The sequence below is a fragment of the Dorea acetigenes genome, assembly GCF_025567385.1.
GTDB lineage: Bacteria > Bacillota > Clostridia > Lachnospirales > Lachnospiraceae > Claveliimonas > Claveliimonas acetigenes.
Genome location: NZ_JAOQJU010000021.1, coordinates 1 through 52,877, shown reverse-complemented (window position 1 = coordinate 52,877; position 52,877 = coordinate 1). Strand labels below are relative to the sequence as shown.

The 52,877-nt window shown below is 38.6% G+C and carries 49 protein-coding genes, 2 tRNA genes, 1 rRNA gene and 2 pseudogenes; 40 read left to right on the top strand and 14 right to left on the bottom strand.

The window, feature by feature from the left end; genetic code table 11:
* From OCV99_RS13580 to OCV99_RS13560, 5 genes are all read right to left on the bottom strand, one after another.
* Positions 1-97: ribosomal RNA gene (locus OCV99_RS13580) — 16S ribosomal RNA — on the bottom strand; the annotation flags it as partial.
* Positions 98-582: 485 nt separating this feature from the next.
* Positions 583-670, bottom strand: a tRNA-Ser gene (locus OCV99_RS13575).
* A gap of 162 nt (positions 671-832) precedes the next feature.
* Entirely contained in the window at positions 833-1,555 is a 723-nt protein-coding gene (locus OCV99_RS13570) for a lysophospholipid acyltransferase family protein (RefSeq protein WP_158371283.1), read from the bottom strand.
* Positions 1,552-2,103 (bottom strand): Fe-S-containing hydro-lyase, encoded by a 552-nt coding sequence (locus OCV99_RS13565; protein WP_158371282.1) that lies wholly within the window; start codon positions 2,101-2,103, stop codon positions 1,552-1,554. Before OCV99_RS13565 ends, OCV99_RS13570 begins: the two co-directional genes overlap by 4 nt.
* 3 nt (positions 2,104-2,106) lie before the next feature.
* The gene (locus tag OCV99_RS13560; RefSeq protein ID WP_158371280.1) at positions 2,107-2,949 is read right to left on the bottom strand and encodes a fumarate hydratase; all 843 of its coding nucleotides are present in this window, start codon (positions 2,947-2,949) and stop codon (positions 2,107-2,109) included.
* Between the two features lie 167 nt (positions 2,950-3,116).
* On the opposite strand from OCV99_RS13560, the gene OCV99_RS13555 reads away from it, so the two are divergent.
* Together OCV99_RS13555 and OCV99_RS13550 are read left to right on the top strand one after the other, a co-directional pair.
* Entirely contained in the window at positions 3,117-3,572 is a 456-nt protein-coding gene (locus OCV99_RS13555; RefSeq protein ID WP_158371278.1) for a C-GCAxxG-C-C family protein, read from the top strand.
* Positions 3,573-3,635: 63 nt separating this feature from the next.
* Entirely contained in the window at positions 3,636-4,088 is a 453-nt protein-coding gene (locus OCV99_RS13550) for a superoxide dismutase family protein (protein WP_158371276.1), read from the top strand.
* A 67-nt stretch (positions 4,089-4,155) separates the two neighbouring features.
* On the opposite strand, the gene gyrA is transcribed toward OCV99_RS13550, so the two are convergent.
* The 6 genes from gyrA to dnaA form a co-directional block, all read right to left on the bottom strand.
* Positions 4,156-6,642 (bottom strand): DNA gyrase subunit A, encoded by a 2,487-nt coding sequence (gyrA, locus tag OCV99_RS13545; protein ID WP_158371275.1) that lies wholly within the window; start codon positions 6,640-6,642, stop codon positions 4,156-4,158.
* Positions 6,643-6,658: 16 nt separating this feature from the next.
* Complete coding sequence (gene gyrB / locus OCV99_RS13540; RefSeq protein ID WP_158371273.1) at positions 6,659-8,593, bottom strand: DNA topoisomerase (ATP-hydrolyzing) subunit B; 1,935 nt, start codon at positions 8,591-8,593, stop codon at positions 6,659-6,661.
* Positions 8,594-8,602: 9 nt separating this feature from the next.
* Complete coding sequence (gene recF / locus OCV99_RS13535; RefSeq protein WP_158371271.1) at positions 8,603-9,688, bottom strand: DNA replication/repair protein RecF; 1,086 nt, start codon at positions 9,686-9,688, stop codon at positions 8,603-8,605.
* Positions 9,678-9,887 (bottom strand): RNA-binding S4 domain-containing protein, encoded by a 210-nt coding sequence (locus OCV99_RS13530; RefSeq protein ID WP_158371269.1) that lies wholly within the window; start codon positions 9,885-9,887, stop codon positions 9,678-9,680. The genes recF and OCV99_RS13530 overlap by 11 nt, the downstream gene beginning before the upstream one ends.
* A gap of 8 nt (positions 9,888-9,895) precedes the next feature.
* Complete coding sequence (gene dnaN / locus OCV99_RS13525) at positions 9,896-11,002, bottom strand: DNA polymerase III subunit beta (RefSeq protein ID WP_158371268.1); 1,107 nt, start codon at positions 11,000-11,002, stop codon at positions 9,896-9,898.
* A gap of 259 nt (positions 11,003-11,261) precedes the next feature.
* The gene (gene dnaA / locus OCV99_RS13520; protein WP_158371256.1) at positions 11,262-12,638 is read right to left on the bottom strand and encodes a chromosomal replication initiator protein DnaA; all 1,377 of its coding nucleotides are present in this window, start codon (positions 12,636-12,638) and stop codon (positions 11,262-11,264) included.
* A gap of 357 nt (positions 12,639-12,995) precedes the next feature.
* Here dnaA and rpmH point away from each other — a divergent pair, with 357 nt between their 5' ends.
* The 24 genes and pseudogenes from rpmH to OCV99_RS13400 all read left to right on the top strand — a co-directional run bounded on the left by rpmH (position 12,996) and on the right by OCV99_RS13400 (position 32,041).
* A complete protein-coding gene (gene rpmH, locus OCV99_RS13515) occupies positions 12,996-13,130 on the top strand; it encodes a 50S ribosomal protein L34 (protein WP_158371255.1) in 135 nt (44 codons plus the stop codon).
* A gap of 48 nt (positions 13,131-13,178) precedes the next feature.
* Positions 13,179-13,517 carry a ribonuclease P protein component gene (gene rnpA / locus OCV99_RS13510; RefSeq protein ID WP_158371253.1) on the top strand — a complete coding sequence of 113 codons (339 nt, stop codon included), beginning with the start codon at positions 13,179-13,181 and terminating at the stop codon, positions 13,515-13,517.
* Positions 13,518-13,533: 16 nt separating this feature from the next.
* On the top strand, positions 13,534-13,746 hold the full coding sequence (yidD, locus tag OCV99_RS13505; protein WP_158371251.1) for a membrane protein insertion efficiency factor YidD: 213 nt from the start codon (positions 13,534-13,536) through the stop codon (positions 13,744-13,746).
* A 42-nt stretch (positions 13,747-13,788) separates the two neighbouring features.
* The gene (locus OCV99_RS13500) at positions 13,789-14,865 is read left to right on the top strand and encodes a YidC/Oxa1 family membrane protein insertase (RefSeq protein ID WP_158371249.1); all 1,077 of its coding nucleotides are present in this window, start codon (positions 13,789-13,791) and stop codon (positions 14,863-14,865) included.
* Positions 14,866-14,886: 21 nt separating this feature from the next.
* Entirely contained in the window at positions 14,887-15,708 is an 822-nt protein-coding gene (jag, locus tag OCV99_RS13495; protein ID WP_158371247.1) for an RNA-binding cell elongation regulator Jag/EloR, read from the top strand.
* 85 nt (positions 15,709-15,793) lie between these two features.
* Positions 15,794-17,191 (top strand): tRNA uridine-5-carboxymethylaminomethyl(34) synthesis GTPase MnmE, encoded by a 1,398-nt coding sequence (mnmE, locus tag OCV99_RS13490; RefSeq protein ID WP_158371245.1) that lies wholly within the window; start codon positions 15,794-15,796, stop codon positions 17,189-17,191.
* Positions 17,157-19,067, top strand: a complete 1,911-nt coding sequence (gene mnmG / locus OCV99_RS13485) for a tRNA uridine-5-carboxymethylaminomethyl(34) synthesis enzyme MnmG (RefSeq protein WP_158371285.1) — start codon at positions 17,157-17,159, stop codon at positions 19,065-19,067. Before mnmE ends, mnmG begins: the two co-directional genes overlap by 35 nt.
* 223 nt (positions 19,068-19,290) lie before the next feature.
* Positions 19,291-20,004 carry a 16S rRNA (guanine(527)-N(7))-methyltransferase RsmG gene (gene rsmG / locus OCV99_RS13480; RefSeq protein ID WP_158371243.1) on the top strand — a complete coding sequence of 238 codons (714 nt, stop codon included), beginning with the start codon at positions 19,291-19,293 and terminating at the stop codon, positions 20,002-20,004.
* A 185-nt stretch (positions 20,005-20,189) separates the two neighbouring features.
* A complete protein-coding gene (locus OCV99_RS13475; protein ID WP_158371242.1) occupies positions 20,190-20,948 on the top strand; it encodes a ParA family protein in 759 nt (252 codons plus the stop codon).
* Positions 20,949-20,967: 19 nt separating this feature from the next.
* Positions 20,968-21,852: a ParB/RepB/Spo0J family partition protein gene (locus tag OCV99_RS13470; RefSeq protein ID WP_158371240.1), complete on the top strand. Its 885-nt coding sequence runs from the start codon at positions 20,968-20,970 to the stop codon at positions 21,850-21,852.
* 5 nt (positions 21,853-21,857) lie between these two features.
* Positions 21,858-22,394, top strand: coding sequence for a DUF4446 family protein (locus OCV99_RS13465; protein WP_158371239.1), 537 nt, complete (start codon positions 21,858-21,860; stop codon positions 22,392-22,394).
* A gap of 25 nt (positions 22,395-22,419) precedes the next feature.
* Positions 22,420-23,709: a serine--tRNA ligase gene (gene serS, locus OCV99_RS13460; RefSeq protein WP_158371237.1), complete on the top strand. Its 1,290-nt coding sequence runs from the start codon at positions 22,420-22,422 to the stop codon at positions 23,707-23,709.
* A gap of 23 nt (positions 23,710-23,732) precedes the next feature.
* The gene (locus OCV99_RS13455) at positions 23,733-24,608 is read left to right on the top strand and encodes a DUF3881 family protein (protein ID WP_158371235.1); all 876 of its coding nucleotides are present in this window, start codon (positions 23,733-23,735) and stop codon (positions 24,606-24,608) included.
* An 825-nt stretch (positions 24,609-25,433) separates the two neighbouring features.
* A tRNA-Arg gene (locus OCV99_RS13450) sits at positions 25,434-25,507 on the top strand.
* A 326-nt stretch (positions 25,508-25,833) separates the two neighbouring features.
* On the top strand, positions 25,834-26,799 hold the full coding sequence (locus tag OCV99_RS13445; RefSeq protein ID WP_055160129.1) for a ParB/RepB/Spo0J family partition protein: 966 nt from the start codon (positions 25,834-25,836) through the stop codon (positions 26,797-26,799).
* Positions 26,800-26,813: 14 nt separating this feature from the next.
* Positions 26,814-27,599, top strand: coding sequence for a ParA family protein (locus OCV99_RS13440; RefSeq protein WP_055160152.1), 786 nt, complete (start codon positions 26,814-26,816; stop codon positions 27,597-27,599).
* A complete protein-coding gene (locus tag OCV99_RS13435) occupies positions 27,589-28,500 on the top strand; it encodes a ParB/RepB/Spo0J family partition protein (RefSeq protein WP_055160131.1) in 912 nt (303 codons plus the stop codon). Before OCV99_RS13440 ends, OCV99_RS13435 begins: the two co-directional genes overlap by 11 nt.
* Before the next feature lie 78 nt (positions 28,501-28,578).
* The gene (locus OCV99_RS13430; protein ID WP_055160133.1) at positions 28,579-29,577 is read left to right on the top strand and encodes a DUF6017 domain-containing protein; all 999 of its coding nucleotides are present in this window, start codon (positions 28,579-28,581) and stop codon (positions 29,575-29,577) included.
* Positions 29,578-29,586: 9 nt separating this feature from the next.
* A complete protein-coding gene (locus OCV99_RS13425) occupies positions 29,587-29,883 on the top strand; it encodes a hypothetical protein (RefSeq protein WP_029471075.1) in 297 nt (98 codons plus the stop codon).
* 13 nt (positions 29,884-29,896) lie between these two features.
* Complete coding sequence (locus tag OCV99_RS13420; protein WP_330376624.1) at positions 29,897-30,295, top strand: hypothetical protein; 399 nt, start codon at positions 29,897-29,899, stop codon at positions 30,293-30,295.
* Positions 30,296-30,357: 62 nt separating this feature from the next.
* A complete protein-coding gene (locus OCV99_RS13415) occupies positions 30,358-30,624 on the top strand; it encodes a DUF3781 domain-containing protein (protein WP_330376625.1) in 267 nt (88 codons plus the stop codon).
* A gap of 45 nt (positions 30,625-30,669) precedes the next feature.
* Positions 30,670-30,801 (top strand): annotated as a pseudogene (locus OCV99_RS18265) (phosphomethylpyrimidine kinase); the annotation flags it as partial.
* A gap of 11 nt (positions 30,802-30,812) precedes the next feature.
* Positions 30,813-31,127: a DUF3784 domain-containing protein gene (locus OCV99_RS13405; protein WP_055160135.1), complete on the top strand. Its 315-nt coding sequence runs from the start codon at positions 30,813-30,815 to the stop codon at positions 31,125-31,127.
* Positions 31,128-31,564: 437 nt separating this feature from the next.
* Positions 31,565-32,041 carry an MGMT family protein gene (locus OCV99_RS13400; protein WP_055160137.1) on the top strand — a complete coding sequence of 159 codons (477 nt, stop codon included), beginning with the start codon at positions 31,565-31,567 and terminating at the stop codon, positions 32,039-32,041.
* A 155-nt stretch (positions 32,042-32,196) separates the two neighbouring features.
* On the opposite strand, the gene OCV99_RS13395 is transcribed toward OCV99_RS13400, so the two are convergent.
* The 3 genes from OCV99_RS13395 to OCV99_RS13385 all read right to left on the bottom strand — a co-directional run bounded on the left by OCV99_RS13395 (position 32,197) and on the right by OCV99_RS13385 (position 33,979).
* Positions 32,197-32,847 (bottom strand): CpXC domain-containing protein, encoded by a 651-nt coding sequence (locus OCV99_RS13395; protein ID WP_055160139.1) that lies wholly within the window; start codon positions 32,845-32,847, stop codon positions 32,197-32,199.
* 65 nt (positions 32,848-32,912) lie between these two features.
* Complete coding sequence (locus OCV99_RS13390) at positions 32,913-33,437, bottom strand: ImmA/IrrE family metallo-endopeptidase (RefSeq protein WP_227234582.1); 525 nt, start codon at positions 33,435-33,437, stop codon at positions 32,913-32,915.
* A gap of 83 nt (positions 33,438-33,520) precedes the next feature.
* Positions 33,521-33,979 carry a helix-turn-helix domain-containing protein gene (locus OCV99_RS13385; RefSeq protein WP_049940522.1) on the bottom strand — a complete coding sequence of 153 codons (459 nt, stop codon included), beginning with the start codon at positions 33,977-33,979 and terminating at the stop codon, positions 33,521-33,523.
* Between the two features lie 263 nt (positions 33,980-34,242).
* On the opposite strand from OCV99_RS13385, the gene OCV99_RS13380 reads away from it, so the two are divergent.
* The 14 genes and pseudogenes from OCV99_RS13380 (at position 34,243) to ltrA (ending at position 52,717) form a co-directional block, all read left to right on the top strand.
* Positions 34,243-35,517 (top strand): Y-family DNA polymerase, encoded by a 1,275-nt coding sequence (locus OCV99_RS13380; protein ID WP_044932403.1) that lies wholly within the window; start codon positions 34,243-34,245, stop codon positions 35,515-35,517.
* Between the two features lie 14 nt (positions 35,518-35,531).
* Positions 35,532-35,948, top strand: a complete 417-nt coding sequence (locus OCV99_RS13375; RefSeq protein WP_227234580.1) for a hypothetical protein — start codon at positions 35,532-35,534, stop codon at positions 35,946-35,948.
* Positions 35,949-36,182: 234 nt separating this feature from the next.
* Complete coding sequence (locus tag OCV99_RS13370; protein WP_005334838.1) at positions 36,183-36,410, top strand: hypothetical protein; 228 nt, start codon at positions 36,183-36,185, stop codon at positions 36,408-36,410.
* A gap of 619 nt (positions 36,411-37,029) precedes the next feature.
* A complete protein-coding gene (locus OCV99_RS13365; RefSeq protein WP_055284536.1) occupies positions 37,030-37,689 on the top strand; it encodes a sigma-70 family RNA polymerase sigma factor in 660 nt (219 codons plus the stop codon).
* 472 nt (positions 37,690-38,161) lie between these two features.
* Entirely contained in the window at positions 38,162-43,423 is a 5,262-nt protein-coding gene (locus OCV99_RS13360) for a SpaA isopeptide-forming pilin-related protein (RefSeq protein WP_158371233.1), read from the top strand.
* Positions 43,424-43,491: 68 nt separating this feature from the next.
* Positions 43,492-43,638, top strand: a complete 147-nt coding sequence (locus tag OCV99_RS13355) for a hypothetical protein (RefSeq protein ID WP_162290843.1) — start codon at positions 43,492-43,494, stop codon at positions 43,636-43,638.
* Positions 43,625-43,903 (top strand): hypothetical protein, encoded by a 279-nt coding sequence (locus tag OCV99_RS13350; protein WP_055297478.1) that lies wholly within the window; start codon positions 43,625-43,627, stop codon positions 43,901-43,903. The genes OCV99_RS13355 and OCV99_RS13350 overlap by 14 nt, the downstream gene beginning before the upstream one ends.
* A complete protein-coding gene (locus OCV99_RS13345; protein WP_055163285.1) occupies positions 43,904-44,467 on the top strand; it encodes a PcfB family protein in 564 nt (187 codons plus the stop codon). It begins immediately after the preceding gene.
* Positions 44,464-46,287, top strand: coding sequence for a VirD4-like conjugal transfer protein, CD1115 family (locus OCV99_RS13340; RefSeq protein WP_158371231.1), 1,824 nt, complete (start codon positions 44,464-44,466; stop codon positions 46,285-46,287). The genes OCV99_RS13345 and OCV99_RS13340 overlap by 4 nt, the downstream gene beginning before the upstream one ends.
* A 127-nt stretch (positions 46,288-46,414) precedes the next feature.
* Positions 46,415-46,630, top strand: coding sequence for a Maff2 family mobile element protein (locus tag OCV99_RS13335; RefSeq protein ID WP_005334815.1), 216 nt, complete (start codon positions 46,415-46,417; stop codon positions 46,628-46,630).
* A gap of 19 nt (positions 46,631-46,649) precedes the next feature.
* Complete coding sequence (locus OCV99_RS13330; protein WP_158371229.1) at positions 46,650-47,522, top strand: VirB6/TrbL-like conjugal transfer protein, CD1112 family; 873 nt, start codon at positions 46,650-46,652, stop codon at positions 47,520-47,522.
* Between the two features lie 22 nt (positions 47,523-47,544).
* Positions 47,545-47,934: a PrgI family protein gene (locus OCV99_RS13325; protein ID WP_005334813.1), complete on the top strand. Its 390-nt coding sequence runs from the start codon at positions 47,545-47,547 to the stop codon at positions 47,932-47,934.
* Positions 47,915-50,086, top strand: a pseudogene (locus OCV99_RS13320) (VirB4-like conjugal transfer ATPase, CD1110 family); the annotation flags it as partial. The gene OCV99_RS13325 and the pseudogene OCV99_RS13320, both read left to right, overlap by 20 nt.
* 753 nt (positions 50,087-50,839) lie before the next feature.
* Positions 50,840-52,717 (top strand): group II intron reverse transcriptase/maturase, encoded by a 1,878-nt coding sequence (gene ltrA / locus OCV99_RS13315; protein WP_416810594.1) that lies wholly within the window; start codon positions 50,840-50,842, stop codon positions 52,715-52,717.
* Positions 52,718-52,877: the final 160 nt, after the last annotated feature.

The window sequence follows — 52,877 nt, the reverse complement described above, 5'->3', positions numbered from 1 at the left end:
CTTTCCGAAGAAATCAATCAAAAGTGCTTCGTTCGACTTGCATGTGTTAAGCACGCCGCCAGCGTTCATCCTGAGCCAGGATCAAACTCTCGCATAAAAAGCTTAGGTCTGGTCTTTCACAGACCTTACCGTTTATGCGCTCCGCAGTTCTTGATTTGGTTTTTTCAAATCTTAGAACTGTCGGAGCAACACCTTTTATCCAAAGCCACACCTTTGCGCGGCTTTTTCTCAAGTTCAATTCCGTTCAGGAAAACTACTAGCTTTCCTATCCCGTTATTACTGTTTCTAGGTCGCATCCTCATGGATGCTTGTTCTCTGAATTTTCTCTTTTTAGAATTTTCAGGGTCGTTGTCTATTGTTCAGTTATCAAGGTTCCGTTTTGCTGTCTCACTGAGTCAGCTCAAACATAATATCATATTTTACATAGGCTTGTCAACAGTTTTTTTAAACTTTTTTAACTTTTTTTCAAACCTCTATATGATGGTGTCTTATTATAGAAGAAACTACTATATCTTCCATAAAGAAGTCACCTTACAAGGCAAATAAAAAACTACTGAAAATTTTCAGCAGTTCTTGCCTTAACGGAGAAAGAGGGATTTGAACCCTCGCGCCGGTCACCCGACCTACACCCTTAGCAGGGGCGCCTCTTCAGCCTCTTGAGTATTTCTCCAGCGAAGGTTATTATACTAAACCCTTCGCCAATTGTCAATGAATTTTTTCAATGTTTTACTGTAACAGTTCAGCCATGCACAAAATCACAAAAATCTAAGCTAAAACTTGTTTGAAAATGAAGATTCTTTGTGCACTTTGTATATAACTAAACTGCTGCGTTTTACTTGTATTGATGACAGTTCTTTTCAATAACCTCTTCAATCCTTCTTTTTACCTCTGCCGCAATCTCCGTTGTTTTCATATCTTTATACTCTTCATATAACATAGGCTTCAAAAAGTGTACCTGTACAGTTACCGGACTTATTGTATTAGTATCAAATGGCTTGAAAGAATCTATCAATGCTACCGGCACAATCGGGCATTTTGCTTTTGTCGCTGCTTTAAAGCTTCCTCCTTTAAAATTTCCAGGATGATTTCCATTTTTAGAACGTGTCCCTTCTGCAAAAATAATATAATTTCTTCCATTTTTCACTTCATTCGTAACATTTACAATAACCTGCATTGCCTGGCGTACGTCTTCTCTATCAATCATATATGCTTTCATACATGAAAATACTTGTTTCAAAAACTGAATATTTTCCACTTCTTTTTTTGCCACAACAGAAAATGGCCTCGGACATGCGTCCATGATTGCCAGTACATCATAAAGTCCCTGATGATTTGGAAAAAATATAAAACCATCTTTTGAGGGGATATTTTCCTGTCCATGTACATCTATTGTAACATTTCCGCCTTTATTTGCCCTACGTGTAATAAAGCGAAGCATTTTATAATGTTCTTCTTCTGTATATTTATCCACATGGTTTGCATGATAACATAATTTTATCCACATAATGGGGACAAGCAGTATATTACGAAAAACCATCATTAGTATTCTTTTCATTGTCTCTGGTACTCCTTAATTGCAGTTTCATAAAGATTATTTCCTTCGCAGTCTATTACTACAATAACCGGAAAATCTTCTACTTTTAACCGCCTGATTGCTTCTGTGCCTAAATCATCATAAGCAATTACTTCTGATTCTTTGATGCATTTAGACAATAATGCTCCTGCCCCTCCTATTGCCGCAAAATATACACTCCCATTTCTGATAATTGCATCCACTACTGCCTGATTTCGCTTTCCTTTCCCAATCATAGCTCCAAGTCCCATATCAAGAAGTTCTGGAGCGTATTTATCCATCCGGCTTGCAGTAGTAGGACCTGCCGATCCGATTGGTCTGCCTTCTCGCGCAGGTGATGGACCCATATAATAAATTACTTCATTTTCAATATTAAGAGGTAACTGTTCTCCTCTATGAATAGTTTCATCCATCCTTTTGTGCGCTGCATCACGAGCGGTATAAATAGTTCCTGTAATATATACATAATCCCCGGACTGCAGCTTCTTTGCCTCTTCTTTAGTAATTGGTGCCTGAATATGTCGTTCCATCTTCTATACCTCCCTGCTGATATGCCTGTTTACATGACAACATATATTCACCCCTACCGGAAGCCCTGCAATATGGGTTGGGTAAGTATTTATATTTACAGCAAGAGCTGTTGTTGTACCTCCTAACCCTCCTGGCCCTATTCCAAGACAATTGATATTTTCCAACATCTCATCTTCAAGATTTTTTACCCATTCAATATCAGAATGGCTTCCTACTTCTCTGGTCAAAGCTTCTTTTGCCATGAGCGCACATTTTTCAAATGTCCCGCCTATTCCTACGCCTATAACCATCGGAGGACATGCATTGGGTCCTGCATCTTTCACTGCCGTAAGAATTGCATTCTTCACACCTTCTATTCCATCTGCAGGCTTCAACATAAATACCCGGCTCATATTCTCACTGCCGAACCCTTTTGGAGCAACTTTAATTTTCACTTTATCTCCCGGAACTATATTGTAATGAATAACTGCAGGTGTATTATCTTTCGTATTTTCACGTAAAATAGGATCCTTTACTACAGATTTTCTCAAGAATCCTTCCACATATCCCTGACGGACTCCCTCATTTACTGCGTCTGTTAAATTTCCTCCTTCAAAGTGAATTTCCTGTCCCACTTCTAGAAAAACAACAGCCATTCCTGTATCCTGGCAAATTGGAATCATATCTTCTGCCGCTATTTTAAGATTATCCTGAAGCTGATTTAAAATCTGTTTTCCAAGGGGAGCTTTTTCATTATTAACAGCATTTTTCATTGCTATATCCATATCTTTTGACAGATAATGATTTACTTCTATACACATTTCTTTAATATTCTTTGTGATTACCTTTACATCTACTGTACGCATCTCTTTCCTCCAAAATTATGAATAGGATATTTCTGCCATATTTCTAAGTATAATAGGTAAATCTATCTATGTCAAAGTTCACTGCAATATTTTTTACTTTTCAATCTTTCTTTATTGATATAAAATGTTGTTATAAATAAAAATCATTTGATAAAGGAGGTCTGTTTATGACTACAGCAATAGACATGGATCAGCTTCGGAAAGACGCCGTAGAAATATTCAACGCCGGCTTTGCCTGTTCCGAATCTGTCATCTATGCCATTAGAAAAAACTTTGAAATTGATTTATCCGACGATGCAATCGCGATGAGTTCCGGATTTCCCTGGGGGCTCGGCGGCGGCGGATGCATCTGTGGAGCATTAGCGGGCGGAACCATGTGCCTTGGGTATTTTTTCGGAAGAAAAACACCCGGCGATCCCAAAATTACAAAATGCTTTCAGCTCACTAATGAATTGCACGATTATTTTAAAGAAACCTGCGGTGCTACATGCTGTCGCGTCCTTACCAGAGGAAAAGAAAAAAATTCACCGGAAAGGAAAGCACAATGTACACAATTTGTTTCTGATACAGTTACAAAAGTAGCTGAAATTATTATTCGTGAATTAAACAACGAAACTGCATAATTTCGTGTCACATTTTATTTCTGCGCATAAATTAATACATAAAATAAATTAGGAGCGCAGTATATGCAAAACAATCTTTCCTTAACATCTGATGCTTATGCATCCATAAAAGGAAGTTCTGCCTATCCCAATATACAAGGAGAGGTACATTTTTATGGTGTACATGGCGGAACTATTGTAACTGTCCATATTACCGGTCTTCCGGAAAATAGTTCCGGCAATTTTTATGGTTTTCATATCCATGAAGGCAGAAGCTGTACCGGTAATACTGCCGATCCTTTTAAAGATGCGGGAGGGCACTACAATCCGGAAAAGAAACCGCATCCTTATCATGTCGGTGATATGCCTGTACTTATGGGAAATAAAGGAATGGTATGGTGCGAATTCTACACAGATAGATTCTTCCCGGAAGACATCATTGGAAGAACAGTTATCATTCATGATATGCCTGATGATTTCAGAAGCCAGCCTTCCGGAGATTCCGGCACAAAAATAGGCTGTGGTGTTATAAAATAAAAAAATGCAGGATATAATTCATAATTATTCTTTTTCTGAATTATATCCTGCATTTTACTTTTTTTATTTATTTTTCTGATTCTTTAGAAACTTCTTCGTTACTTTCATCTTCATCGCCTTTTCTTACCTTTGCAATGCTCGCAACCGTAACTTCATTAGTCAGATTTATAAGCTTCACACCAGAAGTTACACGTCCTAATGTAGAAATATCTGCACATTTCATTCTTATAACGATTCCCTCTGTATTGATAATCATAATCTCATTATCATTATCCACAGCCTTAATACCAACTACGTTGCCTGTTTTTTCTGTAATCTTGTAACATTTTACACCCTTACCGCCTCGGTTCTGTCTGCCAAATTCTCCCATAAGAGTACGTTTTCCCATACCTTTTTCGGATACGATCAGCAAATGACTTCCCTGAGAATCAAGCTGCATGCCAATTACTTCGTCTCTGTCACCCAGATTCATGCCTCGCACTCCCATAGATGTCCTTCCTGTAGAACGAACATCTTTTTCGCTAAATCGGATGCAAAGACCATATTTTGTAACCATAATAATATCTCTGTTATTATCTGTATATTTTACTTCTATCAGTTCGTCCTCTTCTCTGAGAGTAATCGCTGCAAGGCCGGTTTTACGTACATTGGAAAAATCTGTAATAGGAGTCTTTTTCACAAGTCCCCTTCGGGTAGCCATGAAAAGATATTCCCCTTCTCTATATTCATCAATTGGTATTACCGCTGTAATCTTCTCCCCCGGCTGAAGCTGAAGAAGATTTATAATAGCTGTTCCTCTGGACGTTCTGCCTGCCTCCGGTATTTCATACGCCTTCATCCGGTATACCCGTCCTGTATTTGTAAAGAACATAATATAGTGATGAGAATGGGTCATAAATAATTCTTCTACATAATCTTCTTCCAGAGTCTGAATTCCCTTAATACCTTTACCTCCCCGGTGCTGTGCTTTAAAAGTATCATGAGACATCCTTTTTACATATCCCAACTTCGTCATAGTAATAACGACATCCTGTTTTGGAATCAAATCTTCTGTAGAAATATCAAATTCATCAAATCCGATTGATGTTTTCCTTTCATCTCCATACTTATTTTTAATTACAAGAATCTCTTCTTTAATTACGCCCAAAAGCAGCTTTCTATCTGCCAGAATTGCTTTCAATTCACCAATCCTCTTCATTAATTCCGCATATTCTGCTTCCAGCTTCTCTCTTTCCAGACCCGTAAGTGCACGCAGACGCATATCTACAATTGCCTGAGCCTGTACCTCAGATAAATCAAAACGCTCCATCAATTCTGATTTTGCTGTCTGTACATTTGCAGAACCTCTGATAATTTTAATTACTTCATCGATATTATCAAGGGCTATTAATAATCCCTGTAAAATATGGGCACGCTCTTCTGCTTTATTTAATTCATACTTCGTCCTTCTCGTTACTACCTCTTCCTGATGATTCAGGTAGTGATGCAGCATCTCAAGGATATTCATGACTTTCGGCTCATTTCCTACCAGAGCAAGCATAATAACACCAAAAGTATCTTGAAGCTGTGTATGCTTATAAAGCTGATTGAGCAGAACATTTGGATTAACATCCCTTCGGAGTTCAATACAGATTCTCATACCTTCACGGCTTGACTGATCGCTCAATTCCGTAATTCCATCAATCTTCTTATCTCTTACCAGTTCGGCAATCTTTTCAATGAGCCGTGCTTTATTTACCATAAAAGGAAGTTCCGTTACAATAATCCTGCTCTTACCATTTGGCATGGATTCTATATCAGTTACTGCACGTACTCTTATTTTTCCACGTCCTGTACGATAAGCTTCTTCGATACCTTTTTTACCGAGTATCACAGCTCCTGTCGGAAAATCCGGACCTTTGATAATCTCCAGAATATCTTCCATAGTCGTCTCGCCATTTTCATCAATCTGATCGTCTATAATTTTAACCACTGCATCAATAACTTCCTTCAGATTATGCGGCGGAATATTCGTAGCCATACCTACAGCAATACCCGAAGTTCCATTTACCAGAAGATTCGGAAAACGTGCCGGAAGAACAACCGGCTCTTTCTCTGTCTCATCAAAGTTTGGTGCGAAATCCACTGTATCTTTGTTAATGTCCGCCGTAAGCTCCATGGAAATCTTACTCAGCCGTGCCTCTGTATATCGCATAGCAGCCGCACCGTCCCCGTCCACAGAGCCAAAATTTCCATGTCCATCCACTAAAGGATATCTGGTAGACCATTCCTGCGCCATATTTACAAGAGCTCCATAAATAGAACTGTCTCCATGAGGATGATATTTACCCATAGTATCTCCAACAATACGCGCACATTTCCTGTGCGGTTTATCAGGACCATTATTCAGCTCTATCATAGAATATAAAATTCTTCTCTGAACCGGCTTTAAACCATCTCTTACATCCGGCAGTGCACGGGAAGCAATGACACTCATAGCATAGTCGATATAAGAAGTTTCCATTGTTTTCTTCAGATCCACTTCGTGGACTTTATCAAAAATATTATCTTCCATACTTTCTTACTTCCTCCTATACATCCAGATTCTTAACATATTTCGCATTTTCTTCAATAAATTCACGTCTTGGCTCTACCTTATCTCCCATTAAAGTAGTAAATGTAAGATCAAGCTCAGAAGTTGTCTCATCATCCATCGTTACACGCAGAAGAATCCGATGTTCCGGATCCATCGTCGTATCCCAAAGCTGCTCTGCATCCATCTCTCCAAGACCTTTATAGCGCTGAATCTTATTATTACTGTCTCTTCCTACTTCCTGAAGGATACTATCCAATTCGTCATCACTATAGGCGTACCATACTTTCTTATTCTTTTCCAGCTTATAGAGTGGAGGCTGTGCCAGATACACATATCCTTGTTTAATTAATTCCGGCATGAAGCGATATAAAAATGTAAGTAACAATGTACTGATATGTGCTCCGTCAACGTCCGCATCTGTCATAATAATAATTTTATGATACCTTAATTTTGAAATATCAAAATCATCATGAATCCCTGTTCCAAATGCAGTAATCATGGCTTTTATTTCTGCATTTGCGTAAATTTTATCTAATCTTGCTTTTTCTACATTCAAAATCTTTCCACGCAGCGGAAGGATTGCCTGTGTTGCTCTGTCCCTCGCTGTCTTTGCAGACCCACCTGCAGAATCTCCCTCAACAATGTATATCTCACATTTACTTGGATCTTTATCAGAACAGTCTGCAAGTTTTCCGGGAAGTGACATTCCATCCAGTGCTGATTTTCTTCTTGTCAGATCTCTTGCCTTTCTCGCAGCTTCTCTTGCCCGCTGCGCAAGTACTGATTTTTCAACTGTCATCTTAGCAACTGCCGGATTCTGCTCCAGATAAATTTCAAGCTGTCTGCTTACAACACTATCCACAGCTCCTCTTGCTTCACTATTCCCAAGTTTCTGTTTCGTCTGTCCTTCAAACTGAGGCTCTTCTATTTTCACACTGACAATCGCCGTAAGACCTTCCCGGATATCTTCACCGGAAAGATTTGGCTCACTGTCTTTTAGTAATTTATTTTTTCTTGCATAGTCATTAAAAGTCTTGGTCAATGCATTCCGGAAACCTACAATATGAGTTCCTCCTTCCGGAGTTGTAATATTATTTACGAAGCCATAAGTATTATCACTATAAGAATCATTGTGCTGCATCGCTACTTCTACCTGTACGTTATTCACTGTTCCTTCACAGTAAATAACATCTTCATAGAGAGCTGACTTACTCTTATTCAGATAGGTTACAAATTCCTTGATTCCTCCCTCATAATGGAAAGTTTTTTCTTTCACCCCATCTTCTTCTCTTTCATCCCTTAAGATGATTTTCAGTCCTCTGGTAAGAAATGCCATCTCCCGGAAACGCTGTTTCAATACATCATAATCAAAGACCGTTTCTTCAAATATCGTGCCATCCGGCATAAATGTAACCTTTGTCCCGGTCTTTCCCTCTTCACATTGTCCGACAATCTCTAATTTCTGAACGACTTTTCCACGCTCGTATCTCTGTTTATATACCTTTCCCTCATTACATATTTCTACTTCCAGCCAATCAGACAATGCGTTGACGACAGATGCACCTACACCATGAAGCCCGCCGGATACTTTATATCCCCCTCCTCCGAATTTTCCTCCCGCGTGAAGGACGGTAAATACAACTTCGACGGCAGGAAGACCTGATTTATGGTTAATTCCAACGGGAATCCCACGTCCATTATCGACTACAGTTACTGAATTGTCTTTATTTATTGTTATTACAATCGTATCACAGAATCCTGCAAGTGCTTCATCCACTGAATTATCTACAATCTCATAGACCAGATGATGGAGTCCCCGCGATGAAGTACTTCCAATATACATACCCGGCCGCTTTCTTACAGCTTCCAAACCTTCCAGAATCTGAATCTCGTCCGCACCATACTCATGTTGTACCTTCTCTGTACTCATATTCTCCTCCTAATTTTCTTTTACTACCTGTCCTTCCCGGACATGGAATATTTTGTTTATAGAAAATCTGTGATTTACAAACTCATCCACGCCTGTACAGGTAATCAAAGTTTGTATATCATTAATGCTGTCTAATAAATAGTTTTGCCTGTGTTTATCAAGTTCAGACAATACATCATCAAGTAAAAGAATCGGTTTATCCTTCGTTGCTCTTTTTACTAACTCTATCTCTGAAAGCTTTAAAGAAAGTGCTGCCGTCCTCTGCTGTCCCTGAGAACCAAATTTCCGGATATCTATATCCTCATTCAAAAAACAAATATCATCTCTGTGAGGACCGACGGATGTGCTTCTCATTCTAATATCTCTTTCTCTGCTCTTCTTCAACGCCTGCTCCAGCGCATAAATACCGATAGACGGCTCATACAATAGTTTTATCTTTTCTCTGCCTCCGGTAATTTTTTTATGTACTATAGAAATTATTTCATTTACTTGTTCTATAAATTTCTTTCTTCTTTCTATTATTTTAGTACCATATTCAATTAATTGTAAATCCCATATATCTAAAGTACCCAAAAGGTCTTCCTGATTACCAATATCTTTTAATAAATGATTTCTTTGATTTACAATACGATTATAATTAGCAAGATTTTTGAGATATACCTTATCAAGCTGTGATAATTCCAAATCCAGAAATCTTCTTCTTTCAGAAGGACCATTTTTTATAATATTCAGATCCTCCGGAGAAAAAAATACAATATTCACAATTCCGAACAATTCACTTGCTTTTTTGATTGGTATTTTATTAATAGCAATACCTTTCGGACTATTTTTTTTCAGATGCATATCAATCTGATAAGTAGTTCCATTTCTGTCGATGATTGCTTCTATATGTGATTCTTCTTCCCCAAATCGAATCATATCTCTGTCCTTAGTCCCACGATGAGACTTTGTAGTACCACACATATAAACAGATTCCAGGATATTTGTCTTTCCCTGGGCATTATCGCCATAGAAAATATTGGTTGATGGATCAAAATCCAAAGTCAATAAATCATAATTTCTGAAATTCTTCAATTTTAAAGACTTAATCTTCAATTTTTATCTCTTCCCCATCATAAGATACGATATCTCCGCCATATAATTTTTTTCCACGACGAGTTTCCGTAACTCCATTCACCTTTACCATTCCATCCTGAATTACTTCTTTTGCCTCTACTCCTGATTCTACAAGACCACACGCTTTTAAAGCCTGTCCAAGTTTGATAAATTCTTCTCTCAATTTTATAGTTTCCATCTGTTCTCCTATATTGCATTAAAATTAACCGGTAAAATTAAATAAATATAATTTTCATCTTCATCCTTAATAAAGCATGGAGCTTTTGCATTCATCAAATAAAGATCTACTTCTTCGTCATCAATAACACGGAGCGCATCAATCAAAAATTTGGGATTGAATCCTATCATTAAATCTTTTCCCTCTTTATTTATCACAATATCTTCGTTCATGGAGCCAAGCTGTGATTTAATTTTTAACTCCATAATTTCATCGCCTATATTAATGATAATCGGTTTTTTATCTCCTTCTTTTACCAAAAGAGTTGCTCTATCGATACAATTTAACAATTCTTTTTTATTTATCTTAACCTTCGTCTCATAGTCATTGGAAAGCATCTGATCAATTTTAAAATATTCTCCCTCAATTAATCTGGATACGACTACCGTCCTGTCGAATTCAAACACAATATGATTATTTGTAAAGTACATACATACTTCACTTTCTGCTTCTCCTGAAAGAATCTTGCTTACTTCCATAAGCGTTTTACCCGGGACTACAATTTTTTTGTCAGAATATTGCTGTTTTAATTCAATCTTACGAATAGAAAGTCTGTGTCCATCTAAAGAAACAACTCTCAAAATGTTATCATGAATTTCAAACAATTCACCAGTCATTAATTTATTACTTTCATTATCCGCTATGGAAAATATTGTCTGTCTTATTACTTCTTTTAATGTGAATTGTGATACTACTATAGTTTCGTTTTTTTCTATAATAGGCAGATAAGCAAAATCTTCTCCTGATTTACCTGAGATATTAAATTTAGCCTTTTCGCAGGTAATTGTTGTCTGAAGATTTTCATCAGTTTCTATTATAACATCATTATCCGGTAGTTTTCTTACGATTTCTGAAAATATTTTTGCATCTATGGCAATCATACCGTGTTTGATAATTTCTCCTTCTATTTCTGTCTGAATTCCTAATTCCATGTCGTTAGAAGTGAGCTTTATCACATCCATATTCGCGTCAATTAGTATACATTCCAGAATAGGCATAGTTGTTTTAGAAGGAACTGCCTTGGAAACAATATTTACACCTTTTACAAGATTCGATTTACTGCAAACAATTTTCATCTGTGTATAACTCCTTTCACACGCTGTGTTATATATATAAATATAAAAAATTCCGTCTTAGTAGTAGTAGGGGATGTGAATTCGTGGATAACCCCTCTGAACCCGCTAAATAAGGGAGGTTTCGGTTCTGAAAAGTATGTGGAAATGAAGAGAAAATTATGTGAGTGGATTGGGGAAAAAATTTGTCGTTTTTTGAAGAAATGTGTTTTCCACAATTATCCACAATCTAATCACAAGTTGTCCACATAGTTTTGAACATTTAAACAGGATTGATTTTTTTCTTTATTATATCGACGGTATTGTTTAATGTTTCATCTTTTTTTATTTCCGAAGCAATTTTATTAACGCCGTGATTAATAGTAGAGTGATCTTTTCCTCCCAGCATCAGACCAATAGACTTCAAAGGAGTATCGGTCATTGTGCGGCACAAATACATAAAAATTTGTCTTGGAAGAGCAATTTCTGCATTTTTTTTCTTACTCTTCAAGTCAGCAATGGAAACTCCGAAATGTTCAGAAACAATATCCAAGATTAATTCAGGAGTTACCGCTCTGTTATTTTCAGAAGAAATAATATCCTTCAGGGCTTCAGCAGCCAATGATATATTAATTTCTTTCTTATATTGCTCCAGCTTATAAAGAGCAATCAATTTATTAAGGGAGCCTTCCAGCTCACGAATATTTGTCTTAACATTCGAAGCGATGTATTGAAGTACATCATTGGGAATGTTATATTTCTCCAGATGATCTAATTCTATCTTTTTCTGCAGGATTGCCATCCTTGTTTCGTAATCAGGAGAAGAAATATCAGCAATAAGCCCCCATTCAAATCTGGTCCGAAGCCTTGCCTCCAGAGTCTCAATGTCTTTGGGAGGGCGGTCGCTTGAGATGATGATCTGCTTTCCTAAAGTATGCAGATGGTTAAAAGTATGGAAGAATTCTTCTTGCGTACTTTCTTTTCCAATCAGAAATTGGATATCATCAATAAGCAGGACGTCTATATTCCGGTATTTGTCACGGAAATCTGCCATGGATGTCTCTTTGCTGTTTTTCAGTGAAGCAATCAGTTCATTGGTAAAGGATTCGCTGGTTGCATATAAAACCTTTTTTTTCGGATTAATATCTAAAATATAATGCGCAATGGAGTGCATCAAATGTGTCTTTCCAAGTCCTACCCCTCCGTACAGGAATAGTGGATTATATACTTCTCCAGGAGATTCAGCTACTGCTACCGATGCAGCATGTGCAAAATTATTATTATTACCTACTACGAATGTATCGAAAGTATATTTTGGATTGAGTCCCGCTTTCTCGGCGGCAGATTTTGTTTTCTTTTTTTCTGCTGGTTTTGAAGATGTTTCGTCTATATCTCCCAGTCTGTCATCATCTTCCGCAATAAAAATAATATCAAATTCTGTTCCTGTTATTTCTGCGATAGCAACTTTAAGATGAAGCATATATTTTTTTTCTATGTAGTCAATACTTGCATTCATATTAACAAGAATATAGACAGTATTGTCTACAACCTTGTATACTTTTAAAGGTTTAATCCATGTTGTGAATGAAACATTGGATAAATCAAGTTCCACACGCAGATGTTCAATTATCTCCATCCATTTTTCTTCAACAATGTTCATAATTATTTTAGCTCCTGAATTGTATTGCATTTTGTTGGTATGCGTATTCTATTTTATTTTACATCAAAATAAATATTTAAGCAATGAAAAAAGAATGTGGATAACTTGTGAAAGAAGTAAAATAAGTAAAATATAGGAAAAAAGAAATGAAAAAAAACATAAAAAAGTAAGTTATCCACATGTTTTGATAAAGATATCCACAAAATGTTGATAAGTGTGTATAAGTGAAAAAGAAAAAATTAAGGAAATCCTTATATTTGCTTGACGTTTGGGCTTTTTTTTAATATAATTAGATGCGATGTCTTAAAGAGAAAAAGGGGACAAACCCATGTAAAATATAAGGGAGGTGGATTATCAATGAAAATGACATTCCAGCCAAAAAAGAGACAGAGATCTAAGGTTCATGGTTTCAGAGCAAGAATGAGAACAGCAGGTGGAAGAAAAGTGCTTGCAAGAAGAAGAGCAAAAGGAAGAAAACAATTATCAGCGTAGGCCGCATATATGTGGCCTTTTCTTCTATGAAAATCAGGGGAAAAAGTGATGAGATTTTCCGAATCTTTAAAAAAAAATAGTGACTTTCAGACAGTTTATAAAAAAGGAAATTCCAATGCGAACAAATATCTGGTAATGTATATAATGAAGAATGGAATTGGAAAGAACAGACTGGGAATTTCCGTAAGTAAAAAAGTAGGGAACAGCATAGTCAGACATAGACTGACTCGATTAATACGTGAAAGCTATCGGCTGCAAGAAGAAAAGTTTCCATGTGGATTAGACATTGTAATTATAGCAAGAAGTTCGGCAAAAGGGAAAAGCTATAAAGAGATAGAAAGTGCGCTTCTCCACCTGGGACGGCTTCATAAAATTATAAATGAATAAGATGGAGTGAAGGCTGATGAAAAGGGTATTGATAGGTTTCATAAGATTTTATCAGAAATATTTGTCAGGTGCGAAAGGATATTCTTCCTGCAAATATTATCCTACATGTTCCAGATATGCTATAGAGGCAATAGAAAAGCACGGGGCTTTTAAAGGAGGGATTCTTGCTGTATGGAGAATCCTGCGCTGTAATCCTTTTTCAAAAGGAGGGTATGACCCCGTTCCGTAATTTTATGAAACTTTATTAGATGCAATTGGAGGAATTAAAGAGATGGGTATATTATTAGCCGCAGAAAGAGCGACTACGGCAAGCTGGCCGATTGTAGGACAGATTGCGTGGTTACTGGGTAAAGTGATGAACTTTATCTATACGACATTAGACAATTTATTGCCGACAGACAATGGTCTGATAGGATGGTCAATTATTATATATACGATTTTTGTGTATACATTAATGATTCCACTTACTGTTAAACAGCAGAAAACATCGAAGATGACTTCTGTAATGAATCCTGAAATACAGGCGATCCAAAAGAAGTATAAGAATAAAAAAGATCAGGCCTCTATGGTGAAGCAGCAGGAGGAAATTCAACAAGTATACGATAAATATGGAACTTCTACAATGAGCGGATGTCTTCCATTACTGATACAGATGCCGTTACTTCTTGCTTTGTATCCGGTTATTTATGATATGGAAACTTATGTACCTGCTATTAAAAATGCAGGAGCAGAAGTACAAAAATTCCTGACAATACCAAATATGTCCATGTCACCCTGGGAAATTATTAAAGTAAGAGATACATTTGACATGGCGCCGTGGCTTATCGTTATCAGTTGTATTGCACTTCCGGTTCTTTCCGGTCTTACACAGTTTATAAGTATGAAGTTATCACAGTCAGCGTCAGGTCAGTTGGATAAAGATAATCCGATGGCAGGAACTATGAATACGATGAATCTGACAATGCCTATTTTTTCTGTATTTATGGTATTTACATTTTCATCAGGTATTGGTGTATACTGGGTTATAAGCGCGGTTGTACGTTGTGTGCAGCAGATATTTATTAATAAGCATCTGAGTAAAATTTCAGTAGAAGATTTGATCGAAAAAAACAGAGAAAAAGCTGCTAAGAAGCAAAGAAAACGTGGAGAAAAGGCTGAGAAGATCAATGAAATGGCACAGACGAATACAAGAAGTATTAAGAATACAGCAAAACAGTCCACAATAGCAGATGAAAAAAGGGAAGAAAAAGTAAGAGAAGCAGCCGAAAAGGCTATGAATGCGAAAGAAGGAAGTTTAGCTTCTAAAGCCAGCATGGTGAAGAAGTTTAATGAAAACAATAAGCGATAATAGATATGGAGGTAGTTTTAAATGGAAGAAATTACAGTATCTGCAAAAACATTAGATGATGCTATTACAGAAGCGTTGATTCAATTAGGAGTGACAAGCGACAAGTTAGACTATGATGTAATAGAAAAAGGAAGTTCCGGATTTCTTGGCATCGGAGCAAAACAGGCAGTAATCAAAGCGAGAAGAAAAGTTGAAGAAGAGCCTGTGAAAGAAGAAGTAAGAGAAGAAATAAAGAAAGAAACAAAAAAAGAAACAAAGAAAGAATTTAAGAAAGAAAATAAAAAAGATAATAGAAAAGATTTCAAAAAGGAGCCAAAGGCAAAGGAAGAGCCAAAAGCAGAACCCAGGAAAGAACCAAGAAAAGAAGCAGAACTCGCAAAGGTTGAGGATGCTACAATAAAAGCCTGTGAAGAATTTCTTCATAATGTATTAGATACGATGGGAATGAAAGTAGATATTACTTCAGAAGTAGATGAAGAAGGAGCTCTTAGTATCAATATGGATGGAGAGAACATGGGAATTCTTATCGGAAAGAGAGGACAGACGCTAGATTCTCTTCAGTATCTTACTAATCGTGTTGCCAATAAGACACAGGAAGGATATGTAAGAGTAAAGTTGGATACGGAAGATTATAGAAGAAGAAGAAAAGAAACTCTTGAGAATCTTGCAAAGAACATAGCACATAAAGTAAAGAGAACAAAAAAGACAATTTCTCTTGAACCTATGAATCCATATGAGAGAAGAATTATTCATTCTGCTCTTCAGTCAGACAGAAATGTTAAAACACACAGCGAAGGAGAGGAGCCTTACCGCCGCGTAGTTGTTACATTAGTAAGAAAGTAAAGATAAGGGGCTGTTGTAAAATCAGAAGTTTATTAACTGTCAGTTTTACAGCAGCCTGTTTTATTATAAGAAAGGTTGTAAATATATGAATCAGGATTTATCTCAAACGATTGCAGCAATTTCCACAGCAATGACAGAATCAGGAATCGGGATCGTTAGAATGAGCGGAGAAAAAGCATTTGCAATTGCTGACAAAATATATAAGAGTAAGAATGGAAAAAAGCTCTTATCACAGCAAAAATCTCACACCATTCATTATGGATATATTGTAGATGGAGAAGATACTATTGATGAAGTTCTGGTTATGTTGATGAGAGGTCCACATAGTTATACAGGAGAAGATACCGTTGAAGTGAATTGTCACGGAGGGATCCTTGTTGTTAAAAAAGTGTTGGAGACGGTAATTAAATACGGAGCAAGACCTGCACAGCCCGGAGAATTTACAAAAAGAGCTTTTTTAAATGGAAAAATGGACCTGTCGCAGGCAGAAGCAGTTATAGATATTATCCAGTCCAAAAATGAATATGCATTAAAGAGTTCTGTGAGTCAGTTAAAAGGGAATATAAAGAGTAAAATAAATGAAATACGAAGTGAAATCCTTTATCATACTGCATTTATAGAAACAGCTTTGGATGACCCGGAACATATTAGTGTGGATGGATATGGGGATAAATTAAAAGTAATTGTGGATAAGCATTTAAATGAGATTGAAAAATTACTTGCTTCGGCTGATGACGGAAGAATAATAAAGGAAGGAATTAATACGGTTATCCTGGGAAAGCCTAATGCAGGAAAATCTTCACTTTTAAATGTACTTGTGGGTGAAGAGAGGGCAATTGTAACAGATGTTGCAGGAACAACAAGAGATGTGATTCAGGAAACAATTAATCTGCAGGGAATATCTTTAAATATCATGGATACGGCAGGTATCAGAAGTACAGAGGATATTGTAGAAAAAATAGGAGTAGATAAGGCAATTCATCATGCGAAAGAAGCAGATTTGATTATTTATGTAATAGATGCATCAACAAATTTGGATGAAAATGATGATAAAATATTAAAAATAATAGAAGAAAAAAAGACTATTATCTTGTTAAATAAATCTGATTTAGATATGATGATAAGAAAAGAAGATATAGAACATATTTTGCCGGGAAAGGCTTTTGTTCCAATTATTGAAATTTCAGCAAGAAGCAAAAAAGGAATTCTTGAATTTGAGGATACTTTGAAAGAAATGTTTTATAAAGGAGATCTTTCTTTTAATAACGAAATTTATATCACGAATGTAAGACAAAAGACTGCTCTTCAGGATGCATATGAGAGTCTTATTAGAGTGAAAGAAAGTATAGAGAACGGAATGCCGGAAGATTTTTATTCCATTGATTTAATGGATGCATATGAATTTCTTGGAAGTATTACAGGAGAAACAGTAGGAGAAGATTTGATTGATGAGATATTCAGTAAATTCTGTATGGGAAAATAAAGATAAATATGATGTAGTTGTTATTGGAGCGGGACATGCGGGATGCGAGGCGGCTCTTGCAGCCGCACGGTTAGGATTTAGGACAATTGTGTTTACTGTTAGTGTAGACAGTATAGCTCTGATGCCCTGCAACCCTAATATCGGAGGAAGTTCTAAAGGACATCTGGTAAGAGAGGTGGATGCCCTTGGCGGAGAGATGGGAAAAGTAATAGACAGAACTTTTATTCAGTCAAAAATGCTGAATAAGTCAAAAGGGCCTGCGGTTCACTCACTTCGTGCCCAGGCAGATAAGGCTTTATATAGCCGGACAATGCGTCAGGTTCTGGAAGCGCAGGAAAATTTAGAGATTAAGCAGGCAGAAGTAGTAGATATACTAACAGAAAATCATGAAGTTACGGGTGTAATGACATTTTCAGGAGCAGTTTATCATTGCAAAGCGGTCATCCTTTGTACGGGAACTTATTTGAAAGCAAGATGTATATATGGAGAAGTTAGCAATAATACTGGTCCAAACGGATTACAGGCAGCAAATTATCTGACGGATTCATTAAAAGAACTTGGAATAAAGATGTACCGTTTTAAAACAGGAACACCGGCAAGAATTGATAAAAATTCTGTAGATTTTACAAAAATGGAAGAACAGTTTGGTGATGAAAGAATTGTGCCTTTTTCTTTTACTACGAATCCAGAAGATATACAAAAAGATCAGGCGTCATGCTGGCTTACTTACACAAATGAGAAAACTCACGATATAATTAGAGCTAATCTTGACCGCTCCCCTCTTTTTTCAGGAATGATAGAGGGTACAGGTCCGAGATATTGTCCGTCTATTGAGGATAAAGTAGTAAAATTTTCTGACAAAAATCGCCATCAGGTGTTTATTGAGCCTGAAGGACTGGAAACAAATGAAATGTATATTGGAGGAATGTCTAGTTCATTGCCTGAAGATGTACAATATGCAATGTACAGGACTGTGCCGGGTCTGGAACACGTAAAAATTGTAAGAAATGCTTATGCAATAGAATATGATTGTATCGATGCAAGACAATTAAAACCTACGCTGGAGTTTAAAAATATAAAAGGACTATTCAGTGGAGGACAGTTTAATGGAAGCTCGGGCTATGAAGAGGCTGCTGCACAGGGGTTAATTGCGGGGATTAACGCTGCAAGGATGCTTCAAGGAAAAGAAGGAATTATAATAGACCGATCCCAGGCCTATATAGGCGTTTTGATTGATGATCTTGTTACAAAGGAAAGTCATGAACCTTACCGGATGATGACTTCCAGAGCAGAATATCGTCTTCTTCTTCGTCAGGATAATGCGGATCAGAGACTTACGGAAATAGGATATGAAATAGGTCTTATTTCTCAGCAAAGATATGAGAGATTTTTGAAAAAAGAATCATATATTGAAAAAGAAATAAAACGCCTGGAGCATGTAAATGTAGGAGCAAATTCTGTTACAAAAGAATTGTTGGAAAAATACGGAAGTACCCCCTTAAATTCCGGGTCAACAATTGTAGAGTTAATAAGGCGTCCGGAGTTATCGTATGAGATATTAAAACCTCTGGATAAGGATAGACCTGAATTTCCTGAAGATATGGAAGAAGAAATTAAAGAACAAGTAGACATAAACATTAAGTATGATGGATATATAAAGAGACAGAAAAAACAGGTAGAACAATTTAAAAAGCTTGAGAGTAAAAAAATTCCTGAAAATATTGATTATGATAAAATTAAAAGTCTAAGAATAGAGGCTGTTCAAAAATTGAAAGAATTAAAACCTCTATCCATAGGACAGGCATCAAGAATTTCCGGAGTATCTCCTGCTGATATTTCAGTTTTATTGGTTTATCTGACAAGTCATCAATTATAATTTTTAAAAGGAAAAGGTTACTATTCACAGTCAATTTGAAATCCAATATGGATTTGTCGTGCTTGCACGTAAGAAGATATATTGGATTTCAAATCAGGACTGTGGAGCAGTCACCCCACTCGCATAAGCAGTCTTAGCTCCTTCAGGAGCGAGACTGGAGCATCGATGATGCGACGAGTGCGCATGTTGGTGGGGTGCTGTGAATAGTAACAGGAAAAGTTATATGAGTAAAATATTTGAAAGAAAGTTAAATGAATTAGGTGTTGAACTTACGGATAATATGAAGCGTCAGTTTGATATTTATTATGAAATGCTGACAGAATGGAATAAGGTAATGAATCTTACTGGAATAACAGAATATGAAGAAGTAAATGAAAAACATTTTATCGATAGCCTGTCAATTGTAAAAGTTATAGATATGTCTAAAATTGATAAAATAATTGATATAGGAACTGGTGCCGGTTTTCCTGGAATGCCATTAAAAATTGCATTTCCACATTTGAAAGTTACATTATTGGATTCATTAAATAAAAGAATAAAATTTCTGGATGCTGTGATAGATGAATTAAAATTAGAAGAGATAGAAACAATTCATGGTCGGGCCGAAGATTATGCAAGGAAGGAGCAATATAGGGAAAATTATGATTTATGTGTTTCCAGAGCTGTTTCTAATTTATCTACTTTGTCTGAATATTGTCTTCCTTACGTAAAAAAAGAAGGGGTATTCATTTCTTATAAATCAGGGGATATTGAGGAAGAATTATTAAAGTCAAAAAAGGCAATTCAGATACTTGGAGGAAGAGTAGAGGATGTCGTGAAATTCAGTCTTCCTGAGACAGATATTCATCGATCTTTTGTGAAAATAAGAAAAACATCTGCAACAAAGAATAAATATCCACGTAAAGCTGGTTTACCGGCAAAAGAGCCATTGTCATAATAACAATGGCTCTTTTTTAATGTTTCACGTGAAACATCGGAATTAGATTTTTACAACTTTGTGCATGGCTGATATTTTAAAAATGTTTCACGTGAAACATTTAGTAGATATTATCGTTAAGAAGTGCTATAATAGAATGGTGGCAATAAAAACAAAGAAAATAAAGCTTGAAAGGTGAGTATAATATGGGAAGGATTATAGCAATTGCCAATCAAAAGGGCGGAGTGGGAAAGACTACTACCGCAATAAACTTATCGGCATGTTTAGCTGAAAAGGGACAAAAAGTTTTAGCTGTTGATATCGATCCACAAGGAAATATGACAAGTGGCCTTGGACTGGAAAAAGAAGCAGTTGATAAAACTATATATGATTTGATGATTGGCGAAGCAACAATCGAAGATGTAATATATAAAGAGGTAATAGAAAATCTTGATATATTACCAACGGATATTAATTTATCCGGGGCAGAAATTGAATTGATTGGTACAGATAATAAGGAGTTTATTATAAGAAATGAAGTACATAAGGTGAAAGAAGAATATGATTTTATTATTATTGACTGTCCTCCGTCATTAAGTGTACTGACAATCAACGCAATGACTACGGCAGATACAGTGTTAGTTCCAATTCAATGTGAATATTACGCGTTGGAGGGATTAAGTCAGTTGATTCATACAATTGAATTAGTGAAAGAGCGCTTAAATCCCGGATTAGAAATGGAAGGGGTTGTGTTTACTATGTATGATGCAAGAACGAATCTGTCATTACAAGTGGTCGAAAATGTCAAAGATAATCTAAATCAAACTATTTATAAGACTATTATTCCAAGAAATATAAGATTAGCAGAAGCACCAAGTTATGGAATGCCGATTAACAAATATGATTCAAAATCAACAGGGGCTGATAGCTACAGAAGATTGGCGGAAGAAGTGATAAATAAATAGTAAATTCGGAGGATATAATATGGCAGTAAAAAAGAAAGGTTTGGGAAAAGGACTTGACAGTTTGATTCCTGATAATAAAATAGAAGTTAAGACATCTGTCCCAAATGCCGGTGGCGAGCAAATGATGAAAATAAACATGGTTGAGCCTAACAGAGAACAACCCAGAAGAAATTTTGAAGAAGATTCTTTATTAGAACTCGCCGATTCAATTAAGCAGTTTGGTGTATTACAACCTTTAATTGTAAGAAAGAGAAAAGACTATTATGAAATCATTGCCGGAGAACGACGCTGGCGTGCAGCTAAAATGGCAGGAGTTAAAGAAATTCCGGTTATCATTAAAGACTTTACGGAGCAAGAAGTATTAGAAATAGCCCTGATTGAAAATATACAGAGAGAAGATCTTAATCCGATTGAAGAGGCAATGGCATTTAAAAGACTTCTGACTGAATTTAATTTAAAACAAGATGAAGTAGCGGAACGTGTCTCTAAGAGTAGGACGGCGGTCACAAATTCTATGCGTCTTTTGAAATTGGCCGAAAAAGTGCAGCAGATGGTTATTGATGATATGATTACAACCGGGCATGCCAGGGCACTTTTAGCAATTGAAGATCCAGAATTACAATACAATCTTGCTAATAAAATTTTTGATGAAAAATTAAGTGTACGTGAGACGGAAAGTCTGGTAAAATCAATAAAGAACCCAAAAGAACCAAAGCAAAAGAAAATGGTAAAGAATGCATTTATATATGAAGATTTGGAAGATAAGATGAAACAAGTACTTGGAACTAAAGTAAATGTATTGGCGAAAGGAAATGGTAAAGGCAGAATTCAGATAGAATATTATTCTGATGCAGAATTAGAAAGAATGTTTGAAATGATTATGTCACTTCAGAAAGGAGAATAGAATATATGGAAAGTAGTATACTTGCAAAGCTTGGATTTGATCCAGCGTATATTTTCCTTTTTTTAATAGCGTTGATTATTATTTTATTTGTATTATACGTAAATCTATCATTAAAATATGATAGATTAAAAAATAGCTACGGCGCGTTTATGAAAGGGAAAAATGGTAAGAATTTAGAGGAAAGTATTTTAGACAGGTTTGTTGAAATAGATACACTTGCTAAGATTACAAAACAGAATCGTCAGGAAGTAAAAGAATGCAGCCGTAAATTCAATAATACTTTACAGAAAGTAGGAATTGTAAAGTATGACGCTTTTAATGAAATGGGTGGAAAGTTAAGTTTTGCAATAGCAATATTGGATGGAAAAAATAATGGGTATATAATGAATGCCATGCATAGCCGGGAAGGTTGTTACACATATATGAAAGAAATTGTGGGTGGCGAAAGTTATGTCGAATTGTCTGAGGAAGAGTCAGAAGCATTAGACAGAGCCATTTTCAGCGAGGCATATGATATGGAAGTAAAAGACACGATAGATTAAAAAAGAATGAGTATGAGGTGGAAAAATGTTAGATATTAAATTTGTTAGAATGAATCCGGATGTGGTAAAAGAAAATATTAAAAAGAAATTCCAGGATGATAAACTTCCATTAGTGGACGAGGTATTGGAATTAGATCAGAAGAATAGAGATATAAAGCAGGAAGTTGAAGCACTTCGGGCAGATAGAAATAAGATTTCTAAGCAGATTGGTGCATGCATGGCACAGGGAAAGAAAGAAGAAGCTGAAGAACTGAAAAAACAGGTGCAGGCAAATGCTGACCGTGTAGAAACATTGTCGGCTGAAGAAAAAGATGTAGAAGCAAGAATTAAGAAAATCATGATGACGATTCCCAATATTATTGATCCTTCTGTTCCAATCGGAAAAGATGACAGTGAAAATGTGGAAATTGAGAAATTCGGCGAGCCGGTAGTGCCGGAATATGAAATTCCATATCATACAGAAATCATGGAATCTTTTAATGGAATTGATCTTGAAAGTGCCGGAAAAGTAGCGGGAAATGGATTCTATTATTTGATGGGAGATATTGCGAGACTTCATTCAGCGGTTATTTCCTATGCACGTGATTTTATGATTGACAGGGGATTTACTTATTGCGTTCCTCCTTTTATGATTAGAAGTAATGTCGTAACAGGTGTTATGAGCTTCGCAGAGATGGATGCAATGATGTATAAGATTGAAGGAGAAGACCTGTATTTAATAGGCACAAGTGAGCATTCTATGATTGGTAAATTCATTGATACGATGCTTACAGAAGATCAGCTTCCGCAGACTTTAACAAGTTATTCTCCTTGTTTTAGAAAAGAAAAAGGAGCCCATGGTATTGAAGAACGAGGGGTATACCGAATTCATCAATTTGAAAAACAAGAGATGATTGTTGTATGTAAGCCGGAAGAAAGTAAAATTTGGTATGATAAATTATGGCAGAATACCGTAGACTTGTTCCGTTCCCTGGACATTCCGGTACGTACTTTAGAGTGTTGTTCCGGAGATTTGGCAGACCTGAAAGTAAAATCCTGTGACGTAGAAGCATGGTCACCAAGACAGAAGAAATACTTTGAAGTAGGAAGTTGTTCCAATTTAGGAGATGCACAGGCAAGAAGACTGGGAATCCGTGTAAAAGGCGAAGATGGAAGCAAATATTTTGCACATACCCTTAACAATACAGTAGTTGCTCCACCGAGAATGTTGATTGCATTTTTGGAAAATAATCTTCAGGAAGATGGTTCTGTATTGATTCCAAAGGTTCTTCAACCATATATGGGTGGAATGAGTAAAATTGAAAAGAAAAAATAAATTCATATTTTAAGGAAAAGCGTATGCATAAATATTTAAAAGCTATTGGATATGGCAACATCACTTCACAAAAACAGTTGAATGAATTTCTAAAAAAAGCAGAGGAGACATTTTCCAATCATGAAATAGTAGCAATGGAAGAAGAATTGGATTTTTGTGAGTATCAGAAAGAATGTGGCGCCGGGATTGGAATCAATTTGTGCGGAAGTCTTGATATTCGCGATAATTTTGAAAGACAGTATTATTCTCCCTACTTTATAGGAAGCGGAATTACAACATTTGCAGATGTAATTGTAGAACGTCGAATGGACAGAGATGCGTATGTAGGAATTTGTGAAGATTTGAAAGTGGGAATCAGCCTGATTTTTTATCTGCAGAATACATTAGAATATTTAATTGAAAGCAGATTTCATTCCCGGGAGGTTGCTCCTGTGTCCGTAACTTTTGCGGGACTTTGTAACGGGGGTACTATTTTACTGCCGATTATGAAGAATGAAGAGCAAGAAAAAATGCGAAAAAAGGAACTGAAGAATAGGAAGATGCTGCTGAGTGCTGCTAAGAATGGCGACCAGGTTGCGATGGAAAGTCTTACGCTTGAAGATATTGATACTTATTCAAAAGTTTCTCAGAGATTAATTACAGAAGATGTTTTCAGTATTGTGGATACATATTTTATGCCGTACGGGATAGAATGTGATCGATATTCCATCTTAGGAGAAATATTGGAAATGCATACAATTCAGAACGAAGATACAGGAGAAGAATTGTATGTTATGAGACTAGAAGTTAATGAACTGGAATTTGATGTGTGTGTTCCTATAAAAAATGTAATAGGGGAACCTGCTGTAGGACGTCGATTTAAAGGGAATATTTGGCTTCAGGGACGATTAAACTTTTAAGATGTGAATGGTAACGACTAATAACTTTAGGATAATAGGAGACGGGAAAATTTACTCGTCTCCTATTGATTTTCTGGTTATAAAATGGTAGAATAAATAAACGTGAGATAATTAGAACAAAGTGATTGAGAAAAGCGAGGTAAGCAAAAAATCGGTGATGTCCTCTTAGTTTAACGGATAAAACAAGCGCCTCCTAAGGTTACGTTACAACGGCCACCGGAGAAAAATTGAATATGGGATTGCAGTTCGACTTTCGTCGGGCTATAATCATAGATGACCATACGTCGCTATAGCTCAGTTGGATAGAGCGACCGCCTCCTAAGAGAAAGCCGAGGCATTCCCCAAAGGGAAAAATGAAAAACAACTTTCAGTTCGAATCTATTCTGAAAAATGCTAATGGTGACAACAAAGCATTCCCCAAATTGGGGAACGTTCTAATGTTACCAAATCAAAAAAATCTGTAGATTGACAACTCGAAATAGAGTTGATAATCTTATATATGGCCGAAGGGAAAAATCCCAGAAACCCAGTAAAATCAAGGGTTTGCGGCATGTGTCGTCATAGCTCAGCTGGATAGAGCACTCGCCTCCTAAGAGAAAGCCGAGGCATTCCCCAAAGGGAAAAATGAAAAACAACTTTCAGTTCGAATCTATTCTGAAAAATGCTAATGGTGACAACAAAGCATTCCCCAAATTGGGGAACGTTCTAATGTTACCAAATCAAAAAAATCTGTAGATTGACAACTCGAAATAGAGTTGATAATCTTATATATGGCCGAAGGGAAAAATCCCAGAAACCCAGTAAAATCAAGGGTTTGCGGCATGTGTCGTCATAGCTCAGCTGGATAGAGCACTCGCCTCCTAAGCGAGGGGTCGGAGGTTCAAATCCTCTTGGCGACGGGCTTCAAAGCGTTCGAAAATGTTAGCTGGATTAGCTGACAGCGAACGCTTTTGTTATTTTCTAATCACGTTCGTGACACAAAATTCCATTCAAAATGATCAATTTCCAGCTAACGCAATCCGATTTTTGTTAGCTGACAGCTAATCAAAATTACCGGTTTGCAAACATGGGTTTTAAGAAGTCCAGCTAACATTTGGGTTCCGCTCCGTTGTCACCCCTTATTCGGGGATGTAAATCAGAGAAAAGGCGGGAAAAGAAACAATCTCTCCCAAACCTGCAAACTGGAATTAGCTGAAACAGTATTCAATTCTATTAGCTGTAGCTAATGGTCAAACAGCAATGTCTGTTTGGAACTTTACTATCTATAAAAGTTCCAGGCAGGCATTTTTTATTTCCTGAATCCTGGAGGAAAGGAGTCAAGATGACTGAGCCAAACAGACAATCAGGAGAAAACGAAGAAAGAATCATAGAAATTGAGATTGAGCGTCTTCGTCCGTTCAAAGAGCACCCGTTTCAGGTAAAAGATGATAAGGAAATGTTTCTTTTGCAGGAAAGCATTGAGAAGTATGGAATTTTAAATCCGCTGATCGTCAGACCAGTACCGGATGGATACTATGAGATCATATCCGGTCACAGAAGAAAACATGCTGCGGAGAAACTGGGATACCGTAAAGTACCGGTAATCATCCGGGTATTAAGTGAAGATGATTCCATCTTGAGCATGGTAGATTCCAATCTTCACAGAGAACGGATCAGCTACAGTGAAAAAGCTTTTGCTTACAAACTGAAGAATGACGTATTAAAAAGAAAAAGTGGTCGAAAAAAGAGCCAAGTTGACCACAAAACACCAAGAAAGCGGGCAATAGAAATCATCAGTGAAGATTGTGGTGATAGCCCAAAACAAGTGCAGCGTTATATTTCACTGACAAAACTGATACCGGAAATGTTGCAGAAACTGGATGATGAGATTATTTCTTTTTGTCCGGCTGTAGAGATAGCTGCATTAAGTGAAAAAGAACAAAGAGAACTGCTTGTAGCAATGGAGTATGCACAGGCAATCCCATCACTCTCACAGGCCCAGAGGATTCGGCAACTGAGTAAAGAAAAACAGTTGTCACTGGAAAAGATGGAAGAGATCATGTGTGAAGTGAAAAAGGGTGAGATCACAAGAGTGGCATTCACAAACGAGCAGTTGCACAAGTATTTTCCAAATTCTTATACACCGGCAATGATGAAGCGGGAAATACTGGCACTGTTGAAATTATGGAAAAAAGAATCATGGGAAAGTTAAAGGAGGAAGAAATCATGTGTAAAGTTATATCCGTAGTAAACCAGAAAGGTGGCGTCGGAAAGACCACCACAACCGTAAATGTAGGCATTGGACTGGCAAGAGAAGGTAAGAAAGTGTTGCTGATCGACGCGGATCCACAGGGAAGTTTAACCGCAAGTCTTGGATATGAGGAACCGGATGATCTTCGCATCACATTGGCAACGATCATGATGGATGTCATCAACGAAGAAGAAATCTCTCTGGAAGATGGGATTTTACATCACCAGGAAAATGTAGATCTTCTCCCGGCAAATATTGAGCTTTCCGCACTGGAAGTAACGATGGGAAATGTTATGAGCAGAGAAATGATCATGAAAGAATATATCGATGCGATACGATGCCGATACGATTATATCCTGATCGACTGTATGCCGAGCCTTGGTATGATGACAATCAATGCACTGGTCTCTTCCGATTCTGTGTTGATACCTGTGCAAGCCGCATATCTGCCGGTGAAAGGACTTCAGCAGCTGATCAAGACCATTCTTACAGTAAAGAAAAGACTGAACCGGAAACTGGCGATTGAGGGCATTCTCCTGACTATGGTAGATTTCAGAACCAATTACGCAAGAGACATTGCATCGAGAGTACATACAACCTACGGAAGCCAGATTGAAGTATTTGAAAATGTGATCCCGATGTCTGTAAAAGCAGCTGAGACCAGTGCAGAGGGAAAAAGTATTTACATGCACTGTCCGAAAGGAAAAGTTGCCGAGGCATATATGAAATTGACACAGGAGGTTTTGAGTAATGAAAAATAGAAGTGGCGAAAAGATTAAACTGGCAAGTATTGATGAACTGCTTGGTGTGGTAAATGAAGAGTCAGCAATGGAGATAGAAATTAGTAAGATCCATCCGTTTAAGAATCATCCGTTCAAGGTGCTGGATGATGAAAAGATGCAGGATCTGGTTGAAAGTGTAAAGATCAATGGAGTACTGACTCCGGTACTGCTTCGCATGGATGAAAATGAAGAATATGAAATGGTATCCGGTCACAGAAGAATGCATGCAGCACAGCTTGCAGGACTTACGACTATTCCGGCAATCGTAAGAGAATTATCGGATGATGATGCCATTGTGGCGATGGTGGACGCTAACATTCAGCGAGAGGAACTGTTGCCGAGTGAGAAAGCTTTTGCTTATAAGATGAAATTAGCAGCTATGAAAAGACAAGCAGGAAGACCAAAAAGTAATTCTGGCCAAAATGACCAGAATTTAATAGGAACTGTATCTAGGGATGTATTAGCAGAGCAAGTTGGAGAAAGTTCTAAACAGATTCAGCGTTACATTCGCCTGACAGAATTGATTCCTGAACTTCTTGATCTGGTAGATAACAAAAAGCTTCAATTCACGGTTGCTGTAGATATCTCTTACATCGATAAGGAAGTACAGGGATGGATTTACGAATATATCTGCGACACAGGATTTATCAAACCAAAACAGATTGCAGCACTCAGAAATCAGCTGAATGATGGACCAATCAATCAGATCCAGATGTTATCAATTTTCAATAACTGTGTGATGGCAAAGAAAGTATCCCGGTCTCTTACTTTCTCAGAAAAGAAACTGACAAAGTACTTTCCGGATGATTATACAGCCAAAGATATGGAGCTGGTGATTGAATCATTATTAGAAAAATGGATGCAGGAACAGTCCTGTTAAGGATAGAAAATGCTAAGAAAATAAAGTCAAAGAAGTTTAAAAAGAGGACTTCTTAGCAAAAAATGAAAGGAGGAAACTATGGAGAAAAAAATGACATTTAATTATTTTTACGGTACCGAAGCTGATCAGTTCAGCTTCTACCGCATACCAAAAGCATTATTTACAGACAGTTATTTTAAAGATTTATCGAGCGATGCTAAAATTTTATATGGACTGATGTTGGATCGAATGTCTCTTTCCATCAAGAATCAGTGGTTTGATGACAAAAACAGAGCATATATCTATTTTTCCATCGAAGATATCATGGAATTACTGAACTGTGGCAGAAATAAAGCCATCAAATCCATGAGAGAACTGGATGATGAAACCGGAATTGGTTTGATTGAAAAACGCAGACAGGGATTTGGAAAGGTGAACGTCATCTACGTGAAAACCTTTATGCTTGAGAAAACAGATGAGAAAAAATTTGGAGAGGAATTAGAGAAGTTTAAAAAACAAACTTCTGTGGAAAATGAGGAATCTACAGAAGTTTACAATTCAAACTTCATGAAGTCCCAAAATCAAACTTCTAGAAGTCCCGAAAACAAACTTCAAGAAGTTTACATTTCAAACCCTAATAATACTAATCTTAGTGATACTGAAATGAATGATAATAAATCTAATCCTATCATATCTGTGGATGAGAAAAGATTTGATAGCGATAATCGCTCTGAGGATTATCAGGCTTATGAAAACCTTGTCAAAGAGACCATTGATTATGAATCACTGGAAGTAACCCATCATGACGATATGCGACAGGTAGATGAAATCGTGAACCTGATTGTAGAGACTGTGATGTGTAAAAATGACAAGATCTTGATTGCCAGCAACTGGTATCCGGCATCACTGGTGAAGAAAAAATTTCTGATGCTGACCTATTCACATATCGAGTATGTCTTACACTGTATGAGTGGTAACACCACAAAGGTGAAGAACATCAAGAAATATTTGTTAGCAGCCCTGTTTAATGCACCGTCAACGATGAACGGATATTATCAGGCAGAGGTGAACCATGATATGCCAGGACTGGTAAGATAGGAGGTACACATGTTTATTTTAAAACTTGCTGGAAAGATATTATTACTGCCGGTATGGCTGATCCTTTTTGTGATCGGCCTGGCAGTGAAGATGACAGTACAGACTTATGCGGTTGTAAGGGGAATCCTTGGTTTTATATTCACTTTGTTGATTATAGCGACTGCATACTGTTACCATGACTGGGTTCAGGTTGCATTCCTGTTTGTGCTGAGCACTATTCTGTATCTGATTCTGTTTGCAGGAGTGGTTGTAGATACTGTACTGGACATGACAAGAGAATGTATTATTGACTTTATTTTATCTTGAGGAGGATATGAAAATGAGTGAAAAGAATGATTTTATACAATTACCACCAATCAAAAAAGACACACCGTCCGAAGTGGTCTCAATGATCTGGCAATATTTGAAATTACCTGAGGAATCCAGAAAGAGAGTGACGGCAGATCTAATTGATGTGGATGAAAATTGTGAGAAGGAAGATTTTCAGATTCCAGATCTCTATGACATCGTTCCAAAAGAAGAAATCGCGGAATTTGAAGAAACTATGCGTAAAATTATAGCAGGAATTATTTCTCAGGCCAGCAGTGTTGCCACCTGGGTGTATGTACAGAAATATGTGAAGCACAAAACTCTGGATGAAATGCTGCAAGAATGGAAAGGGGCAAGCCAGTTTATTATTGTCATGGATACCTGGTTCGAAAGATTGATGGCAGAATAATAGATGCTGTGATAGAATGAAGAAAACGATTTGAAGTGCAAATCGATATTTTATGAAGAAAAATGGATAATTATAAAATGAATGCAGATGATGAATTACTAAAGAATTTGGATAAATTGCACACAACAGAATTAGGCGTAGAACGCATTAAAAGAAATCTGTTTTTAGATACAGATGATGTAGTCGTCTGGTGTAAAGCTAAAATCGATTCTGTAAAGGCTGTAATCACAAGAAGTGGGAAGAACTGGTATGTGAATATAGATAACTGTATCATAACTGTAAATGCTTATAGTTATACGATTATTACGGCACATAGGGAAAAGAAATGAAATATACAATTCGTGAATTAGAAGCATTTTCAGTTATAGGACAAGAAAGATGATAATTGGAGAGTTCAGGAAGTATTAGCAAAGGCATTTGATGAATTTTGCAAAAATACAGGATATGAAAAAGCACTTCCGACCATTGATGAATGGTTAGAAAATGATAATCCAAATACGAGGAGAGAATATTAAAAATGGGGAAATTAATCTTTTTTTTAATTACAGTTTTGTTTATTAGTATAGCCACAAAATTATATAAAGGTCAATGGAGTTGGTTTATACCCGAATATAATATGCTTCCTGAGGACAAAAAAAAAGAATATAACAAAAATAAACTTTGTAGGGCATATTCATATTGTATGATTATATGTGCCTTAGCAACTTTTTTACTGCTTCTAAATGAATTTTTTCCATCGAATATACTTTTTGCAATTTCTTGTGGTTTGTTTGTAATATCTATGTTTTTTTTGATTTTTTGGATGCTTATAAACAATGGTGGGAAAAAGTAGGAATAATGCTTAAATCAGCTTTAATGAAAATATTGAGTATTGTATCAAATATTTTAACAAGATAGGTTATATTAATAGATACGGGATAGTTAATTCCAATTATTACTAGTGTTGAAAAAATGTACTTGAAGGGGTTCTTTTATGATGAAATTAAAATGATTCTAGAAGAACCTTTTATTGAATAAGAAATCCAAGGAAATCACTTGCTATCCACAGCATCACAAACTAAAGAGAAATGGCTTTCCGTATGTAAGTAGGTAATCATTCGTATCTGTTTTTCACTACATTTTTCTGATACAATCACTTCAGAACAAGAAAGGAACTGTAAGCCGGTGTGTTTAACGGAGAGGCGAATATGAATTTTTGAGAGAAATTTTAAAACCGTCTCATTGCATGAGTATATTTATTGAGATATGATTGGCTTGGAGGTGATACTTATGGCAAATGAAGATAAAAAAGATTTTAATGCTATGCTTATGGATAGCAAGGATATGCCTAAAGTCCAAATAATAACAGATGAAAAAAGCATTGAAAAATATGGTGGAGATAAAATGTACTTTGCCCCACCTATTGACTATGACAAAGTAATGCGACTTGTGCCTTGTGGTAAATTGCTTACTGTAGGTACAATAAGAGATTACTTTGCTAAACAAAGCGGTGCTGATTTTACAGAGCCAATCACAGCCGGAATTTTTGTTTCAATAGTTGCATGGGCGAGTTATCAGCGTGCAGAGGATAAAACCCCTTATTGGAGAACATTAAAAGCAAATGGAGAATTAAATGCAAAGTATCCCGGAGGAATTGAGGCACAAAAGGAAATGCTTGAAAATGAGGGACATACTGTAGTACAAAAAGGAAGAACTAATATTAAGTATTATGTTAAGGACTACGAAAAAGCATTATTTACATTGTAATAGATAATGTCAAACTTCAGTTTGCAGAGCTGACAGTTTATGATTATATCAAAGTAAGATAATTACAATCAATAACGCCGGTGCGGGATTTTGATATCCAGTACCGGCGTTATTGATTCCACAGGGGCTTGGGGGTGTAGCCACCAAATATATTATTAATTTTTTTCTTCAGAAAGTTTGTTAAGGATCCACTCCCGATTGATAACAATGTCCTCATCATCTCGAAGATCCTTGAAATCATCGCAGTGTGAAGAAGCAAATTCATACATATTGTCAATGTCAACTGCACCAGTGATCTCACCCTTATTAATGATTACAAGAATATTAGTTCCATCGTCATCGACAGCAAAGCGCAGTTCATCAAATTCTTTATCAGGATCATTTTTGAGAATAGAATCTGTCGCAAGCAATTTAACAAGTTCCATTATCCTGTCATCCTTACCAGCATCAAAGATCTGGATCTTTTCAACGAGCTGATTTGCTGATGTCACAATCCGGTTTAAGTACTTTTCGGTATGAAAATCAGCCAAAGCATTTTTTTCATAAAATATTTCATATGTTTTCTCTACTTCTGATTCAGGAACCAGATAAATCATGACAAGATCTTCCATCTGGTGATAGAGTATAGGGTAGTTTAAACGGAAGGTCTCTCCACAGTTCGGGCAGGTATAAAGGAAAATAGACTGATTAAGTACCTTCTCCTTCATTTCAGGATCCAGGACAGTATTAATGCTGTCCCAGACTTCAAAATCTCCATCATGATGACAGGAAGGGCAGATTATCTTTTCCATATGATGTTTTGACATAAATAATCCCCCTTTCAGTGAGATAAATCTATATTTTTCTATTGTAGAATAAGCGTATCCTTATATTATTTCGCCAGAAAATTACTCTGTATCTCCATCGGCATATGATAAGCCTGGCCTCGTTTTGTCAGGCTGTATAGTTTAAAGCTCATGAGTTCCGGAGTTGCATTCAAAGAGCTGCAGAGTCCGAAATAATCCAAGTCTTCGTTCTGAACCATATCTTCGATCTCCTCATCATCAATCAGTAGATCGGCAGCAAACAGATTGGCCTGATATTCTGTATTATCCGTCATATTGTAGAGTGTATCATCTTGCATTGGAGCCATTTTCAGCTGGGAACGATGCAGGATGATATGTCCTAATTCATGAGCGGCAACAATCATCTTTTCTTCTTCTGAAAGGAAACTACTGATCATGACATAGATTGTCTTACAGCTCATGAAGCAATAGCCTTTCAGTGTTTTATATCTTGAAGTTTCCCCAACAACAATGTTCATCTGATTCATGATCTCAAAGGGATCCCTGGTGCCATATTTCTTGATTAATTTCTTTGTTTCTGTATATATGTAAGTGTTTCTCAAATAAATCACCTCAAAAGTAAAAAATAAAAAGGGCAGAAATATCCTTGTAACTATAAGGTAACAGATTAGGTGTACAATAATTCCGCCTTCTATTATTTTTCCTCTTGGTTTTTCAGATATTTTTTCGGTGTAAATTTCTTTGCACGTCTTTTGGAATCCAGATAAAGGCTCTGAATCTCATCCATAAAAGCTATTTTATCTTCGTCTGTCAGTGATCCACCGGCAAACATAGCTGCAGCCTGTTCCAGAATCTGCTGAGCCTGTCTGGCACCACGGTTACCAAACTGTTCGGATGCTTCTGTGATAAAAGCTTCATCTTCACTCATGAGATAAGAAACATCACACTGTAATGCATCTGCCAGTTTCTGATACAGAACATTTTGTTTTGGAAAACGTCCTTCTACTTCCCAGGATCGAATGGTCCTATATGAAACACCAACCATACTGGCCAGTTCCTGCTGACTCATCTTTTTTTCTTTTCTTAATGATCTTACTTTTTCACCGAATGTCATAAACATACCTCTTTCTAAACCTTGTCTTATAAGTTTCATTAGCCGCTTCAAGGCAAAACGGGAAATGTGTCTCCCAAAAAATAAAAATTAATCTTGACAAAGGGAAATATCTCTCCTATAATGTGAATCACAGATAAGGGAAACATCTTTCCTATAAGATACACAATATTTCCTCCTTTGTCAATGAATATGTGAAATGAATTTCCTGTATTTTAAAGAAAACAGGAAGGATGCACAGTCATTGACAGTCAAAATGGGATACATGTTACAAAAAGAGGAAAGACGTATGGGAGGTGACAAAAGTGAGTCAGGATCAGACTTCTATTATCTGTATTGATCTGAAGTCTTTTTATGCTTCTGTAGAATGCGTAGAACGTGGACTGGATCCGTTTAAAGCAAACCTGGTGGTTGCAGATCCGACCAGATCAAAGTCAACAATCTGCCTGGCAATCACTCCGGCTATGAAGTCTCTTGGCATCAAGAACCGGTGCCGGATCCATGAGATACCGGATTGTGTAAAGTACATCACAGCCATGCCAAGGATGCAGCTGTATATGGATTATTCTGCAAAGATCTATGGAATCTATCTGCGGTACGTCTCAAAAGAAGATATCCATGTGTACAGTGTCGATGAGTGTTTTATTGATGTGACAAACTATCTGCAGCTTTATCATCTCACTGCAAAAGAAATGGCGGTAAAGCTTATGCAGGAGGTTATGGAGGAAACAGGTATCACTGCAACCGCTGGTGTGGGAACCAATCTGTATCTTGCTAAGATCGCAATGGATATCGTAGCAAAGCATGTGGATGACCATATTGGAATCCTGGATGAATTCTCTTACAGAGAGCAGCTATGGGATCATAAACCATTAAGTGACTTCTGGAGGATTGGATCCCGGACTGAAAAAAAACTGGCCGGTTACGGGATTCATACGATGGGCGATATCGCAATGGCTTCTTTAAGATCCGAAGACTGGCTGTATAAGATGTTTGGGATTGATGCAGAGCTGTTGATTGATCATGCATGGGGCTATGAAACATGCCGGATGAGTGACATCAAGAACTATCATTCGGAGGAACACAGCCTTTCAAATGGTCAGGTGCTGATGCGAAATTATTCTTTTGAAGAAGCACTTGTAATCGTAAGGGAAATGACAGACAACCTGGCCCTGGATCTGTTTGAAAAAGGACTGGTGACAAGCTCTCTCACCTTATGGATCGCATATGACCACAGGTATGAGCATGAGGCATCCAAAGGAACCGTAAAACTCGAAAGAGGAAGTAACAGTTCAAAAAAAATCATGGATGCAGTGGAAGATTTATATCTCAGGATTGCGGACAGATATACCGGAATTCGAAGAATCGAGGTGTGTGCGAACAGGGTTGCTCCTGAAAATTATGTGCAGTACAGCCTGTTTGATGATCCAAAACAGACCGATAAAGAACGGCATTTACAGGAAGCAGTATTGAATGTAAAGCAGCGTTATGGAAAGAATGCGATCATGCGTGGATCTAACCTGCTAGAGTGTTCTACTTATCGAGAACGCAATGAACAAATAGGTGGTCACCGTGCTTAGAGGAGGTGTAAAAAGTGCTGGCAAGTGAATATCAACCGTATTTATATTTATCAAGACCGGTTTCCAGGAGACATCCCATGGATGTAGGACGCAGGGCAAAACAGTTTGCTCCATTTGCGGCACTTCGTGGACTGGATGAAACGATCCGGCAACAGGAAATCATTTACGAATCGAAAAGAGATTTATCCGAAGAAAAGAAAAATGAGCTGGATATGAAATTAAGGATCCTGGCATATGGGATGAAGATACAGGCAACTTATTTTCAAAAATCCTGGAAGGATCCGTCAGTTGGCCAGTACCATACATTATCCGGAACCGTAGAATTTTTTGATCCATCAGTCCACTTACGGATCGATGATACTGAGATTCAGATCCAGGACATCTGTGATCTGACTGGTGATGTATTTGAAACTATTGAAATATCATGTTAATTAATCACAGCGGAATTTTTTATACCGGAAAGAGTGTGTGGTAGCTGGTGGAAGGATAAAAAAGGATGCACAGATCGACAAAGCAGATCTGATCAGAATAAAAATCGTGCTGTTCGTGCAGCTTTGGCACTTACGGAATGGATGGCATGATGCTCATAAGGCGGATTTGATTTCCCTTTGGTCCGTTGAGTAATAAATGGAGAAATATCTTATTGCTTAAAGGAGGAAGCCTATATGGGATCAGGTGCTATTAAATGGCATGTACACTGCTCTGTATGCGGAGCATTTATTGAAAAGAGCGCACAAAGCGATTCAGAAGTGGAGTGCAAAAAATGTCGCAGTACATTGGAAATATTTGTAAAGGATGATATGGTGTCGGTTCGTCCGATCCACATCCGAGATGAACAATTAAAGTCCAGGATGCGGACGTATTCCCGAAAGATGATGAATCAGGGATCATAACAGAATAGAATGAGCTGTCTGTAGTAAGCGTTGGATTTGGCAGGAACCATCAAGAACGCACCAGACAGCAAGAGTTTGTCAAGGAGCTGAACCTGACTGGAATCACTAAGAGCCCGGCAAAACATTTACGGATACACTGCAAGATCAGAAGTATTTTCTGGTTTTGGAGATTGTTGAAGTATTTGTTTTGTCGGGCTTTTTTGACGTATTTCGACAAATTTTAAATTTTTTTGTCGTACCCCACTGTAAAACAGGCTCTCAGCGTTTCGTTATATAGAGGTTGAATTCTTTTTTGCAAAAATAATTGTAAATAGAGATTTTGATAACATGACGCAAAGGAGGAAGCAAAGATGACTGAAATCGAATACCAGGAATTTGTAAGGCATTGTCCTTACGATGCTATGGGCGATTATTCCATGTTTCGCAAAGAGCAAACAGAGAATAAATCAGAAGATGCACATAGCAACTGAATAAGCCAGGCAATCTGGCAAACTTAATCTAAACGCAGATACATGCGTTACAAAGGAGTCGCGGACTCCCGTTCAAAAAAAACGGGTGAGTTCGTGACCTCTTGTGCTGCAGTTCTTTATGTCTGTGCAGGAATTTTATAAAAGATGGAATGGACCACCCGGAGCCGAAAGGCAGAAAGGTGGTCTTTATGTTGACATTAAAAGAACTGAAAAAAATCGTGAAAGTTGCTGATGTGGAGAAGAGAATCCCAAGCGTGAAATCCTTGAAGGAACACAAAGTTGTAGTAAAGGAAATGATCAATGCAGATACAACAATCTCTGTTTATGATCACGGATATATACTTTATACAGCAGGAAATCAATCAACCGTATTTCCACTTCATAGTTGTGATGACTATGAATATGTGAGTGTAACTGGCGATAACAAGGAATTAAATAAAGAGTTCTTTGATAATGAAAACTGGTATATCCGTCTGCTGATGGAGGCTGAAGACCGTATGGCATACAGCCAGAGCAAAATCAGCACCAATCATGGTGTGTTTTCTAACAGCGATGTTACAGATGATGCGGAGATTATGAGAGGATCTTCAAAAGATTTTGTTGACGATGTTATCGACAGAGAAATTCTGAACGCTTTGATCAAAGAGTTAACAGAGAGACAAAAGACGGTACTCAATCTGGTTTATTTTGAGGAAATGCGTCAGCAGGATGTTGCGGATTATCTGGGAATCAAACAGCAGAGTGTAAATGACCTCCTGAACAGGGCATTAAAAACGATGAAAAAAAAGGCGGAAAACGAAGAATTTTAAAAAATTTTAAAAAAATTGAATTAGACCACTGTAAAACAGGCTCTGAGCGTTTCGTTATATGAAGGGTTTGCATAGAACACCTTCATGTACCTTGAAAAATGAATAGCCTGCCTGGAGTGATATTTGGTTTGAACATGCATAGAGCGAAAAGCTGCGTGTCTGCCAGAAGAAAACGTATCAGAGATGGAAACTGATATAGGAACGGATCCGGGAAAGAAAACAGGAAAACGCTTAAATTTTAAATCAAAATAAAATGTCTGAATCTGAAAAGAGGATGACAGTAGAAATCATGTGGCGGTATTTGTGATAAACAGGTACCGCCATATATTTGTGCTGTTATCTCAGCTTGTGCTGACTGTCCCAAATAGCGCAAATTTCAGGAAAGGAGGCGACCATCTTCGTATAAAAGATAATACGCAGACACGAACAGATAACCATACACAAAAAAATCAGAAAGGAAGGATTTAAGAGAATGAACGTGAAAAAGAAAGCACGTAGGGTGATGTCCGGTTTACTGACTGCAGTAACGGTTCTATCGACGGTACTCTCTCCCGTTGTTGCCTATGCTTCTGAGGATGCCGGATCTATAAAAAAGATTCCGTATTATGAGGAAATCAAGGATCAGCTGGATGAAGATGAAGTGGTAACTGCAAAGGATTATGAGATTAAGGTTGGAGACAATTTCGATGTAAAGAGTGATTATACCGGTCTTACGATTCAGGATGACAGCAAAGTAAAAGTTACATTTCAGGAAGCAAAAGATACGGATGGAAATGACTTTTCTACCGATTATGCCAATTCCTATAAGGCAGTCTATTATGTAGAACCACAGACAACGGATCACCCAACCTACCAGATCAATCGAAAGATTGTGGTAAAAGAAGCGGATCAGCAGAAAGATTCGCAGTCAGAAAGTTCTTCTGATCAGGATGCTGGTTCTTCCGATAAGACAGAAACAGAGGATTCTGAGGCAGACTCGTCTACAGAGGAAACTGGTGCTGCTGAAACGGAGAGCAAAACAGAACTGACAGAAAAAGAATTTGATGCAGAGATCGAAGCAACGGAGAATCAGGAGACCGTTGATCCGGAAACAGGGATCACACTCTCAGAGGTTATGCAGGAAGCTGTTGACCAGGAAGTTGCTCTTGCAGATCTTGAAGCAGGCGAAAGTATTACTTTTGATATGCCAATGATGCTTGCTTCCGGTGAAACAGGAACAAAATCAGTCACAGTCACAGCCGGTTCCTGGTACTATTACGCAGATTATGGATTAGGTTCTTATCTGACTTGTCCATATTATGTGAAATGGGGAAGCATCAATGCGACAGCATACTGTGTTGAACCATCGAAAAAAGGACCGGGAAATGGAACTTATACAATCCAGAAACTTGCCGATGGAAAGACACTTGCAAAGGTCTGCTATTACGGAACAAAAGCAAGTGATGAGAATGGTTTCTTCGATGAGAAACATCCGGATTTTCCGGCAGGAAAGAGATTCATCATTACCCATCTTGCAGCAGCTTATGCAAATGGATCCAGTGACTGGGCATCCGGAACTAATGCAACAGGAAAGAACCTGGCAATGGAGCTTTACAATTATTGTGTAAATATGCCGGACATTCCGTCTGTAGATATGAGCTTTTCCGAATCTAATGTAAAGGCTTATGTGGAAGGAAACAGCCAGCGAACAAGCGTGATCACATTCAAAGCAGATAAACTGCAGACAATCACATTTAAGTTGCCAAGCGGTGTAAAGCTTGTAAATGTGACAACCGGTAAAACCAGTGCTGCAGGAGCAAGTGTAGAAATCAGTGGAGGTACACAGTTTTATCTGACAGCACCACTTGATCAGGCAGAGAGCGTCAGTGCTACATTTTCTTCTCGGATGAAGGGAAGCATTGATAAAGAATACTCTGCTTACAAGATTGTAACAGGATCTGGAACACAGGACCTGGCTCTTGTTTTCGGTGAAGGTGTCGGAAATGAGAAATATGTGGATTTTAAAGTAACCTGGACAAAAGAATGCAAGGTATCCATTGTAAAGAAAGACCAGGATACAGGCAACGCACTGGCTGGTGCAGTGTACGGGATCTATTCCGATGCTGCATGTACAAAGCTGATTGCAGAGATGCCTGCAACTGATCAGAATGGTGCTTCACAGCTCACAATGGAAAAGACACAGGAAGTTGTTTATCTGAAAGAAATCTCTGTTCCAACAGGGTATCAGATTGATACAAAGTCTTATAATGTGACTCTTGCTATCGGAAAGACAACGACTAAAAATGTAACGGACAAACGAGTAAATGCAAAGCTCAACATTGCAAAACAGGATGCTGAGACAGGCAATGAAGCCCAGGGTGATGCAACACTGGAAGGTGCGGTATATGGTCTTTATGCAAGGGAAGACATTGTTCATCCGGATGGAAGAACCGGAACAATCTATAAGAAAGACACCCTGATCACATCCCTGACAACGGATAAGAATGGCGAAGCTTCTGTATCGGATCTCTATCTTGGAAAGTATTATCTGAAAGAGCTTAGTGCTCCGGTGGGATACGTACTGGATCCGACAGAACATGATGTGGACTGTACTTACGAAGGTGCTACTGTTCCGACAGTAGAAAGAACTTCTGTATGTAAAGAAACTGTCGTCAAACAGCCATTCCAGATCATTAAGGCAGCAAACAATGGAAAAACCGATGCAGATCTTCTTAAGGGAGTTGGTTTTTCAGCATGGCTTGTCAGTAATCTGAAAGTAAAGGCAGATGGAAGTTATGATTTTGATTCAGCCAGACCGGTTGTACTGACTGCAGATGGACAGACAGAAATGTTTACCGATGAAAAAGGATATGCAAGATCGATTCCGCTTCCATATGGAACTTATGTGGTAAGAGAAACCACAAGCAAACACAACTATGCACCGGTTGATGATTTTGTAGTGAAGATCACAGAGAATTATCCAGATACACCGCAGACATGGCGAGTGCTTCTGGATAAAGAATTCAAAGCAAAATTAAAGATTATCAAAAAGGATGCAGAAACACAGAAATCTGTACTCCTGGCAAATACTGAGTTCAAGGTATACGACCTGGATAACCAGAAATATGTGGAACAGACAACATCCTATCCGAAGCCAACATTACACAAATCTTATTTCACAAACGAGGAAGGATACCTGGTACTGCCAAAGAATCTGAAACCTGGTAACTACCGGATTGAGGAAGTGACGGCACCCAATGGGTACACAATATCCAAAAACTATGTGACAGTTGCAGTTGATACAGATACTGCTTATCTGACCGATCCTGTCACAGGAGATGCAGTCATTGATGTGGAATATACCAATGCCCCGGTCAAAGGTCAGTTAAAGATCTATAAACAGGGTGAAGTGTTAAAGGGATTTGATAAGGACTTCCAGTATGAAATGGCTGGACTTGCAGGTGCTGAATTTGAAGTCTATGCGGCAGAGGATATTTATACTGCCGATCATCAGGTAGATGCAGATGGACAGAGAACTCTGTATTTTGCAAAGGATGCACTGGTAGCAACCGTCACAACGGATGCAGATGGTTATGCAACCGTAAAGAATCTTCCACTTGGCAGGTACTATGTTAAAGAGAAGAATGCACCGGACACTTATGTGTTAAATACCGTGCTGGAAAATGTCGAATTTGCTTATGCGGATCAGGATACTGCAGTGATCGAGAAAGAAATCTCTGTCACAGATGAACGACAGAAAGTGTCGATTACTGTCGAAAAACAGGATGCTGAGATAGGCAATACAGTAGCCGGAGCAGTGTTCGGTATTTACAATGCAAAAGACATTCAGACGAAAGATGGAAAAGTAATCGTCAAAGCAGATACTCTTTTACAGGAAATGACTTCTGATGAAAAAGGTCAGGCAGCATGTACACTGGATCTTCCACTTGGAAGCTATTATGTAAAAGAACTGAAAGCACCAGATGGATTCGTATCTTCGGATGAAGTACTGAGATTTGATGCTTCTTATCAGGGGCAGGATGTGCAGACAGTAACATTAAAATCCGTAAAGAAGAACCAGCCGACAACTGTTGAGATCACAAAATCAGATGCAACAACCGGTGTAGAACTGGATGGAGCTTATCTGAAAGTAACGGATAAAGATGGAAATGTAGTAGATAGCTGGACATCTTCCAAAGATGCACCGCATGTGATCAAATATCTGAAGGTGGGTGAGACTTATACCCTACATGAAGAGTTTGCACCGCATGGTTATCTGGTAGCCAATGATGTGACATTCACAGTCAAAGATACCGGAGAGGTTCAGAAAGTGGAAATGAAGGACGAGGTACCGGTTGGTGAACTCATCATCAACAAAAAGGGAGAATTTCTGGATTCTGTTACACTGGCCGATAAGGTCAAAGGTGTGGTGGAACACATTTTCAACTATGTAACCGGAAAACTGACAGATGTTACGTTTGAAGTCTATGCTGAGGAAGACATTAAGGCTGCCGATGGCGTCAGTGACGATTACTATAAAAAGGATGAACTGATTGCAACGATCAAGACAGATGAAACCGGTATTGCAAAACTGGAAAATCTTCCACTTGGTAAATACTATGTGAAAGAAACAGGAACTGCTTACGGTCATGTACTGGATGGTGAGATCCGTCATGTAGATCTGACTTACGTGGATCAGAATACACCAGTTGTAGTCTATGACAAAGACTGGCAGAACAACCGCCAGAGAGTAGAAGTCAGTGTACTTAAGAAAGAAAAAGATTCTGACCGTACATTGGAAGGCGCTATCTTTGGATTATTTGCCAAAGAAGACATTAAGTCTGAGACAACTGGTAAAGTCCTGATCGAAGCCAATGAGATCATTGAACTGAAATCTACGGATGAAGAAGGAAAGATCACATTTGTTGCAGATCTTCCAATAGGAGCCACTTACTATGTAAAAGAACTCTATGCACCGGATGGATTCGTAACCAACGATGAAGTAAAGGAATTTACTTTTGAGTATGCAGGTGAGAATCAGCCGACTGTAACCTATGATTTTACCTTTGAGAATCAGCCAACCGTTGTAGAATTTACCAAATCCAGTCTGACAACCGGAAAAGAACTTCCAGGATGTAAGCTGAAAGTGGTAGATGCCGATGGAAATATCGTGGATGAATGGACTTCCGGTAAAGAAGCACATGTGATCCGTGAGCTGACTGTCGGAAAAGAATACGCACTGGTTGAAACAAAACCGGCCGATGGTTATGTGACAGCTGAAAGCGTGAAGTTCACCATCAAAGATACTGCCGATGTGCAGAAAGTTGAGATGAAGGATGATGTGACGAAGGTGAAAATCTCCAAACAGGATATCGCCGGAAAAGAACTTCCGGGAGCAAAACTCACGATCCTTGATCAGGATGGAAAAGTTGTCGAAAGCTGGACCAGTACAGAGAAAGCACATTACATCGAAATGCTTCCAATCGGAAAATACACTCTCCGTGAAGAAACAGCACCGGATGGCTATCTGGTTGCAAAAGATGTGGAATTCGAAGTAAAGGATACTAGTGAAGTACAGCATGTAACCATGGTAGATGAGGAAAAACCGGCAGAAAAGACACCGGAAGGTGGAAAACCTGTCAGTGATTCACCAAAGACTGGGGATAACACCAATCTGTGGCTGTGGTTTATGCTTCTCGGCATTGGTGCGACTGGTACAGGAGCCCTTGCATTTATGAGAAAAAAGAAACACTAATCAAATAAGAATGAGCGTTCATGGAAACCGAAAGGAATCTGTGGACGCTTTTTTAGATGGGAGAAACCATGAGAAATATCATTATTTTTGTTGCTCTTCTGGGAGCAGCGGCAATATTTACAGTTTTGTATTGTCTCATTGCTGCCGGAAGTCAGGCAGAGAAAAAACTGACAGAAATCATGAGAAAAGAGGAAGAACAGAATGAAGACAAATAAAGATCTGATCATAGAACCAAATGCAGCTATAGAAGGAAGAAAGTACAGCGAAGAAAAGCCATGGTCCTGTAAGTACTGTTACTGGTGGGGAGGCAAAAAGAAAGGCTGTAACTTGAAGCAGTGCCATTATCTGCTTCCTGAAAAGAAAAAAGCGGTAAAAACAACACCATGTGGTGGCTGTCCGTATGGAAAACATGTTCCATGCATCGGATATTGTATTGCCCGTCTTCATTCTGAAATGAAAGGAAAGAAAGGACGTGGGTAATTGCAGGAAGAAGTAAATCAGAAAGTGATCAGCCTGAGCATCCAGGGAGTCAAGATCACTGCCAGTGTGCTAAAAGCAGCCCTTCGGAAGTTCCTGGAAATGGACAACCGGAGGAAACAGAAAGCAACGCAGGTGAAAATGGCTGAAAAGACCGGACGGGCCCAGGAGAAAGGAAGGGAAAAAGCCCGAAAAAAGATTGAAAAGAAAAAGCCACATGGAAAGCAGACCATCAAGCAGCTGAATGCACAGGGAGTACAGCTTTCCAACATAAAGATCACAGATGAAAATATCAAATCCTTTGACCGTGTGGCAAGAAAGTACGGGATTGATTACAGCCTGAAAAAAGAAGTCGGTGCGGATCCACCAAAATATCTGGTCTTCTTTAAGGCTAAAGATGTGGATGTGATGACAGCGGCTTTCCGGGAATATGCCGGAGTAGAACTGAAAAAGAAACAGGTGAAGAAACCATCTGTCAGAAAGAAACTGCAGAAATCTGTAGAAAGAAAAGCAAAGCACCGCCAGCGTGTGAAGCAGAGACAAAAATCCAGAGGTCAGGAACGATGATGCGGGAGAAATTACAGAAGGTCCAGATCAAACGGCTGGTGATCTTAAATCTCCCATATTTCTTTATCTTCTATGTAGCAGATAAAGGATCCTGGCTGTACCGGCATTGCCTGGGAGAAAGCATGGTCCAGAGACTTGGCGTGATGTTAGTCAATTTTCGACTGGCATTTTTAAGCTGGCTGCCAAGTATCGCTTTGCAGGACCTTACAGTAGGTGTTCTGGTTGCAAGTGCATTAAAACTGGTTGTCTACTATCGTTCTAAAAACGCAAAGAAGTTCCGGCAGGGTGTGGAGTATGGATCTGCAAGATGGGGAAATAGAAAAGATATCGAACCCTTCATGGATCCGGTTTTTGAAAACAATGTCATCCTCACAGAAACGGAACGTCTGACCATGAACAGCAGACCAAAAGCACCAAAGTATGCCAGAAATAAGAATGTGATTGTCATCGGTGGTTCCGGATCCGGTAAGACAAGATTCTATGTGAAACCCAATCTTATGCAGATGACGGACCACGTATCCTATGTGGTCACTGATCCAAAGGGTACGATCATCGTTGAATGCGGGAAGATGCTGGTAAATGGAGGATACCGGATCAAGGTATTAAATACGATCAACTTTAAAAAGTCCATGCATTACAATCCGTTCCATTATATCCGGAGTGAAAAAGACATCTTAAAGCTGGTCAATACCATTATCGCAAATACCAAGGGTGAGGGCGAAAAATCAACTGAAGATTTCTGGGTCAAGGCCGAGCGTCTTTTGTATTCTGCACTGATCGGATACATCTGGTATGAGGCACCAGAGGAAGAACAGAACTTTTCTACTTTGCTGGAATTTATCAATGCCAGTGAGACCAGGGAGGATGATGAAGAATTTAAAAATGCAGTGGATGAATTGTTTGAAGAACTGGAAGCAGAAAATCCGGAACACTTTGCAGTAAGGCAATATCGCAAGTACAAGCTTGCTGCCGGCAAAACTGCAAAATCGATTTTGATTTCCTGTGGTGCCAGACTCGCACCATTTGATATTCAGGAGCTAAGAGAAATCATGTCCTATGACGAAATGGAACTGGATATGATCGGTGATCAGAGAACAGCTATGTTTGTCATCATCAGTGATACCGATGACACATTCAACTTTGTGGTAGCGATCATGTACACCCAGCTCTTTAACCTGCTTTGTGATAAAGCGGATGATGAGCATGGAGGCAGACTTCCCTATCATGTACGGCTGCTTCTTGATGAGTTCAGCAATATCGGACAGATTCCAAAATTCGACAAATTGATTGCTACGATCCGAAGCAGGGAAATCTCCGCTTCTATCATTCTGCAGTCACAATCTCAGCTGAAAACCATCTATAAGGATGCTGCAGAGACGATCACAGGTAACTGTGACACTGTTCTTTTCCTTGGTGGAAAGGAAAGTTCCACACTGAAAGAAATATCAGAAACCCTGGGAAAGGAAACCATTGATCTTTACAACACATCAGACACCAGAGGCAGCAACCGGTCCTATGGGCTGAACTATCAAAAGACAGGAAAAGAACTGATGAGTAGAGATGAGCTGGCGGTCATGGATGGAGAAAAATGTATCTTACAGCTTCGTGGAGTCCGGCCGTTTTTAAGCAACAAATATGACATCACAAAGCACAAACGGTACAAAGAGCTTGCCGATTTCAATAAGAATAATGCGTTTGATGTCGAAAAATATCTGGCACACCGACTGGTGATGTCGAAAGATACAGAATTTGAAATGTATGAAGTAACTGTAACACAAGAAGATGTATCAGCGATTGAAGCTGAGGAAGGTGAGGACTGATATGAAAGAAAGAATTCGAGCACCCTGCTACTACTGATAAGGGTACAAAAAGGTCTGAATAAAAGGGAAAGGAGTAGAGCCAAACGCTTACAGACCATAAGAAAAGCGTTTGTTCATACATTTGATTATGGCTTTTTTTAGCAGTGCAATCAATATCCTTCAGACACTGGTCGTTGCAATCGGTGCCGGCCTTGGTGTCTGGGGCGTAATCAACCTGATGGAAGGTTATGGAAACGACAACCCGGGTGCAAAATCCCAGGGAATTAAGCAGCTGATGAGCGGTGGTGGTGTTATCCTGATCGGAACACAGCTGATCCCGCTTCTGAGTGGATTATTTGGTTAAGAGAAAGGAGTAGAGATCCATGTTCAGTCAGATTTTTGATGCGATTGAGGAATGGATGAGGGAACTCTTAACCGGGATGATCACTTCCAACCTGGACACGATGTTTACTGATGTCAATCAAAAGACTGGTGAGATCGCTACCCAGGTTGGACAGACCCCGCAAGGGTGGAACGGCAGCATATTCAGTATGATCCGGAACTTATCGGATTCCGTGATCATGCCGATCGCAGGTATTATTATCACACTCGTACTCTGCTACGAATTGATTTCTATGCTGACCGAGCGCAACAACATGCATGATATTGATACCTGGATGTTTTTCAAGTACTTCGTAAAAATGTGGATTGCTGTTTATCTGGTGAGTAACACCTTTACGATCACAATGGCGGTATTCGACGTGGGCCAGCACGTAGTTAATTCTGCGGCCGGTGTTATCACAGGAAGTACCGCCATTGATATTTCTTCGGCATTGACGGATCTTTCCACAACCCTGGAAAGTATGGAAATCGGAGAACTTGTTGTATTGGCGCTGGAAACCCTTATCGCCGGCTTCTGTATGAGAATCCTGTCTGTACTGATCACAGTGATCATGTATGGACGTATGATAGAGATTTACCTATATACCTCAGTTGCGCCGATTCCATTTGCAACTATGAGTAACAGAGAATGGGGACAGATCGGCACGAATTATTTCAGAGGACTCTTTGCCCTGGCTTTCCAGGCATTTCTGATGATGGTATGCGTTGCAATCTATGCAGTGCTTGTTGCAGGTATCCAGTATTCAGATAATCTGAGTTCTTCATTATTTGGCGTTATGGCTTACACAGTGATCTTATGTTACAGCCTCTTTAAGACGGCCTCTTTAAGTAAGTCGATATTCAACGCGCACTAAATTACAGGAAGGAGTGAAAATCATGGCATATGTCAGCGTACCGAAAGATTTAACGAAGGTAAAAAATAAAGTAGCATTTAACCTGACCAAAAGACAGCTGATCTGTATCGGTATAGGTGCTGCAATGGGAATTCCAAGCTATTTCCTCTTGCGAAATGTGATGGGAAACAGTAATGCAGCAACGGTCATGGTGCTTTTGATGTTACCGGCATTTTTATTTGCCATGTACGAAAAAGACGGGATGCATCTTGAAGATGTTCTGATGCACATGATCCGGGTGAAGTTTCTTCGTCCACCCGTCAGAAAATATGAGACTGAAAACTATTATGAAACAGATCCGGAACAGATCAGACAGTCACCGGATGCAGGAAAACCGAAAGGAGGAAAAACGGTTGCGAAAAAAGAAAAATAAGAAAACTGTCGCAGATACCGGGTACAAAAAAGTAGACAGAAAAGAGAAAAAGAAAAAGGAAAAGCAGGAAGAAAAACGCAGGAAGAAAAAACTGTCTGTTCAGCAGTCGATCGCTTATAAGGAAATGGGAAGAGATGGAATCTGCAGGGTACAGGGAAAAACTTATTCTAAGTGCATCCGCTTCTATGACATCAACTACCAGCTGGCTCAGAACGAAGATAAAAATGCGATCTTTGAAAACTGGTGTGATTTTCTCAATTACTTTGATGCCAGTATTCATTTTCAGCTGAGCTTTATCAATCATAAAAGTAGCATGAAAGAATTTGAACAGGTCATCCGGATTTGTCCTCAGGATGATGCCTTTGACGATGTTCGTATGGAATATGCCAAGATGCTGAAACAGCAGCTGGCGAAAGGAAATAATGGACTGGTGAAATCAAAATATATCACCTTTTCCATCGAAGCAGATAATATCCGGGAAGCAAAGCCAAAGCTGGAACGTATTGAGTCAGATATTCTGAATAATTTCAAGATCCTTGGAGTTCCGGCCTATCCATTGAATGGAGTGGAAAGACTGCAGATTTTATATGAGACTTTCAATCCAGACAATATGACAGACTTTCAGTTTGATTATGGTTCCATGATCCGTACTGGACTCAATACCAAAGATTATGTGGCACCGACCAGTTTTGTATTCAAGGACAGAAATACATTCCGCATGGGAAATACCATCGGAGCAGTCTCTTATTTGCAGATCCTGGCACCGGAGCTTACAGATAAAATGCTTGCAGAATTTCTGGATATTGATAAGAACCTCATCGTCAATCTGCATGTCCAGTCTGTGGATCAGATGAAGGCAATCAAGCTGGTAAAAAGCAAGGTTACAGATATCAACAGAATGAAAATTGAAGAGCAGAAAAAGGCGGTAAGATCTGGATACGATATGGATATCATCCCATCGGATCTGAATACTTATGGCGGAGAAGCCAAACGTCTTTTGGAAGATCTGCAGTCACGAAATGAGCGTATGTTCCTTGTAACAGCGCTCTTTTTAAATACTGCAAAGACAAAACAGGCACTGGATAATGCCATCTTCCAGACGGCCGGTATTGCACAGAAATATAACTGTGTGCTGAAACGTCTGGATTATCAGCAGGAAGAAGGATTGATGAGCAGTGTTCCGTTGGGAGTAAATCATATCCCAATCAGGCGGGCTCTTACGACTACCAGTACAGCAATCTTTGTTCCGTTTACGACACAGGAACTTTTTATGGCAGGAGAATCCTTATATTACGGATTGAATGCACTCAGTAACAACATGATCATGGTGGATCGTAAAAAGCTGAAAAACCCGAATGGACTGATCCTTGGTACGCCTGGATCCGGTAAATCCTTTGCAGCAAAAAGAGAAATCACCAACGCTTTCTTTGTTACGAAGGATGACATTATCATCGGAGATCCGGAGGGTGAGTATTACCCACTGGTCCATGCACTTGGCGGACAGGTCGTACACATTTCACCAACCAGTAAGGATTATATCAATCCGATGGATATCAATATGGATTATTCCGATGATGACAATCCACTTGGTGTAAAATCCGATTTTGTCCTGTCCTTATGTGAGCTGATCATGGGAAGCAGGGATGGTATTGAAGCAGAGGAAAAATCAGTGATCGACCGTTGTCTTCCACTGGTGTATCAGAAGTACTTTGCAGATCCAAAACCGGAAAATATGCCGGTCCTTGGTGACCTGTATGATTGCCTCAGAAAGCAGAAAGAACCCCAGGCCCAGAGAATTGCAACAGCACTGGAAATCTATGTAAATGGATCACTGAAAGTATTCAACCATAGAACCAATGTGGAACTGAATAACCGTATTGTCTGCTTTGATATTAAGGAACTTGGAAAGCAGCTGAAGAAAATCGGAATGCTCATCGTCCAGGATCAGGTATGGAACAGAGTTACAATCAACCGTGGCATCAAATCTACCAGGTACTATATCGATGAATTCCACCTTCTGCTCAAAGAAGAACAGACAGCAGCTTATTCCGTAGAAATCTGGAAGAGATTCAGAAAATGGGGAGGCGTACCGACTGGAATCACACAGAATATCAAAGATCTTCTTGCCAGCAGGGAAATTGAAAATATCTTTGGTGCGACACGTTGACGCACAAACATCGCTCTATGAGGGTAAAACTTCATGGACTTATGGCCATGCGATGCTAAAATCGTCGGACTTACCTTCTTACGAGGTAAGTAACAACTGATAATTCGAAAGGTAGAATGATGGGGTAACGCCTTGAAATGCCTTCTCTGATACTTCGACCGGCTCCGACTGTAATGGTTGGGGTCTGGAGCTCGATAAAGTCGGCGGAAGTCTGCCGAAACAGTGTAGAAATACAGCTGTCGAAAGTGCGGTAGAGGTACTGTATGCAGATGACACGTCGGGAGTCTATAAAATATCTATGGTGAGAATGTCCACGACGGACTGACGAAAACCGCGAATGTACGGGTCTAGATGTTTACCATATAGAAATGTATGGACACTTAATTGTGGGTCAGTGCGGTGTAGTAAGAATCGAAAATATGAAACTCCGTATTGTGTTACAGGCACAATCAAGCTGACAGGACTATAGCGGACACCTAAGGATATATGCACAGATAGAATTATCGGAACGTGGAAAGGTACAGAGTTGCTCATAAGCAATCTGCGGACGAATCATATAAGCCGCCTAATCTGTGCTGAAAAGCGAAGCTCGAACCTACGACAGCCCTACGAAAAAGGCGGGCTCGAGGAATGGGCTTTAGTCGGTTAGAAACAATTGTTGTCATTCAATCTTATAAGGATTACGAGTATGACAAAAAGGGACACTTTCCCAAGAAAGGAGAGTGATGCCTTATGACCATGAAAAAGAAAAAGCAACTGCTCTGTGAGGATAATCTGCGTCACAATGAGTATTACGGAATGCAGAATACGATTGATAATCTATACCAGGCAAGTTTGAACGGAGAAGTTTTTACAGATTTAATGTCTGTCATTCTTCAACGGGAAAACATTCTTCTAGCGTACAGAAATATCAAGAAAAATACGGGAAGTAAAACAAGTGGCACAGACAATCTCACAATCGAGGACATTGGAAGATGTTCCCCCGATGAGGTTGTTGAAAAAGTTAGATTTATTATTAATGGAAGTGAACATGGGTATCGCCCAAAACCTGTAAGGCGTAAGGAGATACCAAAACCATACGACCCAAGTAAAATGAGACCCTTAGGGATTCCGTGTATATGGGATAGACTTGTTCAACAATGTATCAAACAGGTATTGGAACCTGTTTGTGAGGCTAAGTTCAGCAAAAACAGCTATGGATTCAGACCGAACCATTCGGTTGAGAACGCTATAGCAAGAAGTTATCAGCTACTTCAACATGCCAATCTTCACTATGTCATTGAATTCGATATAAAAGGGTTCTTTGATAACGTGAATCATGCCAAGCTGATACGACAGATATGGGCTATGGGTATTCATGACAAGCAACTGATATTTGTCATAAGACGAATTCTCAAAGCACCAATCAAACTGGAAGGTGGGACTTTTATCACACCCGACAAAGGAACCCCACAGGGAGGTATTATATCGCCACTTCTGGCTAATATCGTGCTTAACGAATTAGACCACTGGGTAGAAAGTCAATGGCAATGGTGTCCGATTTGCAAACGGAATGCTAGACCTGAAAACGGCTTTCGACAGGCTAAGAAATCTAACCTGAAGGAAATGTTCATTGTTCGCTATGCAGATGATTTTCGAATCTTTTGTAGGACAAAGGACTCCGCTGAACGCACCAAATGTGCAGTCACTCTGTGGCTGAAAGAAAGGCTCAAACTGGAAATTTCTGAAAAGAAAACGAGGATTGTCAATGTAAGAAATCATTACTCTGATTTTCTCGGATTCAAAATGAAAGTTCACAGAAAAGGCAACAAACTCGTGGTTATATCTCATATCGCAGATAAAAATCTCGAGCACAAAAGGGAGAAGCTTAAAGAACAGGCAAAGAGAATCGTTCACCCTCGCAAAATATATGGCGAACAGGGGGAAATCAGACTCTATAACAGTATGGTTACTGGCATGCAGAATTATTACTGTATCGCCACACATGTTAATCATGATTGTGCTTCCCTAAACCGCACAGTCATGACCTTGCTGACAAACAGGCTTAGCACTCGCACAGGCAACCGTCTTGTGAAAACAGGGCGAGAGCTTACGGAGTTTGAAAAAGCCCGTTTTGGTAAATCCAAAATGATGCGATATGTCGCTGGTACGAATGAGCCCGTGTATCCAATAGGATACACACAGCACAAAAACCCGCTTTTCCGTAAGAAGAGCTGGAATTATTACACTCCCGAAGGACGAGAAGGTATTCACAACTGTCTGAGAATCAACATCCCTATGATGTTGGCTCTCATGCGTCAACCAGCCTATTCCAATAGTGCGGAATACGCAGACAATCGAATATCTCTCTTCTCAGCCCAATGGGGAAAATGTGCTATAACAGGTGTTGAATTCTCCTCTGTTGGGGAAATTCATTGCCATCATAAGTTACCCCGACATTTAGGCGGTACGGATGCCTATGAGAATCTTATTCTCATAAAGAATTCCGTACATAAACTCATTCATGCTTCAAAAGCGGAAACTATTTACAAATATATGGATTTACTACAGCTAGATATCAAACAGCTTATAAAGGTTAACCACCTTCGTGAGTTGGCTTCCATGCAACCTATTTAATCTTATTTCAACTACTACAGTTTTTATTCTATTCAAAGGTTGATTGTTTAGACAATGAAAAATACTAACCGATGGAACGCCGTGTGCGGTGAAAGTCGCATGCACGGTGTGGAGTGGGGGAAAAGCCCGAGATGATATCAGAGGCTTACCTATCACTATA

Coding starts and splice junctions, on each gene's coding strand:
- OCV99_RS13340 (WP_158371231.1), top strand. CDS start 44,464: ATGATGCGGGAGAAATTACAGAAGGTCCAGATCAAACGGCTGGTGATC.
- OCV99_RS13570 (WP_158371283.1), bottom strand. CDS start 1,555: ATGAAAAGAATACTAATGATGGTTTTTCGTAATATACTGCTTGTCCCC.
- OCV99_RS13335 (WP_005334815.1), top strand. CDS start 46,415: ATGGCTTTTTTTAGCAGTGCAATCAATATCCTTCAGACACTGGTCGTT.
- OCV99_RS13550 (WP_158371276.1), top strand. CDS start 3,636: ATGCAAAACAATCTTTCCTTAACATCTGATGCTTATGCATCCATAAAA.
- OCV99_RS13475 (WP_158371242.1), top strand. CDS start 20,190: ATGGGAAGGATTATAGCAATTGCCAATCAAAAGGGCGGAGTGGGAAAG.
- dnaN (WP_158371268.1), bottom strand. CDS start 11,002: ATGAAAATTGTTTGCAGTAAATCGAATCTTGTAAAAGGTGTAAATATT.
- gyrB (WP_158371273.1), bottom strand. CDS start 8,593: ATGAGTACAGAGAAGGTACAACATGAGTATGGTGCGGACGAGATTCAG.
- OCV99_RS13555 (WP_158371278.1), top strand. CDS start 3,117: ATGACTACAGCAATAGACATGGATCAGCTTCGGAAAGACGCCGTAGAA.
- dnaA (WP_158371256.1), bottom strand. CDS start 12,638: ATGAACATTGTTGAAGAAAAATGGATGGAGATAATTGAACATCTGCGT.
- mnmE (WP_158371245.1), top strand. CDS start 15,794: ATGAATCAGGATTTATCTCAAACGATTGCAGCAATTTCCACAGCAATG.
- OCV99_RS13415 (WP_330376625.1), top strand. CDS start 30,358: ATGGATAATTATAAAATGAATGCAGATGATGAATTACTAAAGAATTTG.
- rpmH (WP_158371255.1), top strand. CDS start 12,996: ATGAAAATGACATTCCAGCCAAAAAAGAGACAGAGATCTAAGGTTCAT.
- rsmG (WP_158371243.1), top strand. CDS start 19,291: ATGAGTAAAATATTTGAAAGAAAGTTAAATGAATTAGGTGTTGAACTT.
- serS (WP_158371237.1), top strand. CDS start 22,420: ATGTTAGATATTAAATTTGTTAGAATGAATCCGGATGTGGTAAAAGAA.
- OCV99_RS13395 (WP_055160139.1), bottom strand. CDS start 32,847: ATGTCAAAACATCATATGGAAAAGATAATCTGCCCTTCCTGTCATCAT.
- OCV99_RS13365 (WP_055284536.1), top strand. CDS start 37,030: ATGGACCACCCGGAGCCGAAAGGCAGAAAGGTGGTCTTTATGTTGACA.
- OCV99_RS13420 (WP_330376624.1), top strand. CDS start 29,897: ATGAGTGAAAAGAATGATTTTATACAATTACCACCAATCAAAAAAGAC.
- OCV99_RS13530 (WP_158371269.1), bottom strand. CDS start 9,887: ATGGAAACTATAAAATTGAGAGAAGAATTTATCAAACTTGGACAGGCT.
- rnpA (WP_158371253.1), top strand. CDS start 13,179: ATGAGATTTTCCGAATCTTTAAAAAAAAATAGTGACTTTCAGACAGTT.
- OCV99_RS13425 (WP_029471075.1), top strand. CDS start 29,587: ATGTTTATTTTAAAACTTGCTGGAAAGATATTATTACTGCCGGTATGG.
- OCV99_RS13435 (WP_055160131.1), top strand. CDS start 27,589: ATGAAAAATAGAAGTGGCGAAAAGATTAAACTGGCAAGTATTGATGAA.
- gyrA (WP_158371275.1), bottom strand. CDS start 6,642: ATGGAAGATAATATTTTTGATAAAGTCCACGAAGTGGATCTGAAGAAA.
- OCV99_RS13405 (WP_055160135.1), top strand. CDS start 30,813: ATGGGGAAATTAATCTTTTTTTTAATTACAGTTTTGTTTATTAGTATA.
- jag (WP_158371247.1), top strand. CDS start 14,887: ATGGAAGAAATTACAGTATCTGCAAAAACATTAGATGATGCTATTACA.
- OCV99_RS13445 (WP_055160129.1), top strand. CDS start 25,834: ATGGTCAAACAGCAATGTCTGTTTGGAACTTTACTATCTATAAAAGTT.
- OCV99_RS13325 (WP_005334813.1), top strand. CDS start 47,545: ATGGCATATGTCAGCGTACCGAAAGATTTAACGAAGGTAAAAAATAAA.
- ltrA (WP_416810594.1), top strand. CDS start 50,840: ATGAAAAAGAAAAAGCAACTGCTCTGTGAGGATAATCTGCGTCACAAT.
- OCV99_RS13500 (WP_158371249.1), top strand. CDS start 13,789: ATGGGTATATTATTAGCCGCAGAAAGAGCGACTACGGCAAGCTGGCCG.
- OCV99_RS13355 (WP_162290843.1), top strand. CDS start 43,492: ATGAGAAATATCATTATTTTTGTTGCTCTTCTGGGAGCAGCGGCAATA.
- OCV99_RS13465 (WP_158371239.1), top strand. CDS start 21,858: ATGGAAAGTAGTATACTTGCAAAGCTTGGATTTGATCCAGCGTATATT.
- OCV99_RS13330 (WP_158371229.1), top strand. CDS start 46,650: ATGTTCAGTCAGATTTTTGATGCGATTGAGGAATGGATGAGGGAACTC.
- OCV99_RS13440 (WP_055160152.1), top strand. CDS start 26,814: ATGTGTAAAGTTATATCCGTAGTAAACCAGAAAGGTGGCGTCGGAAAG.
- OCV99_RS13400 (WP_055160137.1), top strand. CDS start 31,565: ATGGCAAATGAAGATAAAAAAGATTTTAATGCTATGCTTATGGATAGC.
- OCV99_RS13565 (WP_158371282.1), bottom strand. CDS start 2,103: ATGGAACGACATATTCAGGCACCAATTACTAAAGAAGAGGCAAAGAAG.
- OCV99_RS13560 (WP_158371280.1), bottom strand. CDS start 2,949: ATGCGTACAGTAGATGTAAAGGTAATCACAAAGAATATTAAAGAAATG.
- OCV99_RS13370 (WP_005334838.1), top strand. CDS start 36,183: ATGGGATCAGGTGCTATTAAATGGCATGTACACTGCTCTGTATGCGGA.
- OCV99_RS13385 (WP_049940522.1), bottom strand. CDS start 33,979: ATGAAACTTATAAGACAAGGTTTAGAAAGAGGTATGTTTATGACATTC.
- yidD (WP_158371251.1), top strand. CDS start 13,534: ATGAAAAGGGTATTGATAGGTTTCATAAGATTTTATCAGAAATATTTG.
- OCV99_RS13360 (WP_158371233.1), top strand. CDS start 38,162: ATGAACGTGAAAAAGAAAGCACGTAGGGTGATGTCCGGTTTACTGACT.
- OCV99_RS13430 (WP_055160133.1), top strand. CDS start 28,579: ATGGAGAAAAAAATGACATTTAATTATTTTTACGGTACCGAAGCTGAT.
- OCV99_RS13350 (WP_055297478.1), top strand. CDS start 43,625: ATGAAGACAAATAAAGATCTGATCATAGAACCAAATGCAGCTATAGAA.
- mnmG (WP_158371285.1), top strand. CDS start 17,157: ATGAGATATTCAGTAAATTCTGTATGGGAAAATAAAGATAAATATGAT.
- OCV99_RS13455 (WP_158371235.1), top strand. CDS start 23,733: ATGCATAAATATTTAAAAGCTATTGGATATGGCAACATCACTTCACAA.
- OCV99_RS13470 (WP_158371240.1), top strand. CDS start 20,968: ATGGCAGTAAAAAAGAAAGGTTTGGGAAAAGGACTTGACAGTTTGATT.